At 64.4% G+C, this 56,881-nt stretch carries 52 protein-coding genes and 1 pseudogene (1 of these 53 cut by a window edge); 29 read left to right on the top strand and 24 right to left on the bottom strand.

Annotated features, from left to right (window positions below; all coding sequences use genetic code 11):
• From AX729_RS36380 to AX729_RS36340, 9 genes are all read left to right on the top strand, one after another.
• Positions 1-484: the final stretch of a ShlB/FhaC/HecB family hemolysin secretion/activation protein gene (locus AX729_RS36380; RefSeq protein WP_245325515.1), read on the top strand. Its footprint begins 1,367 nt before the window's first position; only the last 484 of its 1,851 coding nucleotides appear in the window; the start codon falls outside the window, past its left edge; the stop codon is at positions 482-484.
• A 54-nt stretch (positions 485-538) separates the two neighbouring features.
• On the top strand, positions 539-2,416 hold the full coding sequence (locus AX729_RS36375; protein WP_245325514.1) for a DUF2341 domain-containing protein: 1,878 nt from the start codon (positions 539-541) through the stop codon (positions 2,414-2,416).
• 4 nt (positions 2,417-2,420) lie between these two features.
• On the top strand, positions 2,421-2,825 hold the full coding sequence (locus tag AX729_RS36370; RefSeq protein ID WP_061029534.1) for an ExbD/TolR family protein: 405 nt from the start codon (positions 2,421-2,423) through the stop codon (positions 2,823-2,825).
• Positions 2,826-2,834: 9 nt separating this feature from the next.
• Positions 2,835-3,557 (top strand): energy transducer TonB family protein, encoded by a 723-nt coding sequence (locus AX729_RS36365; RefSeq protein ID WP_061029532.1) that lies wholly within the window; start codon positions 2,835-2,837, stop codon positions 3,555-3,557.
• 41 nt (positions 3,558-3,598) lie between these two features.
• Positions 3,599-5,413, top strand: a complete 1,815-nt coding sequence (locus tag AX729_RS36360) for a putative porin (RefSeq protein ID WP_061029529.1) — start codon at positions 3,599-3,601, stop codon at positions 5,411-5,413.
• Positions 5,414-5,415: 2 nt separating this feature from the next.
• Positions 5,416-6,009 carry a hypothetical protein gene (locus AX729_RS36355; protein WP_061029527.1) on the top strand — a complete coding sequence of 198 codons (594 nt, stop codon included), beginning with the start codon at positions 5,416-5,418 and terminating at the stop codon, positions 6,007-6,009.
• Positions 6,006-7,043, top strand: coding sequence for a peptidylprolyl isomerase (locus tag AX729_RS36350; RefSeq protein WP_061029525.1), 1,038 nt, complete (start codon positions 6,006-6,008; stop codon positions 7,041-7,043). The genes AX729_RS36355 and AX729_RS36350 overlap by 4 nt, the downstream gene beginning before the upstream one ends.
• A 137-nt stretch (positions 7,044-7,180) precedes the next feature.
• Positions 7,181-8,635, top strand: coding sequence for an undecaprenyl-phosphate glucose phosphotransferase (locus AX729_RS36345; protein ID WP_061029523.1), 1,455 nt, complete (start codon positions 7,181-7,183; stop codon positions 8,633-8,635).
• 241 nt (positions 8,636-8,876) lie between these two features.
• Positions 8,877-9,242: a helix-turn-helix domain-containing protein gene (locus AX729_RS36340; protein ID WP_061029521.1), complete on the top strand. Its 366-nt coding sequence runs from the start codon at positions 8,877-8,879 to the stop codon at positions 9,240-9,242.
• 15 nt (positions 9,243-9,257) lie between these two features.
• Here AX729_RS36340 and AX729_RS36335 read toward each other — a convergent pair whose 3' ends face one another.
• A complete protein-coding gene (locus AX729_RS36335) occupies positions 9,258-11,564 on the bottom strand; it encodes a nucleotide-binding protein (RefSeq protein WP_197433757.1) in 2,307 nt (768 codons plus the stop codon).
• Positions 11,565-12,384: 820 nt separating this feature from the next.
• Between AX729_RS36335 and AX729_RS36330 the strand changes: the two genes are divergently transcribed.
• Positions 12,385-13,584 carry an ABC transporter substrate-binding protein gene (locus tag AX729_RS36330; protein ID WP_061029560.1) on the top strand — a complete coding sequence of 400 codons (1,200 nt, stop codon included), beginning with the start codon at positions 12,385-12,387 and terminating at the stop codon, positions 13,582-13,584.
• A gap of 129 nt (positions 13,585-13,713) precedes the next feature.
• A complete protein-coding gene (locus AX729_RS36325) occupies positions 13,714-15,516 on the top strand; it encodes an AMP-binding protein (protein ID WP_061029518.1) in 1,803 nt (600 codons plus the stop codon).
• Positions 15,517-15,551: 35 nt separating this feature from the next.
• Here the strand turns inward: AX729_RS36325 and AX729_RS36320 are convergent, their stop codons facing one another.
• A complete protein-coding gene (locus AX729_RS36320; RefSeq protein ID WP_061029515.1) occupies positions 15,552-16,064 on the bottom strand; it encodes a winged helix-turn-helix transcriptional regulator in 513 nt (170 codons plus the stop codon).
• Between the two features lie 232 nt (positions 16,065-16,296).
• Between AX729_RS36320 and AX729_RS36315 the strand changes: the two genes are divergently transcribed.
• Both AX729_RS36315 and AX729_RS36310 read left to right on the top strand, forming a co-directional pair.
• Positions 16,297-16,929, top strand: a complete 633-nt coding sequence (locus tag AX729_RS36315; RefSeq protein WP_061029514.1) for a 2-hydroxychromene-2-carboxylate isomerase — start codon at positions 16,297-16,299, stop codon at positions 16,927-16,929.
• Between the two features lie 75 nt (positions 16,930-17,004).
• Positions 17,005-18,204, top strand: coding sequence for a CaiB/BaiF CoA transferase family protein (locus AX729_RS36310; protein ID WP_061029511.1), 1,200 nt, complete (start codon positions 17,005-17,007; stop codon positions 18,202-18,204).
• A gap of 28 nt (positions 18,205-18,232) precedes the next feature.
• Here AX729_RS36310 and AX729_RS36305 read toward each other — a convergent pair whose 3' ends face one another.
• Positions 18,233-18,910, bottom strand: coding sequence for a glutathione S-transferase family protein (locus AX729_RS36305; protein ID WP_061029509.1), 678 nt, complete (start codon positions 18,908-18,910; stop codon positions 18,233-18,235).
• Positions 18,910-19,653, bottom strand: a complete 744-nt coding sequence (locus tag AX729_RS36300; protein WP_061029506.1) for an SDR family NAD(P)-dependent oxidoreductase — start codon at positions 19,651-19,653, stop codon at positions 18,910-18,912. Before AX729_RS36300 ends, AX729_RS36305 begins: the two co-directional genes overlap by 1 nt.
• A gap of 342 nt (positions 19,654-19,995) precedes the next feature.
• On the opposite strand from AX729_RS36300, the gene AX729_RS36295 reads away from it, so the two are divergent.
• The 11 genes and pseudogenes from AX729_RS36295 to AX729_RS36245 all read left to right on the top strand — a co-directional run bounded on the left by AX729_RS36295 (position 19,996) and on the right by AX729_RS36245 (position 31,246).
• Complete coding sequence (locus AX729_RS36295; RefSeq protein WP_061029504.1) at positions 19,996-20,733, top strand: SDR family oxidoreductase; 738 nt, start codon at positions 19,996-19,998, stop codon at positions 20,731-20,733.
• Between the two features lie 14 nt (positions 20,734-20,747).
• Positions 20,748-21,929, top strand: coding sequence for an acyl-CoA dehydrogenase family protein (locus AX729_RS36290; RefSeq protein WP_061029558.1), 1,182 nt, complete (start codon positions 20,748-20,750; stop codon positions 21,927-21,929).
• Between the two features lie 23 nt (positions 21,930-21,952).
• Positions 21,953-23,083: an acyl-CoA dehydrogenase family protein gene (locus AX729_RS36285; protein ID WP_061029502.1), complete on the top strand. Its 1,131-nt coding sequence runs from the start codon at positions 21,953-21,955 to the stop codon at positions 23,081-23,083.
• A gap of 18 nt (positions 23,084-23,101) precedes the next feature.
• Positions 23,102-24,289 (top strand): acetyl-CoA C-acyltransferase, encoded by a 1,188-nt coding sequence (locus AX729_RS36280; protein WP_061029500.1) that lies wholly within the window; start codon positions 23,102-23,104, stop codon positions 24,287-24,289.
• A gap of 23 nt (positions 24,290-24,312) precedes the next feature.
• Positions 24,313-25,317 (top strand): NAD(P)H-dependent flavin oxidoreductase, encoded by a 1,005-nt coding sequence (locus tag AX729_RS36275; RefSeq protein WP_061029499.1) that lies wholly within the window; start codon positions 24,313-24,315, stop codon positions 25,315-25,317.
• Positions 25,313-25,873: pseudogene (locus AX729_RS39270) on the top strand (efflux RND transporter permease subunit); the annotation flags it as partial. The gene AX729_RS36275 and the pseudogene AX729_RS39270, both read left to right, overlap by 5 nt.
• Before the next feature lie 175 nt (positions 25,874-26,048).
• Positions 26,049-26,750 carry a VIT1/CCC1 transporter family protein gene (locus AX729_RS36265; RefSeq protein ID WP_061029495.1) on the top strand — a complete coding sequence of 234 codons (702 nt, stop codon included), beginning with the start codon at positions 26,049-26,051 and terminating at the stop codon, positions 26,748-26,750.
• A 60-nt stretch (positions 26,751-26,810) separates the two neighbouring features.
• A complete protein-coding gene (locus AX729_RS36260; RefSeq protein ID WP_061029493.1) occupies positions 26,811-28,652 on the top strand; it encodes a heavy metal translocating P-type ATPase in 1,842 nt (613 codons plus the stop codon).
• Between the two features lie 200 nt (positions 28,653-28,852).
• Entirely contained in the window at positions 28,853-29,167 is a 315-nt protein-coding gene (gene groES, locus AX729_RS36255) for a co-chaperone GroES (RefSeq protein ID WP_061029556.1), read from the top strand.
• Positions 29,168-29,200: 33 nt separating this feature from the next.
• Positions 29,201-30,820 carry a chaperonin GroEL gene (groL, locus tag AX729_RS36250; RefSeq protein ID WP_061029491.1) on the top strand — a complete coding sequence of 540 codons (1,620 nt, stop codon included), beginning with the start codon at positions 29,201-29,203 and terminating at the stop codon, positions 30,818-30,820.
• 90 nt (positions 30,821-30,910) lie between these two features.
• Positions 30,911-31,246 carry a hypothetical protein gene (locus tag AX729_RS36245; protein ID WP_061029490.1) on the top strand — a complete coding sequence of 112 codons (336 nt, stop codon included), beginning with the start codon at positions 30,911-30,913 and terminating at the stop codon, positions 31,244-31,246.
• A 199-nt stretch (positions 31,247-31,445) separates the two neighbouring features.
• Here AX729_RS36245 and ftsH read toward each other — a convergent pair whose 3' ends face one another.
• The 3 genes from ftsH to AX729_RS36230 all read right to left on the bottom strand — a co-directional run bounded on the left by ftsH (position 31,446) and on the right by AX729_RS36230 (position 34,085).
• Positions 31,446-33,287: an ATP-dependent zinc metalloprotease FtsH gene (ftsH, locus tag AX729_RS36240; RefSeq protein ID WP_061029554.1), complete on the bottom strand. Its 1,842-nt coding sequence runs from the start codon at positions 33,285-33,287 to the stop codon at positions 31,446-31,448.
• 109 nt (positions 33,288-33,396) lie between these two features.
• A complete protein-coding gene (locus tag AX729_RS36235; RefSeq protein ID WP_061029550.1) occupies positions 33,397-33,675 on the bottom strand; it encodes a hypothetical protein in 279 nt (92 codons plus the stop codon).
• Positions 33,676-33,806: 131 nt separating this feature from the next.
• On the bottom strand, positions 33,807-34,085 hold the full coding sequence (locus AX729_RS36230) for a hypothetical protein (RefSeq protein WP_061029488.1): 279 nt from the start codon (positions 34,083-34,085) through the stop codon (positions 33,807-33,809).
• Between the two features lie 212 nt (positions 34,086-34,297).
• On the opposite strand from AX729_RS36230, the gene AX729_RS36225 reads away from it, so the two are divergent.
• On the top strand, positions 34,298-34,486 hold the full coding sequence (locus AX729_RS36225) for a hypothetical protein (RefSeq protein WP_349643779.1): 189 nt from the start codon (positions 34,298-34,300) through the stop codon (positions 34,484-34,486).
• Between the two features lie 287 nt (positions 34,487-34,773).
• Positions 34,774-35,961, top strand: a complete 1,188-nt coding sequence (locus AX729_RS36220) for a CaiB/BaiF CoA transferase family protein (protein ID WP_061029484.1) — start codon at positions 34,774-34,776, stop codon at positions 35,959-35,961.
• A gap of 2 nt (positions 35,962-35,963) precedes the next feature.
• Here AX729_RS36220 and AX729_RS36215 read toward each other — a convergent pair whose 3' ends face one another.
• From AX729_RS36215 to AX729_RS36170, 10 genes are all read right to left on the bottom strand, one after another.
• Complete coding sequence (locus AX729_RS36215; RefSeq protein WP_061029482.1) at positions 35,964-36,686, bottom strand: DUF72 domain-containing protein; 723 nt, start codon at positions 36,684-36,686, stop codon at positions 35,964-35,966.
• A 97-nt stretch (positions 36,687-36,783) separates the two neighbouring features.
• The gene (locus tag AX729_RS36210) at positions 36,784-37,932 is read right to left on the bottom strand and encodes an amidohydrolase (RefSeq protein ID WP_061029548.1); all 1,149 of its coding nucleotides are present in this window, start codon (positions 37,930-37,932) and stop codon (positions 36,784-36,786) included.
• A gap of 269 nt (positions 37,933-38,201) precedes the next feature.
• On the bottom strand, positions 38,202-39,290 hold the full coding sequence (locus tag AX729_RS36205) for a mandelate racemase/muconate lactonizing enzyme family protein (RefSeq protein WP_061029480.1): 1,089 nt from the start codon (positions 39,288-39,290) through the stop codon (positions 38,202-38,204).
• Between the two features lie 35 nt (positions 39,291-39,325).
• A complete protein-coding gene (locus tag AX729_RS36200; protein ID WP_245325513.1) occupies positions 39,326-40,264 on the bottom strand; it encodes an IS110 family RNA-guided transposase in 939 nt (312 codons plus the stop codon).
• 302 nt (positions 40,265-40,566) lie between these two features.
• The gene (locus AX729_RS39265; RefSeq protein WP_197433756.1) at positions 40,567-41,013 is read right to left on the bottom strand and encodes a DUF695 domain-containing protein; all 447 of its coding nucleotides are present in this window, start codon (positions 41,011-41,013) and stop codon (positions 40,567-40,569) included.
• A 4-nt stretch (positions 41,014-41,017) separates the two neighbouring features.
• A complete protein-coding gene (locus AX729_RS36190; protein WP_061029474.1) occupies positions 41,018-42,211 on the bottom strand; it encodes a M20/M25/M40 family metallo-hydrolase in 1,194 nt (397 codons plus the stop codon).
• 33 nt (positions 42,212-42,244) lie between these two features.
• Positions 42,245-43,492 carry an MFS transporter gene (locus tag AX729_RS36185; RefSeq protein ID WP_061029472.1) on the bottom strand — a complete coding sequence of 416 codons (1,248 nt, stop codon included), beginning with the start codon at positions 43,490-43,492 and terminating at the stop codon, positions 42,245-42,247.
• A 102-nt stretch (positions 43,493-43,594) separates the two neighbouring features.
• The gene (locus tag AX729_RS36180) at positions 43,595-43,783 is read right to left on the bottom strand and encodes a hypothetical protein (protein ID WP_061029471.1); all 189 of its coding nucleotides are present in this window, start codon (positions 43,781-43,783) and stop codon (positions 43,595-43,597) included.
• Positions 43,780-44,910: a PepSY-associated TM helix domain-containing protein gene (locus AX729_RS36175; RefSeq protein ID WP_061029468.1), complete on the bottom strand. Its 1,131-nt coding sequence runs from the start codon at positions 44,908-44,910 to the stop codon at positions 43,780-43,782. Before AX729_RS36175 ends, AX729_RS36180 begins: the two co-directional genes overlap by 4 nt.
• A 21-nt stretch (positions 44,911-44,931) precedes the next feature.
• Complete coding sequence (locus tag AX729_RS36170) at positions 44,932-47,217, bottom strand: TonB-dependent siderophore receptor (protein WP_061029466.1); 2,286 nt, start codon at positions 47,215-47,217, stop codon at positions 44,932-44,934.
• Positions 47,218-47,362: 145 nt separating this feature from the next.
• On the opposite strand from AX729_RS36170, the gene AX729_RS36165 reads away from it, so the two are divergent.
• Positions 47,363-48,040 (top strand): TetR/AcrR family transcriptional regulator, encoded by a 678-nt coding sequence (locus AX729_RS36165; RefSeq protein ID WP_061029464.1) that lies wholly within the window; start codon positions 47,363-47,365, stop codon positions 48,038-48,040.
• 123 nt (positions 48,041-48,163) lie between these two features.
• Here AX729_RS36165 and AX729_RS36160 read toward each other — a convergent pair whose 3' ends face one another.
• Together AX729_RS36160 and AX729_RS36155 are read right to left on the bottom strand one after the other, a co-directional pair.
• On the bottom strand, positions 48,164-48,400 hold the full coding sequence (locus AX729_RS36160; protein ID WP_283807836.1) for an HGGxSTG domain-containing protein: 237 nt from the start codon (positions 48,398-48,400) through the stop codon (positions 48,164-48,166).
• 26 nt (positions 48,401-48,426) lie between these two features.
• Positions 48,427-49,077, bottom strand: coding sequence for a hypothetical protein (locus AX729_RS36155; protein WP_061029460.1), 651 nt, complete (start codon positions 49,075-49,077; stop codon positions 48,427-48,429).
• Positions 49,078-49,523: 446 nt separating this feature from the next.
• Here AX729_RS36155 and AX729_RS36150 point away from each other — a divergent pair, with 446 nt between their 5' ends.
• Positions 49,524-50,507: a Bug family tripartite tricarboxylate transporter substrate binding protein gene (locus AX729_RS36150; RefSeq protein WP_061029458.1), complete on the top strand. Its 984-nt coding sequence runs from the start codon at positions 49,524-49,526 to the stop codon at positions 50,505-50,507.
• Between the two features lie 26 nt (positions 50,508-50,533).
• Here the strand turns inward: AX729_RS36150 and AX729_RS36145 are convergent, their stop codons facing one another.
• The 5 genes from AX729_RS36145 to AX729_RS36125 form a co-directional block, all read right to left on the bottom strand.
• The gene (locus AX729_RS36145) at positions 50,534-51,001 is read right to left on the bottom strand and encodes an NUDIX hydrolase (RefSeq protein WP_061029457.1); all 468 of its coding nucleotides are present in this window, start codon (positions 50,999-51,001) and stop codon (positions 50,534-50,536) included.
• A 168-nt stretch (positions 51,002-51,169) separates the two neighbouring features.
• Positions 51,170-52,132 carry a lytic transglycosylase domain-containing protein gene (locus AX729_RS36140; protein ID WP_061029455.1) on the bottom strand — a complete coding sequence of 321 codons (963 nt, stop codon included), beginning with the start codon at positions 52,130-52,132 and terminating at the stop codon, positions 51,170-51,172.
• A gap of 453 nt (positions 52,133-52,585) precedes the next feature.
• Positions 52,586-52,861 carry a hypothetical protein gene (locus AX729_RS36135; RefSeq protein WP_061029454.1) on the bottom strand — a complete coding sequence of 92 codons (276 nt, stop codon included), beginning with the start codon at positions 52,859-52,861 and terminating at the stop codon, positions 52,586-52,588.
• A 78-nt stretch (positions 52,862-52,939) separates the two neighbouring features.
• Complete coding sequence (locus AX729_RS36130; protein WP_061029452.1) at positions 52,940-53,797, bottom strand: VOC family protein; 858 nt, start codon at positions 53,795-53,797, stop codon at positions 52,940-52,942.
• A 146-nt stretch (positions 53,798-53,943) separates the two neighbouring features.
• Entirely contained in the window at positions 53,944-55,146 is a 1,203-nt protein-coding gene (locus AX729_RS36125; protein WP_061029450.1) for a urate hydroxylase PuuD, read from the bottom strand.
• A 237-nt stretch (positions 55,147-55,383) separates the two neighbouring features.
• Here AX729_RS36125 and AX729_RS36120 point away from each other — a divergent pair, with 237 nt between their 5' ends.
• Positions 55,384-56,724, top strand: coding sequence for a PQQ-dependent sugar dehydrogenase (locus AX729_RS36120; RefSeq protein WP_061029448.1), 1,341 nt, complete (start codon positions 55,384-55,386; stop codon positions 56,722-56,724).
• Positions 56,725-56,881: the final 157 nt, after the last annotated feature.

The following is a 56,881-nucleotide window of genomic DNA, read 5'->3' as shown; positions in this document are numbered from 1 at the left end:
CTCGCACACCCAGGAGCTGGCCGAAGGCTTCCAGCTTTACGCCAAGCTGCAGGGCCAGGCCGCCGATCAGCCGCTGGTGTCCAGCGAACAGATGAGCCTTGGCGGACAGGACACGGTGCGCGGATATCTGGAATCCGAGGTGCTCGGCGACTATGGCGCGGCGGGGACACTTGAATTCCGCAGCCCGAACCTTGCGCCTTACATGGCGCAGAACCTGCCGAATCCTCTCGGCGATCCAATCAAGTACAACGCGTTCGATGACTGGCGGTTCTTCGCATTCGCCGACGCCGGACACGCGCGGATCCACGAACCTCTGGTCGATCAGCAATCGCATTTCGATCTTGCGAGCTACGGCGTCGGGATGCGGATGAAGACCCTCCGCTACTTCAACAGCATCATATTCGTCGGCGTGCCGCTGACCAACCAGCAGGTCACGGTCGCCAATCATCCACGGTTCGGCTTTAGGCTCTGGGGAGAATTCTAGATGTCGCTCCTTCACTCTGGATCACATTCCGTATTTCGCCTGAGCGCGCCGGCGATGCTTGCTTTCTTGTTCCTTGCGGTGCTGTGGCCGAGTCCGGCCTCGGCGTGGTGGAACGATCAGTGGACGCTGCGCAAGAAGATCACCATCGACACCGGCCCGTCGGGGGCCGGCATCAGCGATGCGATCGGTCCGACTCCGGTGCTGGTCCGTCTTCATGTCGGCAATTTCCGCTTCGGCACGGCAAAGGAGGATGGCGGCGATCTTCGTTTCGTCGCCGCCGACGACAAGACGCCGCTCAAGCACCATGTCGAGAAATACGACTCGCTGCTCGGCGAGGCGCTGGTCTGGGTCGGCGTCCCCGATCTGAAACCGGGCGCAAAGAACGACATCTGGCTCTACTATGGAAACCAGAAGGCGCCCGCTGCGGTCGATGCCAAGGGCACCTACGATCCCGATACGCTGCTAGTCTATCATTTCAACGATCGTTCGACGCCGGCGCAGGACGTCACGGCCTGGGCAAACACCGCGCAGAATGCGGTACCGGGCGCGGATGGCGCCATCATCGGCCAGGGTGCGCGCCTCGATGATCAGACCGCGCTCATGCTTCCGGGCTCACCCTCGCTCGTGGTCGCCGAGAACGGCGAGCTCACCTGGTCGCTCTGGGTGAAGATGACTGCACCGCAAGCGGGCGCCATTCTGTTTTCGCGCAGCGAAGGCGCGAACGGGCTCACGGTCGGGTTGGACAACGGCGTCGCCTTCGTGGAGGTCACGAATGGTGGCAACACCCAGCGCGTCGCCGGCGGCGCGGCGATTGCTGCCGGCACCTGGCACCAGATTGCCTTCACCGCGAAGGGAGCCCAGATCACGCTTTACGTCGACGGCAATCAGGCCGCGACGCTTGCCGCCGGCCTGCCCACCATGACGGGCACGGCGCAGCTCGGTCGTGCCGCATCCGCAGCCGCCCCCCCTGCGGATGCGGCCGCACCTGCCGCCGATGCAGCTCCGCCGGTGGCCGTGCCATCAGGCTCTGCCGCAGGATTTGCCGGCGATATCGACGAATTCCAGATCGCCAAGGTTGCGCGTCCGGCCGGCTTCATCAAGCTCGGCGCGATCGGGCAGGGGCCCGACCAGGCCAAGCTGATCGCGTTCAGCGTCGACGAGGAGAATGCGGGCTGGTTCAGCGGCGGCTATTTCGGCGTGCTCCTGCGCTCGGTGACGCTCGACGGCTGGATCGTCATCGGCCTGCTCGCGATCATGGCGTTCGTCAGCTGGTACGTCATGGTCGACCGCGTCTCCTATCTGAACCGCGTCTCGGCCGGCAACGCCATCTTCCTCAAGCATTTCCGCGAGACGTCGACCGACATCGGCGGGCTGCTCCAGCTCGACAGCCAGGAGGCAGATCCGAGCTTCGGCGGCGAGCTCGGCAAGAAGCAGCGCAAGACGGTGCATGCCGCGCCGCTCTACCGCCTGTTCGCGGCCGGCGCGCAGGAAATCCGGCGGCGCTTTTCCGGCGGTGGCTACCGCCGGCTGTCGCCGCAGGCGATCCAGTCGATCCGCGCCGTGCTCGACAGCGGCTTCGTGCGGGAGAGCCAACGCCTCAATCGGTTGATGGTGATGCTGACCATCGCGATCTCCGGCGGCCCGTTCCTCGGCCTGCTCGGCACCGTCGTCGGCGTCATGATCACCTTCGCGGCGATTGCGGCCAGCGGCGATGTCAACGTCAACGCCATCGCGCCCGGCATCGCGGCGGCGCTGGTCGCGACGGTCGCAGGCCTCGGCGTCGCGATCCCCTCGCTGTTTGCCTACAACTATCTGACGATCCGCATCAAGGACGCCTCGAGCGAAATGCAGGTCTTCGTCGACGAGTTCATCACCCGGATCGCGGAATCCTACGACCTTCCGGACGAGCCGGTGAAGCAGGCGGCGGAGTAGATCGATGCAAGTTCAGTCCGAAAGCAAGCCGTACGACGACATCAACATCACCCCGATGCTCGATCTCGCTTACGTGCTGCTGGTGATCTTCATCATCATGACCACGGCGACCGTGCAGGGCATGAAAGTAAACCTACCAAAGGCGAGCGCGGCGCCGAGCCTGGCGCAGCAGACCACCAAGGCGATCACGGTCGCCAGCGACGGCAAGCTGTTCCTCGACACGATTCCCGTGACTCTGCCCGAGCTCGAGCAGCGCCTGGTGCAGCAGCGTGCGCTGACGCCGGAGTTTCCCATCGTTGTGCGCGGCGACAGCCAGACGCCTTATCAGAACGTCGTCGACGTGCTCGACCTGCTCGGCCGCCTCAACTTCAGCCAGGTCGGCATGGCGACCAAGCCGTCGGCGCGATGAGACGGGACGATGGCGTGGGACGACGACAACTACGAGGACGGCGGTCCGGCATGGCGGCGCTATCTGCTGCTCGGCGGCTCGGCGCTGGTCGTGATTGCGCTGACCGTCGGCGTCGTCGTCATGGTGATGAGTGGCGACAAGGACCCGCCGCGCAAGGTGAACGAGCTTCAGGTGACGATGGTGCTTCCACCGCCGCCTCCGCCTCCGCCACCACCGCCGCCTCCGCCCGAGCAGCAGCCGGAACAGCAGCCCGAGCAGAAGGTGATGGAGCAGACGCCCGTCAAGGATGTCGTCGAGGAGAAGCCGATCGACATTCCCAAGGATGCGCCGCCCGACGCCGGACCGGATCCGACGCCGGGCCCGCCGGACCTCGGTCTCGGCAACGGGCCGGGCAGCGGGGGCCTTGCGCAGGGCAAGGGCCGAGGCGGCGGCGGAGGCGGCGGCAACAGCCGCTTCGGCTGGTATGCGAGCATCGTGCAGTCGCAAATGGAAGCCGCGCTCCAGGCCAACGAGAAGACCCGCTACGCCTCGATGCAGGCGGTGATCCGGGTATGGCTCGACAGCTCGGGCAAGGTCAGCCGCGTGCAGCTGTCGCCCTCGACCGGCGACGGCGCGCTGGACGCGACCATTCGCGATCAGGTGATCGGCGGCATGCGCATGCGCGAGCCGCCGCCCAGGGACATGCCGATGCCGATCATCACCCGCATCACGGCGCGCAGCCGGGCGGGATGAGGTCGTGTGACTGTGAGTGAGTTGAGAGAAGAGGTGACGTCATGTGGCGTGAACTGAAAACGCGAGAGCTGGCGACGACGGCCCTGATGCTGGTCGCATGCGCAGCCCCCGCTGTAGCGCAGGACGACAGCATGCCCCAGGGCAAGCGTCCGACCGTCTCGCGCGCGGCAGCGCCATCGTCGAATGCCACGGTCAACCTGATCAATCTGCTGGTGAAGCAGGGCACCCTCAGCGAGGAGCAGGCGGCGGCCCTGATCAAGCAGGCCGACGACGAGGCCTATGTCGCCCGCCAGGCGACGCGCGATGCCGCCGCCAAGGCCGACAGCGCCGAAAAGAAGGCGACCGGTGCGGCCGATGCCGTCTCGCCCCCCGGCACCAAGCGCGTCACCTACGTTCCCGAGATCGTCCGCAAGCAGTTGCGCGAGGAGATCCGGGCCGAGGTGATGGACCGCGCGCACAAGGAAGGGTGGGCATCGCCGGGTGCGTATCCGGAATGGGCGCAGCGGATCAGGTTTTACGGCGACATTCGCGCGCGTTACGAGGGCGACTACTTCCCTGCGGGGAACGGCCCGCTTCAGAACTTCAATGCCATCAACACCGGCAACCCGTTCCTCGAAGACAACACCAACGCGGTCAATCCGTATTTTCCCCCGAGCTATAACACCAGCCAGGACCGCAATCGCTTTCGCTTTCGGGCGCGGCTCGGAGCTGACGTCGATCTGTTCGAAGGCTTTACCGCAGGGCTGAGGATCGCGACAGGTGAGAGCAGCTCGCCGGTCTCGATGAACCAGACCTTCGGCGGAAACGGAGGCAATTTCTCGAAATATGCGCTGTGGCTGGACCGCGCTTTCGTCAAATATCAACCGACGCAGGACTTCGTGGCATCAGTGGGCCGATTCGACAACCCGTTCTGGTCGCCGACCGATCTCGTTTGGTACAAGGACCTCGGCTTCGACGGCCTGGCTGTCCAGGCCAAGCAGGAAATCGCCGAAGGGCTCACGCCGTTTTTTGCGGGCGGCGCCTTTCCAGTGTTCAATACGGATCTGAACGCCGGCCTGAATACGTCCAACCTTTCGGGTCCGATCAAGTTACCGAGCCGCGACAAATGGCTGTTCGGCGCGCAAGGAGGATTCGCCGCCAGGTTCGATCCTGAAACCACCCTCACGATGGCCGTTGCCTACTATGACTTCGCAAATATTCGGGGGCGTCTCTCGAGCGAGTGTCTTGTCTATGCGGCCAGCGACGTGTGTGACACGGACTTGCTGCGCCCGTCGTTCGCCCAGAAGGGCAACACCTACATGCGTTTGCGCAACATACCCGTCGTCCTGCCTGTTTCCTCCAACGATACCGGCACGCTGAATTACCAGTACTACGGTCTTGCCAGCGATTTCCGGCCGATCGTCGCAAGCGCCCAACTCGACTTTGCGCAATTCAATCCAATTCACATCATTCTTGATGCGGAATACGTGTGGAACACTGCCTTCGATCGATCGGCTGTGGCTGCTGCGGCAGTGAACAACTTCGGACCGACGACCACCGGCGATCCCGGCTCTTATAACGGCGGCAACCAGGGCTGGCTCGCGCGCCTGACGGTCGGGAATAAGCAGATCAAGCATCTCTGGGACTGGAATGCGCATGTCGGATATAAGTACCTTGAGTCCGACGCGATGGTGGATGCGTTCGTCGATTCAGATTTTGGTCTCGGCGGCACCAATCTGAAGGGCTACTTCATCGGTGGCAATGTCGGCCTCGGCGAGAATATCTGGGCGTCGGTGCGCTGGATGAGCGCCAACAACATCGCCGGCCTGCCTTACGCTGTCGATATCGTGCAACTCGATCTCAACGCGAGGTTCTGACCATGCGCGTGTTGCGTCTATCGTCGGCAGCGGCCCTGGCATTGGTGATCTCGACCGCTGCCCACGCCGATCAGGAATCCGATCGCCTTCGCGAAGCGCTGCGCAGCGCCACCGCGCAGGCGCGTACGGCCGAAGACCAGCGCGCGGCGGTCCAGGCCAAGCTGACCGCGGCGGAGCAGGAGCGGGATCGTCTGCGCAAGCAGAACGAGGCCTATCGCGCCCAGGTCAAGGAGGCCGAGCAGGCCTATCGCCAGGCGGTGAAGGACTTCAACGAGCGCATCGCCGAGCGCGACGATTCCTTGGAGAAGTGGAAGGCCGCCTATGGCGAGGCGGCCAGCGTCGCCCGCACCAAGGACGCCGAGCGCACCAAGTTCGAAGGCGAGGCGACGACCTGGAAAGCGAGCGCCAAGGCCTGCGAGGCCAAGAATGTCAGGCTGGTCAAGATCGCCGACGACGTCGTCAAGCAATATGAGCGGATGGATCCGCTGGAGAAGGTGCTCGACCACGATCCCGTATTCGGGCTGAAGCGCGTCGAGCACCAGAACGCCGCGCAGGATTTCCGCGACAAGATCATCGAGCAGAAGGCCAAGCCATGACCGTCTCCAAGCCCGCGCTGCTCGCTGCCGCGCTCCTGACCACCGTGTCGTCGATTGCGATGGCGCAGGCCCAGACACAAACCCGCAATTCGCCGCCTGCCGCCTCGCGCCCAGCCCCTGCGCCGGTTCCCGCTGCGCCGGCACAGCCTGCGGCGCAGGACAACACGGCGGTGAAGGGCGGCGAGGTTATCGCCCGGGTCGGCGACAGCGACGTCACGGCCGAGGAGGTCCGCGGCACCATCCAGATGCTGGACGCGCGCCAGCAGGCGGCGATGGCGCGCGATCCGGCGCTGCTGAGCCAGACAGTGCGCGCGATCCTGGCCAACCGCCTGGTGCTGAAGGAAGCGATGGCCAAGAAATGGGACCAGCAGCCGAGTGTGGTGACGCAGCTTGCCCGCGCCCGTGACACTCTGATCGTCGAGACCTATCTGCAGTCGGTCACCGCAGTCGGCGACCAATATCCCAGCGAGGCCGAGATCAAGGGCGTCTACGAGGCCAACGCCAGCGCGTTCCTGGTCCCGCGCCGCTTCCGGCTGGCCCAGATCGTGGTCAATCTCGCGAAGGATGCCGACAAGGCCGCGGAAGATGCCGCGCGGCGGAAGCTGGACGACATCATGCGCAAGGTGAAGCAACCCGGCGCGGAGTTCGGCGCGATCGCGCGCGCCTTGTCGGAGGATGCGGCGACCGCGGGGCGGGAAGGGGAGATCGGCTGGGTCGCCGAGCCCGATCTGCGCACCGAGATCCGCGCGCAGGTCACGGGCCTGCCCAGATCCGGGATTGGCGATCCGATCCGGCTCGAGGACGGCTGGCACGTTCTCAAACTGGTCGACACCGAGGCCTCGCATACGCGGCCGCTCCCTGACGTGAGAGACGCCCTGGTGCAGCGCATGCGCGCCGAGCGCGTCGAGGCGAACCGCCGCGCCTATGTGGCGGAGCTCCTGAAGCAGACCCCGCCCGTCGTGAACGAGATCGCGTTGTCGCGCCTGCTCGAGCCCAAACCCGATGCCAGGACCGACACCACGCCGTCGCGCTGAGGACGTGACGTTGCGATGACGGTGCGGCGGCCTATCCGGCGCCCCCGTCATCGACAGTTAATTAACAGTAGAAGTATCATAATTATGGTATAATGCGCGTGTTATCGGGATCGCGACTTCGATCCCGGGGGTGCATCGTGACCGACTTGACCAACACGGGTGGATCGACCTCGACATACGAGGTCCGATCGCGGGCTCGCCTCGGCCTTCCGTTCGTTCTGATCGAGCCGTTGTTCGCAACCCTCGACGCCGCCATCATCGTTGCAGCCGGTGCACTGGGAGGCATTGGGTATCAGCGTGTTCTCGGGGGAACCCTTGAGGATGTCGGGTTCTATGCCGGGCTGGGATTGGTCGCCAGCCTTGCCCACGTTCTCGTCGCGCATTTCCTTGGCCTGTACCGGCATAACCATCTGCTGGACGACGAGCGCGACGGCGGCCGCGTCCTGGCCGGCTGGTGCATCGCGGCGCTGATCATCCCGGTGGTCCTGTTCCTTTTCAAATCCGGCGACGAGGTCTCGCGCGGATCGGTGCTTTGCTTCGTCTCGGTCGCAGCCGCCGGTCTGGTTTGCGGACGATGGATGGCGAAGCGGATCCTCAGAGCCGCGCTGCTGACGGGCATCATTCGCGGCCGGCGGGTGGTGGTGGTCGGAACGCCCGCGGAACTCGCACAGTTCGGCCGGGCCGACCTGCTGACCCGATTTGGGCTTCAGGAGATCGAACGCGTGACCTTGCCGCGCGTCGACGACCTGCTCTCCGCATCCGAGGCGAAACGAGGCGAGGCCATGATGGCGCGGATCCGTCACGTCGCCGCCGAGGAGATCGTGTTGGCGCTGCCCTGGTCGGCTCCGCAGGCCGTCACGGCGCTGCTCGGCCATTTGCGCGCAATCCCGCTTCCCGTCCGCCTGTTGCCCGATTGCGCGGTCTCAACAGTGCTGCGTCACCAGACCTCGAAGTCGCAGCGGCTCTACATGGTCGAGGTGCAGCCCGCTCCGCTCTCGGCACTGGACCGGCTGAGCAAGCGCCTGCTCGATATCGTCGTGGCGACGACGTCGCTGCTCATCCTCATACTTCCTCTGGCGATTTCCGCCGTTGCGATCAAGCTGGAGTCGAAGGGACCGGTGATCTTTCGGCAGCGCCGCCATGGGTTCAACGGAAAGCCCTTCGTCATCTACAAGCTGCGCAGCATGCGCGTCCAGGAGGATGGCGGGTCGGTCGTCCAGGCGACCAAGCAGGATCCCAGGGTAACCCGGGTCGGGCGGCTGCTGCGGCAGACCAGCATCGACGAGCTGCCGCAACTGATCAACGTGCTGCAGGGCCACATGTCCATCGTCGGGCCGCGACCCCACGCTCTGGTGCACGACTACGAATACGGCCGGATGATCGCGAACTACGCGTTCCGCCACCATGTCAAGCCGGGCATCACCGGCTGGGCCCAGGTCAACGGCTATCGCGGGGGCACCCCACAGCTGGAATTGATGAAGCAGCGGATCGAGCTGGATCTATGGTATATTGATAACTGGAGTCTGACGCTCGATGTCTATATCATGTTCAGGACGGCCTTTGAGCTGATGCGGCCGCGCAACGCGTATTGATGCGGTCGCGCTCGCGCTTTGACCAGCAAACGCATCATTGAGCATGAACAATGCTGACGCTGGCAGGCGCCCGGACGGAGTGGTGCCGCGTGGGTTCAGCCCAATCCTGCCTCCAGCAGATCGAAGAATACGGCCATTCGGACAACGATGGCCGGGGGAAGTCCGCGGGGCCTATTGAAAAGGTTCACGATTCGCGCTTACTACACTTGGGCTAGCGCATTCGGGCCTGAAAGGACCCATCATGGTTGGGAAAAGGCATGCCTCTGACGAGATTTCGGCCAAGCTAGCGCAGGCCAACGAGCTGGCGGCAAAGGGCAAGACCCAGCGCGAGATCTCCAAGGCGCTCGGCGTCAGCATCATGACCTACCATCGCTGGAAGAAGATGCTCAAATCTTCGCCGGCGGCGGACAATCGCGTGCGCGCCCTCGATAGCATACCCCGGTCGGCTGCCAATGATGCGAGTTCGGACGAGACCATCAGGCGGCTGGAGCTCGAGAACGCCCAGCTGCGTCGCCTCGTGACCGACATGCTTCTCGAAAAGCTCAAATACGAAGAAGAGCTGCGGGCGCGGCAGGGCCCCCGCATGAGGCGCCCGGACAACGGCTGAGCCGATGCCTGCGCGCTAGGCCCCCCTCATATAGTAGCCGTTCCGATAGATTCCGGGCTGCTCGAACCGCTCGAGCAGTCGGGGATTGGCCTTGTTCAGCACCACGCCCAGCAACCGGTCGTGCAGCTCCGTTTCCGGAAGCAGGTGACGGCGCACCGTCTTGACGCTCGTTGCGCCCCATTCCACCACGAACACGAAAGAATCGATGGCCGGGACGGTGGCGCGAACGTCGACGACGGGTGCGAGCGGCGGCAGGTCGACGATGATGTAGTCGTAGCTCTGGCGCAGCCGTTCTAGGAGATCGCGGAATCCCTGCGAGGCCAGGACCTCGTCGGAATGGACGGGCGCCTCGGTCAGGAGCAGCGGCAGGAGGGCCAATCCGGTGGTCGGCTCGCGGCCCGTGACGGCGGTGAGATCGAGCTTGCCGCTGATCACGTCGAGCCAGCCCGCCTGCGGCCGCGGCGACAGCGAGCGCGCCAGGGTGGGGTTGCGCAGATCCGCATCGATCAGCACCACGCGCCGGCCTGCGTCGGCCATCAGGGTCGCAAGATTGGCCGCAACGGTCGACTTGCCCTCGGCCGGCAGGGTCGACGTGACGCCGATCACCTTGGTCTGGCGAACATTGGCCTGCAGCCAGGCGCTGACCTTGATGGCGCGAAACGCCTCGGTGAACACCGAAATCGGATCCTCGACGGCGCGCCGCTTCAGGGGATCGCTGAATGCAAAGCGCCGCTCCTGCGCGGGTACGGGTTCGCCGGGCCCCGGCGCAGGGGCCGGCAGGGCGGGCAGCGTGGACGTCTCCGGCGCGCCGCCGTTGCCGCGCATGAGCCCGGGCGCGGTTACCGCCGACACCTGTGGAATGATGCAAATACAGCGCGCTCTGAGCTGCTGTTCGGTTTGGCGAGCCGTGCGGAACACCCCGTCCATGGCCTCGCGCAGCGATGCAATGCCGATGCTTGCCATGATGCCGAGCGACAGCGAAATGGCGAGAACCAGCGAGGTGACCGGCTTGCTCTTCTTCGTCGGTGCGACCGCCGGGCTGATGATCCTGGCATCGGTGATCGGGAACGATTGTTGCTGGATCGCTTCCATGTAACGCTGGAGAAAATTGTCGAACAGCGTGTGATAGACCTTGGCCGAGCTTTCGAGCTCGGCGAGCCCCAGCCGGTCGCGGTTGGTGATCTGTCCTTCGGATACCAGCGCCGCAAGCGCACGCTCCAGACTCTCCTCCCGCGCTCTGGCGATCTCGTAATCGCTGCGGTAGCTGCCGGCGATCCGCCCGAGTTCGGCGGAGATGTTGCGGCGAATTTCCTCCATCTGGTCGCGCAGATTGGCGGCAGCGGCATGGTCGGCGCCGTACCGGCCGGAAATATTCGCTTCGCGGGTGGAAAGGTCGACGAACTGATTGCGCAGGCGAGTGATGACGTCGTTCTTGAGCGTGTCGGCGACCGCTCCCTCGCTGACGTCCATCTTGCGCACCTGCTCGATCCTGTCGAGACGCGCTTTGGCTTCGCTGGTGGCTCCACGCGCCGTGGCGAGCTGGCTGTTCAGTTCGTAAAGCTGCTGCTCGCCGATCAGCCGGCTGAACGTCCCGGCGCCCGCGGCGGTCGAGCCGGCGCCGCCGAGATCGACGATCTTGTTCTTTTCCTTGAATTCGAGCACGGCGCGGTCGGCTGCAGTGGCCTTCGACCTCAGTTCATTGATGCGGTCCTGCAGCCAGACGCCGGCGCGGGTCACCGTCTGGTACTTGGCGCCGAGCTGGTCATCGACATAGGCCTCCGCGATGGCGTTGGCGATTTTCGCGGCCTTCGCAGGGCTTTTCGAAGTATAGGAGATGTTCAGCGCGTAGGTCTTCTCGGCGCGGCTGATGCTGCGGTGGGCGAGAAATGCGTCCAGCGCGTGCTGCTCGCGATCTTCGGGGCTTGGCCCCGCGGACGACGCGAACGGGTTCCAGCTGGACGAGGCGGCAAACTCCGGATCATCGGCGAGACGCAGGCCCCGTACGACATCAAGGCCGAGCTTGCGCGATGCCAGGATCTCGACCTGTGATCCCACCTGGAGCGTGTCCAGCGGCACGTCCCCTTGCGGTTGAAGCTGGTTCTGCAGGACCCGGAGCGTGGTGCTGTCGATCAGCAGGGTGGTGGTGGCCGTGTATTGCGCAGGGGTCAGCAAAAGGTAAAGCAGGCCGATTGCGAGCGCGGCGGCAGGCACGATGACAAAGACCCGGTACTGCCGCCGGGCCAGACCAGTCAGCTGCTCGATCAGGGCCGACATCGATCCCGAGGCTTCGCCCGCCTCATGGTCGACGGGGGGGCGGCTCACCAGCATATCCATCGTGATTCAATTCCTCGGCCCCCGACCGGGAAGGCAGGTGTCGGTTGCGACTCGCGGGCCTCGCGAACCGCGAGACCGGGTTGGCCAGACCGGTCGCTCTGCAAACGGCGCGACCACGGCTTCGAGGCGCAATTGGTCTGGGCCGCTGCAGCGGATCCATAACATTGTCACGTTATCTCTAGCCGAGAAATAATACACATTTGCAACAGGGCGCTGTCCCTCGACCGTCGACAATCTGCGTATCCTTGTGACCTGCCACCGAACTTTCATCCGGTGCCGGTGAGAGTCTCGGGGTTGGGCCGACGGCCGTCCGGCCACCCGGCTCGGACGTACAGCGGATTTATCGAAATTCGTGGGTGTGACCGTCTCCACACATGGAGAGCCGGCTTCCGCGGGCGCGTGGTCGTTCGCGCTCAGATGCGCGCACTCGCCAGACCGAAGGCGGAATATTAAGTTCAATAATAGAATTAATATAGGCGAGGGCGCCGCGATCTGCTTTTCGCACGGGCATTCCCGGCGTCTGGCTCAAAGATCTCGAAATAGAATAAGGATTCGCACTTCGCACCGAACGCCCGGGCGCGACGCCGTGGTCAGCGGACGGCCATCTAGGCGCTTGACTAGTTCTAAAAAAGAACTGTAGGTATGGCGGGCAGAACGGCCGCTCAACGGCCGCAGGGCAGCGCGCCAACCCGTCACGATTGGACGGCGAGGCTCGCAGATCGCTCCGCACGATGCGGACGGGCACGCCGGATGAAGCAACAAAACACAATGACGTGCCCGGATGGGTGCGCATCAGGGAGGACAGGCCATGTTGGCGAAGTGGAAGAGTCTTGCGGCTCTGGTTGTGCTTTTGAGCGGCCCGGCATTTGCAGCCGACGAGCCGGGAGTTACCGCGACCGAGATCAAGATTGGCGGGGTGTTTCCATTCAGCGGACCGGCGTCATCGATCGGCCTCGTGGGCAAGGGCCTCATCGCCTACATTCAGTCGATCAACGACCGCGGCGGCATCAACGGCCGCAAGATCAACTACATCGCCTATGATGACGCCTATAGCCCTCCGAAAGCGGTGGAGCATGTTCGTAAGCTCGTCGAGAGCGATGAAGTGGCGTTCATGTTCGGCCAGCTCGGCACGCCCGGCCTTTCGGCCACGGCAAAATACCTGCGGGCAAAGGGGGTGCCCAGCATCGCGATCATCAGCGGCTCGTCCAAGTTCACCGACGTCGCCAGCTACCCTCTGACCACGACGGGTCTCGTCAGCTACGACACCGAAGGAAAAATCTACGCCAAGTATCTGACCAAGACGCTGCCGAACGCCAAATACGCGATCCTCTATCAGAACGACGATCTCGGCAAAGACTACGTCAATGCCTTCAAGGCCTTTCTCGGCAAGGATTACGACCGCAAGGTCGTCAGCGCGTCCTATGAGGTCACGGAGCCGACGGTCGATTCGCAGATCACGACCCTGAAGAGCTCGGGTGCCGAAGCCCTCGTGATCGCGGGAACGCCGAAATTCGCAGCGCAGGCGATCCGGCAGGCGTCCGTGATCGGCTGGAAGGCGACCGTGATCATCAACTTTCCGTCCGGTTCGGTCGGAGGCACGCTCGCGCCGGCCGGTCTCGACAAATCAGTCGGCGTGATCGTCGGCACCATCAACAAGGACGTCGTGGATCCGTCATGGAAAGACGATCCAGGCATGCAGGCCTATCGGGCCTTTCTCGACAAGTATCTGGCCGGCGTCGATATCACCAACGGCAGCTATCTGACCGGCTACCAGCAGGGCATCGTGCTCGAGCAGATACTGAAGCAATGCGGCGATGATCTGTCGCGCAAGAACATTCTGGCGCAGGCCAAGAACCTCAGGGATTTCGTCGTCCCGACCGCGCTGCCCGGGATCAAGGTCAACACCAGCGAATCCGAGAACATGATCTGGACTCAGATGCGTCTGCAACGATGGGGCGGATCGACCTGGCAGGCCTTCGGCGAGGTATTGGACGCCAAGTCCGAATGATTTCGCAGGGGCGGGAGTGACGCAGACCGCTTGAACTGCGTCCGAGCCCGTGTGGCGCCGGGAGGTCGCCGCTGGGCATCGGGAGCACCGCATGCGGTCGACCATTTGCAATTCGGGAGTTCATCTTCGATGTCGACGACGGCACTGACGTTTGCGCCACGCGAGGTTTCCATCGAGCGTCGAACCGACGGCACGCTCATCTTGAGCTCGCCGCTTGAATGGACGCCGTGCGACTGGCGCATCACCGATTTCCTTCCGCACTGGGCCAGTACCGCTCCGGATCGGGTTTTCCTGGCACAGCGCAACGCGAAGGGAGGATGGGACGAGATCACCTATGATGAGGCATGGTCGCAGGTTCGGGCGGTCGGCCAAAGCCTGATCGATATGGGCGCAAAGCCAGCCGACAAGCTTGCCGTCCTTTCCGGAAACTCCATCGAGAACGCGGTGATCTCGTTTGCGGCGATGTCGATCGGGGTCGTTTTGGCGCCGATATCGCCGAACTACACTCTGATGCCGGGCGGGCTTGCACGTCTCAAGGACATCGCGGAAGTGCTGCGCCCGAGTTTCGTGTTCGTTCAAAGCGGCCGCGATTTTTCCGCCGCCCGCACCATTCCCGAATTGGCAGCCGCGACCTGGATCAGCGTCGATGGTGCGCCGGATACCCTGCCTTTTCAGGCTCTGACGGTTCGCACAGAGAGCGAAGGATTCGCGCGCGCATCGCGTGAGGTGCCATGCGATGCCGTTGCGAAGATTCTCTTCACATCCGGTTCGACCGGATTTCCCAAAGGGGTGCTCAACACCCACCGGATGATGGCAAGCTCCCTCCAGATGGGGAGCCTGCTCGTGTCGCCTCCGGCTGCGCCGGTGCAGGTTGAATGGCTGCCCTGGCACCACACGATGGGCAGCAATGTCATCCTCCACGGCATCCTGAAGAACGGCGGAACGCTCTATATCGATGACGGGCGACCGTTGCCGCAGCTCTTTCACAAGACGGTCGCCAACCTCAAGGAGGTTTCGCCGACCGCCATGTTCAACGTGCCTGCCGGGTACAATCTTCTGTGTGATGCGATCGAGAATGACCCTGATCTTGGCGCCGGCGTGTTCGGGCGGATGGATCGATTGAGTTATGCCGGCGCGGCAATTTCGAAGGGCACGCTGGAAAAACTCTATCGATTGACGTTCGCAGCCACCGGGCGGCGAATTCCCGTCATGTCGGGCTACGGCACGACCGAAACCGCGCCGACGATTTGCTCGACGCATTGGGCGACGGACCAGCCCGGAGAGATCGGCCTTCCCGCGCCGGGCCTTCAGCTCAAGCTCATCCCGGTCTCCGATACCTACGAGGTCAGGGTCAAAGGACCGAACGTCACGCCCGGCTATCTCGCTCAGCCGGATTTGACGAAAAGTGCGTTCGATGAGGAAGGGTTCTACCGCATCGGCGACACTGTCTCGTTTCTGAATCCAGAGAAGCCGGAGCTCGGGCTGCGCTTTACGGGGAGAATTTCCGAGAATTTCAAGCTTGCAAACGGCACCTGGGTCTCAATTGGCAATATGCGAGCGTCAATCCTGGCGGCGACGCGTGGCGTCTTGCTCGACATTGTCGTTGCGGGCGAAAATCGCGAGGCCTGCGCGCTGCTGTGCTGGCTGAATCCGACCGAGGCGGCGCGAATTGCGAAGAGCTCGACCACAGATTTGACCTGCGATCCTCTCGTCGTTCAATTTCTGAGGGATCGCTTTCAGGAATACAACACGACCGTCGGAAGCAGCGAGAGAATCTGTTCCTTCTCCCTGCTGAAGGATCCGCCCTCAATGGCTGCAGGAGAAATCACCGACAAGGCCTACGTGAACCAGCGCGCTGTGCTGAAGGTTCGCTCCGAACAGGTTGAACGCCTGTACACGAACGAACAGAGCCACGATGTGGTCCGGGTGTGAGAGCGAATTCGGCGTCAGCGTCGCGCGCTGCCGTCTCAAGCGGCGCGTGAACGTGCCTTTGTCTTGCTGGTGGCCGGCGCGCTCTTCGCCGGAAGGCTACGGGCGCCCGGCCCCGGGTGGGTATGAACCTCCTTGGCCGACAGTGGCTCGCCGCATTCCGAACACACCATGACCGGATCGAAGTCCTTTCCGCATTTGCGGTGCTGGTGCAGCAAGGGCCGGCCGCGCTCGTCGACCATATGAGTATCGCCCCAATGCACGATCGCCATCATGATCGGATAGAGATCGAGGCCCTTCTGAGTCAGGATATATTCGTGGCGCTTGGGCGATTCCTGGTAGGGAATGCGGCGCAGGATGCCCTGCCGGACCAGCTTTTTCAGCCGTTCAGCGAGCAGGTGTCGCGTGATTCCGAGTGCCGACTGAAACCCCTCGAAGCGGCGCGTGCGCAGGAAGCATTCGCGCAGGATCAGAAGAGTCCAGCGATCGCCGATCACGCCGATGGTTCGGGCCATCGAACATGGCTCTTCCTCGAGTTCTTTCCACTTCATTCATGACTCCGATCGTCCGGGCCGGGCCGTCTCGAATCGTCGCGCACAGCTCCGCGCAGGTTCTTTCATTCTAGATAGGTACTGGATTCCAAACAATACCCATCCCGACAGGTCAAAAATCAGCAGGCTATAGGTGTATTTGACAGTTCTATTTTAGAACTGTATGGTGCCCGAAGTTGAGCCGGCGATCAATCGCCAGTGACCGCAATTCGTTCTCCGGGAGAAGGCCGAGATGACCCTGAAGGTTGAATTCCTTTTCGATTTCGGTAGTCCGAACGCCTACCTTGCGGAAGTGGCCATTCCGGGCATCGAGCAGCGGACCGGCGTGAAGTTCGCCTATGTCCCGGTTCTGCTCGGCGGAATCTTCAAGGCGACCGGCAACATGTCGCCGTTCGACTCGCTGCGCGGCATCAAGAACAAGCCGGAATATCAGGCGCTGGAGACCCAGCGGTTCATCCGGCGTCACGCCATCACGAAATTTCGGCAGAATCCCTTCTTCCCGGTCAACACGCTGATGCTGATGCGCGGTGCTGTCGCTGCGCAGTTCGAGGGACTCTTCGAGCCCTATTTTCGCGCCGCCTATCATCACATGTGGGAAGAGCCGAAAAAAATGGACGATCCCGAGATCTTCCGTAGCGCGTTTGTCTCCTCGGGCATGGACGTCGACCGGCTGATGGCGCGTGCTCAGCAGGATGACGTCAAGAAGAGGCTGATCGATCTGACCAACGACGCCGTCAGCCGAGGAGCATTCGGCTCTCCGACGTTTTTCGTCGGAAAGGAAATGTTCTTCGGCAAGGACCAGATCCGCGACGTCGAAGAGTCGATCGTCGAGCAGACCAGACAGCCTGTTTCCAGGTCGGCCTGACGGCGCCCGACTGTCCGGGTTGAATGGCGAAAGCCACTCTCGGACCCAAAACAAACGAAAATCAGGGAGAAGCCTATGCCCGGCCCACTTCACGGCGTTCGCGTGCTCGATTTGACCGGCGTGGTGTCGGGTCCGTTCGCGACCATGTTTCTGGCGGATCAGGGTGCCGACGTGCTGAAGATCGAGCCCGGCTGCGGCGACATCACCCGCCGCAGCCGTGCCACCATCGACAAGGAGGGTGAGTTCTCGGCGCTGTTCATCTCCTCAAACCGCGGCAAGCGCTCGCTATCGATCGACGTCAAGAGTGCGTCAGGGCGTGAGGTGCTCACCCGGCTGGTCGCGCAGGCCGACGTCCTCGTTCAGAATTTCCGGCCAGGTACCATGGAGCGCCTCGGTCTCGGTGTCGATGAGTTGCGCCAGCGCCATCCGCGCCTGATCTACGTTTCCATCAGCGGCGTCGGCGACACCGGCCCGTATGTCAAGAAGCGCGTCTATGATCCGATCGTGCAGGGACTGTCGGGCTTCGCCGACATCCAATCGCAGCCGGTCACGAACCGGCCGCAGATGATCCGCACCATCGTATGCGACAAGACCACGGCCGTGTTCACCGCTCAGGCGGTGGCGGCCGCGCTCTATGCGCGTGAGAAGACGGGGCAGGGCGACCACATCCAGGTCGCGATGCTGGATGCGATGATCTCCTATTTGTGGCCGGAAGGCATGATGCAATACACGGTGGTCGGCGCCGAAGCGGCCGCCGCCGATCCGAACGATCGTCCGGACCTGGTCTTCAAGACCAGCGACGGCTACATCACTGCGGGCACCATCTCCGATTCCGAATGGCAGGGCTTTTGCCGTGCCTGCGGCGATCCCGAGCTCGCCAAGGATCCTCGCTTCGCAACGCCGGCGGCGCGTTCGGTCAATGCCACCGCGCGGATCAACAAGATGGCGGAATATATCGGCCAGCATACGACGGCCGAGTGGCTGGCGCGCCTGGACGCCGCGGATGTGCCTTGTGCGCCGATCCTGCGCCGGAGCGAGATCATCCACAACGAACAGGTCCTGGCGCGCGGCATCATCGCCGAATTCGATCAGCCGAAGGTCGGCCGGGTGCGGCAGCCGAAGCCGGCTGCCCGCTTCGAGGTCAACCAGGCCGCGATCGGCGGGCCGGCTCCCCGGGTCGGCGAGCACTCGCGCGACGTGCTGCGCGAACTCGGGTACGACGACCGCGCCATTGACAGGATGATCGCCGACCGCGCCGTGCGCGCGGCCGTCTAGTCCGCGTCCCTTCTCGGCGGTCGATCCTTCAGGCCTTTTCCGGCATCGCGGCCGGGGCAGGTACCGGAACGTTCGCCGCGACCGCTCGCCGATAGGCCTCCCGCAGCTGGATACGTTCGAGGTAGGGCTGCGCATTCTCGCAAATGCCGACCCCGTAAGCGATCGCCCAATCGAGGCACGTCGTCAGGAGGATATCGGCGCTGCTGAAGCGCTCGCCCATCAGAAACGGCCGGCCGTCAGCAAGGGCGGCTTCAACATGGCGCAACTGCCCGCGGAAATATTCCGCGGCTTGTGCGACGACCTCAGGCGCGACGCCATAGATATGGCCCAGCGCGTCCGCCCGGTGGCGGCGCATGACGTAAAGGCTGGTCGAATCGAGCTCGGCCACGATAAAGAAGCACCATTCGAGCCACGCCGCGTAGTCACGGGCGGCCTCCGGAATCAGCGAACGTTCCGGCGTGGAATACATCCGCGATAGATAGGCGACGATCGCAGCGCTTTCCCCGATGCAGAAGTCGCCGTCCTGCAACAGCGGAATCTTCTGGCGGGGATTGAGCCTGGTATATTCAGCGGTCTTGGTCTCGCCTGTCCGTGGCCCGATCGGCTTGACCTTGTAGGACAAGCCGAGTTCGTGCATCGCCCAGTGCGCGCGAATGGTGCGGCTCGTGCCGACGCCCCACAGCGTGAGATCGGGTGTCGCGCTCATTACCATTTCTCCACCGACGGACGAAGATCGAGTTCATGGGTCCAGCCGTCGCGGCTCTGCTGGTGTGTGAACCAATAAGCCTCCGCGATGGAGGAGGTCTTCGTCAGGCTGTCCGGCGGGATCTCGCTCGCCTCGATCCCCTTTGCCGCCTTCATGCGCTGGTGGATAGCCTCGCTATCGACGCCGGCATCGATGATGAGATGGACGACATGGATATTCTTCGGCCCAAGCTCGCGCGCCATGGCCTGGGCCACCGCACGAAGTGCGAACTTCGCAGAGGAAAACGCAGCAAAACCCCGGCCGCCGCGAATGCTGGCAGTCGCGCCGGTAAAGAAAATGGTTCCGCGTCCGCGCGGCAGCATGACACGCGCGGCTTCGCGGCCGACGAGGAAGCCTGCGTAGCACGCCAGCTCCCATGCCTTGAAGAACAGCTTCTCGGTGGTGTCCAGCAGGGGCTTGTTGACGTTCGATCCGGCATTGAAAAGGCAAACCTCGATCGGCCCGATAGTCCTTTCGATGTCGGAGAACAGCTTCTGGACCTCCGCTTCCTGACGCGCATCGACGCTGAAGGCTTGGATACGAAGGCCGTCAGCCGTCAGCTCGTCGACAAGGCCCCGGGATTTTTCGGCGTCACGCCGGCAGATGCAAACCGTATAACCTCCTTTGGCGAAACGCCGTGCGACGGCCGCGCCGATCGCATCGCCCGCGCCCACCAGGATCGCCACGCCGCGGCTCTCCACCATGCTCGTCTCCTCCTATTAGTTCTTATTCGGTACTTATCGTTAGTTGCTCTCGTCGCTGATGTAAAGAACCGCAGAACCTGCGGGTTTTCTTTTGCTCCAACCGAGTGAGCACGACAAATTAGCAATTGACGAGTTCTAAAAAAGAACGTTAGATCGAAACCCTGAATGCGCCGCGGCAAGACAGGCGCTCATCATCCGGGAGGTTGGCAGTGGCCGCGCTTTCAAGCTCAACCGATATGGCGGGCGGCCGGATGTTGATGGCCGGCAATACCGCATTGGCCTGGGCATTCCGGCCTTGGGCGGAATAGTTTCAACAGATCCAACCTAACCGGGAGACGAGCCTTGCAAAAGAGAAACGCAACCGTCGCGGTGATCGGTGCCGGCGACTATATCGGCGGCGAGATCGCAAAGAAGTTTGCCTCGGAGGGCTTCACGGTGTTCGCCGGGCGGCGGAACGGCGCCAAGCTCGAGCCGCTCGTCAAGGACATCGAGGCGGCCGGCGGCGAAATCCATGCGCGTTCGCTCGATGCGCGCAAGGAGGAGGAGATCATCTCCTTCCTGGGAGACGCCGACAAGCATGCGCCGCTCGAGGTCTGCATCTTCAACATCGGCGCCAACGTCAACTTTCCAATTCTGGACACGACCGAACGCGTGTTCCGCAAGGTCTGGGAGATGGCCTGCTATTCCGGCTTTCTCGCCGGCCGCGAAGCCGCGCGGCTCATGTTGCCTCGCGGCAAGGGCAACATCTTTTTCACCGGTGCAACGGCGAGCCTGCGCGGCGGAATTGGCTATGCGGCCTTCGCCAGTGCCAAGTTCGGTCTGCGGGCCGTTGCCCAGGCTGCCGCGCGCGAGCTGGGGCCGAAGAACATTCACGTGGCGCATCTCATCATCGACTCCGGCGTCGACACCGAATGGGTGCGTCAGCGGCGGATCGAGGCGCTCGGTCCGAATGCGCTCGATGATCCCGATCTGCTGATGCCGCCGTCGTCGGTCGCGGAATCCTATTGGCTGCTGTATCAGCAGCCGCGCAGCGCCTGGACCTTCGAGCTCGAGATCCGCCCCTTCGGCGAGAAGTGGTAGCGGAGCCTGCCAAGATGGAGCTCAACCTTTCCAGTGAGGACGCCGCGTTTCGCGACGAGGTGCGCACCTTCATTGCGGAGAACTATCCGCAGGAAATGCGCGTTCCCAACCCCGAGACTGACCTGACCAAGGAGCAGTCGCTGCTCTGGCATCGGATTCTCTACAAGAAGGGCTGGATCGCGCCGCTCTGGCCGAAGGAGTACGGCGGCCCCGGCTGGTCGATCACGCAGCGCTTCATTTTCGAGCAGGAGACCTCGCGGGCCGGGACGCTGCCGCCGCTCGCGTTCAGCGTGACCATGGTCGGGCCGGTGATCTACACGTTTGGCAGCGATGCGCAGAAGAAGAAATTCCTGCCGCGGATTCTGTCGGGCGAGGATTGGTGGTGCCAGGGATATTCGGAGCCGGGCTCCGGCTCGGACCTCGCGACCGTCCGAACCAAGGCGGTGCGCGACGGCGACCACTACATCGTAAACGGTCACAAGACCTGGACCACGCTGGCGCAGCATGCCGACTGGATCTTCTGCCTGGTGCGAACCGATCCGAACGCGAAGCCGCAGTCCGGGATCTCCTTTCTGCTGATCGACATGAAGTCGCCCGGTGTCACTGTGCGGCCGATCATCACCATCGACGGCAGCCACGAGGTCAACGACGTCTTCCTGGAAAACGTCCGCGTACCGGTCGAGAACCTGGTCGGCGAGGAGAACAAGGGCTGGACCTACGCCAAGTTCCTGCTCGGCAACGAGCGCACCAGCATGGCCGGCATCGGCCGGTCCACCCGCTACATCGGCAAGCTGAAGCAGATCGTGAAGGCCGAGATACCGGCCGACGATCCCGCCCATCTCGAATTTTTGCGTGACATTGCCCGCATCGAGCTCGACGTGCTGGCGCTGGAAGCGACGGAGCTGCGCGTCGTCGCCCAGATGGCGCGCGGCATGGATCCCGGTCCGGCGGCTTCGCTGTTCAAGATCCGCGGCACCGAGATATTTCAGGACATCACCGAGCTCACCCATCGCGCGATCGGCAACTACGGCCTGGCCATCCGCGAGCATCCGGTCAGCGCCAACCGCTTCATGCCAGGCCCCGATTACGGACACACCGCGTCGGAGAAGTATCTGAACGCGCGCAAGCTCAGCATCTACGGCGGATCCAACGAGATCCAGCGAAACATCATCGCCAAGGCCGTGCTCGGGCTCTAGCCACGACGGATCGGGAGGATCGGATGGATATTCAGTTCACGGAAGAGCAGGAATTGCTGCGGTCCAGCGTCCAGCGCCTGCTTCGCGACCAGTACGATTTCGAGGCGCGACGCAAGATCGTGGCAAGCGAGGAAGGCTTCAGCCGGAAGCAGTGGGCGGCTTTCGCCGAGCTCGGCCTGCTGGCTGCCCCGTTCTCCGAGGGCGCCGGCGGTCTCGGCGGCGGCCCGTTGTCGACCATGATCGTCATGCACGAGTTCGGTCGTCACCTCGTGGTCGAACCGTTTGTCGAGACGGTGGTGCTGGCCGGCGGCCTGATCGAGCACGCAGGCACACCCGAGCAGCAGCAAAGTTTCATCCCTGAAATCATCGATGGCTCGCAGGTCTGGGCGCTGGCCTGGACGGAGAAAGCATCGCGTTTCGATTTCGCCCATGTCGCGACAAAGGCGCGGCGCGAGGGAAGCGACTACGTTCTCTCCGGCGCGAAGACTATGGTGATCGCCGCGCCCTGGGCCGATCATCTGATCGTCTCGGCGCGGACTTCCGGCGACGACCGTGACCGCGCTGGCGTGAGCCTGTTCGTGGTCGATCGCCGTGCTGCCGGCGTCGATCTCCAGAGCTTCAGGACCATCGACGGTCGCCGGGCAGCCGAGGTCAGCCTGCGCGATGTGCGCGGGCAATTGCTCGGGCGGGAAGGCGAGGGCGTTGCCGCACTGGAAGCCGGCCGCGACCGCGCCATCGGCGCGCTTTGCGCGGAAGCGGTCGGCGCGATCGGTGAGCTGAACTCTGCCACGCTGGAGTACTCCAAGACCCGCAAGCAGTTCGGCACCACGATCGGCTCCTTCCAGGTGCTGCAGCATCGCATGGTCGACATGTTCATCGCCCATCAGGAGGCGCTCTCCTTGATGCAGCATCTCAGCCTCAGCCTCGGCGCCGGCGATCCCGGACTCTCGCGGCTTGCCTCCGGTGCCAAGTCGAAAATCGGGTATGCCGGCAAGTTCGTAGCCGATCAGGCGGTGCAGCTTCACGGTGGCATGGGAATGACGGACGAGCTCAACGTCGGGCACTATTTCAAACGCATCTCCTCCATCAACATCCAGTTCGGCGATCCCGCGTTCCACGTGCTGCGCTATGCGCAGCTGGACACGGCCGCGTAAGCAGAGAGGCCAGCCAGCATGACGACAGAAGCAGTCATCGTTTCCACCGCAAGGACAGCCGTCGGCAAAGCCTATCGTGGCGCGCTCAACAACACGGACGGCCCGACCATGGCCGGGCATGTGATGGCCGAGGCGGTGAAGCGGGCCGGCATCGCGCCCGGAGAGGTGGAGGATGTGGTCCTGGGCTGCGCGATGCAGCAAGGCACCATGGTGATGAACGTGGCGCGCAAAGGGGCGATCCGCGCCGGCCTGCCGGTGACGGTCGCCGGCACCACCATCGACCGGCAATGTGCGTCCGGCCTGCAAGCCATCGCGGTGGCCGCTCGCTCGATCATGCTTGATGGGGTCGAGGTCGCGATCGGCGGCGGCATCGAGTCGATCAGCCTCGTGCAGAACGAGCATATGAACAAGTTCCACGCCGTCGACGACGAGCTGATGGCGATGAAGCCTGAAATGTACATGTCGATGCTCGATACGGCCGAGGTCGTTGCCGAGCGCTACAAGATCGGCCGCGACAAGCAGGACGAGTACAGCCTCGAGTGCCAGCGCCGCGTCGGCGCCGCGTTGCAGGCCGGCCGCTTCAACGACGAGATCGTGCCGTTCACCACCAGAATGGCGCTCGTCAACAAGGACACCAAGGAGGTCAGTTACGAGCAGGTGACGCTCACAAAGGACGAGGGCCCGCGTCCGGAAACCACCGCCGAGGGCCTCGCCAAGATCAAGCCGGTGTTCGAGGGCAAGACGATCAGCGCGGGCAATGCGAGCCAGCTTTCGGACGGCGCTTCGGCCTGCGTGATCATGAGCGACAAGATCGCCGCTAGGAAGGGACTGAAGCCGCTCGGCATCTTCCGCGGCTTCGTCGCCGCCGGCGTCGAGCCCGATGAGATGGGTGTCGGGCCGGTCGCCGCGATCCCGCGCCTGCTCAAGCGCCATAACCTGAAGATCGACGACATCGACCTCTGGGAGCTGAACGAGGCTTACGCGGTGCAGGTGATCTATTGCCGCGACAAGCTCGGCATCGATCCCGACAAGCTCAACGTCAACGGGGGGGCGATCGCGATCGGTCATCCCTATGGCATGACGGGGGCACGGCTTGCCGGCCATATCCTGATCGAAGGCCGGCGGCGCAAGGCGAAATACGGCGTGGTGACCATGTGCATCGGTGGCGGCATGGGCGCAGCGGGCTTGTTTGAAATCATCCACTGAGCGGAAACGCGGGGAGATCATTCGTGAAGACAGCGATCACTGAACTGTTCGGCATCGAACATCCGATCATCCAGGGCGGAATGCATTACGTGGGGTTCGCCGAGCTCGCAGCGGCGGTGTCGAATGCCGGCGGGCTCGGAATCATCACGGGCCTGACGCAGCGCACGCCGGAGCTGCTGGCCAAGGAGATCGCGCGTTGCCGCGATATGACGGACAAGCCGTTCGGCGTGAACCTCACGTTCCTGCCGACTTTCAGCGCGCCGCCTTATCCGGAATACATCGCCGCCATCAGGGAGGGGGGTGTCAGGATCGTCGAAACCGCCGGGCGAAGCCCCGAGCAATACATGCCGGTCCTGAAAGCGGGCGGCATCAGGGTGATCCACAAATGTACCTCCGTGCGGCACTCGCTGAAGGCGGAGCAGATCGGTTGCGATGCGGTCAGTGTCGATGGTTTTGAGTGCGGAGGTCATCCGGGCGAGGATGACATGCCCAACATGATCCTGCTGCCGCGAGCGGCCGACGAGCTGAAGATCCCGTTCGTTGCTTCCGGCGGCATGGCGGACGCCCGCAGCCTGGTTGCCGCGCTGGCGATGGGGGCGGCGGGCGTGAACATGGGCACGCGCTTCATCGCCACCAGGGAAGCGCCCGTGCACGAGAACGTCAAGAACGCGCTGGTCGCGGCGTCGGAGCTCGACACGAGGCTGGTCATGCGGGCGCTCCGGAACACCGAGCGGGTCCTGAACAACAAGGGCGTCGAACACCTGCTCGAGATCGAACGAGAGAAGGGCAAGAGCCTCACGATCGACGACATCCATGACCAGGTGGCGGGCGTCTATCCCAGGGTGATGATCGACGGCGACATGGACGCGGGCGCCTGGAGCTGCGGCATGGTGGTCGGGCTCATTCACGACATTCCGACCGTGAAGGAACTGATCGACCGCATCATGGCGGATGCCGAGCGGTTGATCAGGGACAGGCTCACGGGATTTCTTGATGCCGGGAGCGGGGCCGCTCTGAAAGTCGCCTGAGGCGTTCGTCTTCGGTCCTCCCTCGGTCTTCCCCGTCGAGTTCCGGATCATGGGACCTGACCCCGCTCAACGTTGCGTCATGTCCGAGAGAGCTCTCGGCATCATGCGGAGCGTTTCCGACTTGCGGGAGGCGAACCGGGCCTGGGGAATCGCGCGCCCGTGCTTCGCTTTGTCCCGGATCAGGATCGGCTGAACTTCATTGGCCTCTCGCCTGCCGAGGTCGGCCAGCAACTCCAGTTCCGCGTCACGGGCATCGCCGTGACGCAGGTTCGCGAGGATATCCGCAACGTTCCATTCCGGCACGCTGTGCCGGCGGCGAGCGGCGCGATCCAGCGCGTCTGGCGAATTTCTCGCTGACCAGCCGCGACGGCCGTTCGATTCCGCTCGACCAGGCGGTCATTCGGAAATCCGTCTGGAAGAGCCGATCATGAAGCGCCGCGAGCGCAGGCCGGTCGTCACCGTCCGCTCGGACGTCCATGAGACAACGCAGCCTCCGGAGGTTTCCAAGCGGGTCGTGAAGGCCCTTCGGTCGCCGATCGCGTGCCTTCCGTCCGGCTAGCGCATCGAAACGGGTGGATCGATCGCATTGTCTGTGACGTGCACTCACTGGGGAAGTTTGACGTGAATCAAGCCGCCCTGGCGCTGGGCCGTGCAGATGAAACCCATGGACTGTCACCGGGCACGGTTGTCGCGAGGAAGTCGTTGCTTCGGGGCATCGTCAGGAGAACGATATGAGGCGCCTTCACGCGCACCCCGAGAACCACCTCGTCGATCGCATCGGATGGCTCAGAGCTGCCGTTTTGGGAGCCAATGACGGTATCATCTCGACCGCGAGCCTGGTCGTCGGCGTTGCGGCGGCGGCGGCGACGCGAAGCGACGTTCTGATCGCCGGCATTGCCGGATTGGTCGCCGGCGCGATGTCGATGGCCGCAGGTGAATATGTCTCCGTCAGCTCGCAGTCGGATACCGAGCAGGCCGATCTCGCTCGCGAGCGCAAGGAGCTGAACGAAAACCCCGGGTTCGAGCTCGACGAACTTGCCGAGATCTACGTTGGACGAGGTGTCGAGAGGTCACTGGCGCGCCAGGTGGCGGAGCAATTGATGGCGAAGGACGCGCTGGCGGCTCATGCGCGCGACGAATTGGGAATGTCGGAGATCTCAGCAGCGCGTCCGGTCCAGGCCGCGCTTGCCTCGGCCGCAATGTTCTCGGTGGGGGCCGCCATGCCTTTGCTGATGGTTCTCGTTTCGCCTGCCAATGCCCTGGTCCCGATTGTGTCCGCTGCATCGCTGGCCTTTCTTGCCGTGCTGGGAGCGATCGGGGCGAAGGCCGGGGGCGCGAACATGCTGCGTGCGACCGTCCGCGTGACGTTCTGGGGCGCCTTTGCCCTGGCGCTGACCGCCGGCGTCGGAAAACTGTTCGGGGCTGTGGTCTAGGACTGATCCAATCCCGGCTTCACGCGTGCAAAACTGGTTCGACTGCTTGTGAGCTTGGAAATGCCCGCCCGTTTCATTCTGCGAAGCATTCTGGTCCTGCTGACGGCGATCGGGCTCGCCCTCGGCTTCGCCATGCCGCTGCTCGGACACGCGGCCTGGCAGGACCGCACCTGGGCGGCGTTCGCGATTCCCGTTCTGATCGCGCTTGTTTACGACATTGCAGTGAGCCTGCGGCGCGGAGAAGTCGGCCTCGATATCGTCGCGGGACTGTCGATGGTCGCCGCGATCGTCGTCGGAGAGGAGTTGGCCGCCGTCGTGGTCGCCCTGATGTACGCCGGCGGACAATTCCTCGAAGCGTTTGCGGAACGGCACGCACGTCGGGAGATGACGGCGCTGCTGGCGCGCGTACCCCGGACCGCCATTCGACATCGTGCGGACGGCCTGGAAGAGGTCGCGCTGGATCTCATCGTACCTGGCGACCGCCTCTTGGTGCGGCAGGGCGACGTGATCCCGACCGACGGAGTGGTGGCAAGCGCACTTGCGGTGTTGGACCAATCGGCGCTCACGGGAGAGCCGATTCCGGTCCAGCGTCACGCGGGCGACGAGGTCATGAGCGGATCCACCAACGCCGGCGAGGCATTCGATCTCATCGTTTCGCAACGCGCTGCCGAAAGCACCTATGCCGGCATCGTTCGCCTGATCGACGGGGCGCAGCGTTCCAAGGCGCCGATGTCGCGACTGGCGGATCGATTCGCGATGGTCTTTCTCGCGATCACCGTGCTGATCGCCGCCGTTGCGTGGTTCTTCACGGGCGATCCGGTCCGCGCCGTCGCCGTTCTCGTCATTGCGACGCCGTGCCCCCTTATTCTCGGGGTGCCGGTGGCCATCGTTTCCGGCCTTTCGCGGGCCGCGCGCAATGGAATTCTGATCAAGGGAGGCAAGGCGATCGAAGCGCTCGCGCGTGTCGATTCGCTGGTCCTCGACAAGACCGGTACCCTGACGGACGGCAGGGCAAAGGTCGTCGCAATCGACGTATCGTCCGGCGCCGATCCCGCCGATGTGTTGCGCTTCGCGGCTTCGCTCGATCAGGCCTCCAAGCATATCATCGCTCAGACCATCGTCGGCGAAGCGCAGAGCCGCCGGCTCAAACTGGCGATCCCATCCGACGTCGTCGAAACGCCAGGAGAAGGCGTCACGGGCGTTGTCGAGGGACGATCCGTGGCGGTCGGAGGCATCCGGTTCGTGATGTCGAAGTTGCCAAAGGGAGCTGAACACCTCCATCAGCCGACGAGAGCGCTCGGGGCGGTCGTTGTCGCCGTTGCCGTCGACGGCCGTCTGGCAGGCGAGATAAGGCTGGCTGACGAATTGCGTTCGGGAACGCAGGCTCTGCTTGATCGGCTGAGGACGCTGGGTGTTCAACGAATCGTTCTCGCTACGGGGGACCGCCGGGAGGTGGCAGACGCCGTTACGGCAGGACTGGGAATCGACGCCGTGCGCTCAGGGCTGACGCCGGACCAAAAAGTCCTGGTCGTCCTCTCCGAGCGGAAGAACGGGTCCGTCATGATGGTCGGCGACGGGGTCAACGATGCGCCGGCACTGGCGGCCGCCGATGTCGGAGTGGCGATGGGCGCGAGAGGCACGGCTGCATCCGCCGAGGCCGCCGACGTCGTCATCCTCGTCGATCATCTGGATCGTATCGTGCCTGCCATGGAGATCGCCCGGCGTTCCCGTTTCATCGCCCTCGAAGGGGTCTTTGCCGGAATGGGGCTGTCCGTGATCGGAATGGTCGCGGCGGCGTTGGGTTATCTCACTCCGGTACAGGGAGCGCTCATCCAGGAACTGATCGACGTCGCCGTGATATTGAACGCCCTGAGAGCTCTGCGGGGCGGGAAACCGTCTTAGCGGCTGTCCGGCACCGAGCCCCAGCGTCTTGCGCGGGTGTTAACGGTGCATCTCGGCAAGCCGGCGGCACGCCGCGGGATGAAAATTTTCACAGAGCCCCCTTGAACGGAGATCGGCCCGTTCCTAGGTCGTTTGCCGCCCGGGGGCCGGTTCCGGACCCGGATTTTGGACATCGCTGAACCTACTCAAGGAGGATGTGCATGCATTTCCGCCCGTTGCACGACCGTGTGCTCGTGCGCCGCATCGATGCCGAGGAGAAGACCGCCGGCGGCATCATCATTCCCGATACCGCCAAGGAGAAGCCGCAGCAGGGCGAGATCATCGCCGCCGGGCCGGGCGCGCGTAACGAGCAAGGCCAGCTCGTGCCGCTCGACGTCAAGGCCGGCGACCGGGTGCTGTTCGGGAAGTGGTCGGGCACCGAGGTCAAGATCGACGGCGAGGAGCTCTTGATCATGAAGGAAAGCGATCTTCTCGGCGTGGTCGAGCAGGCCGGCGCGCTGAAGAAGGCGGCGTAACGGACAGTCATCGAAGAGAAAGGAGTTTGCACCATGGCTGCCAAGGACGTGAAGTTTGCGACCGAGGCCCGCGAGCGCATGCTGCGGGGCGTCGACACGCTGGCGAATGCGGTGAAGGTCACGCTCGGTCCCAAGGGACGCAACGTCGTCATCGAGAAATCGTTCGGCGCGCCGCGCATCACCAAGGACGGCGTCACCGTCGCCAAGGAGATCGAACTGGAAGACAAGTTCGAGAACATGGGCGCACAGATGGTGCGCGAGGTGGCGTCGAAGACCAATGATCTCGCCGGAGACGGCACCACCACGGCGACCGTGCTGGCGCAGGCCATCGTCAAGGAAGGTGCCAAGGCGGTCGCCGCCGGCATGAACCCGATGGACCTCAAGCGCGGCATCGACCTTGCCGTGGACGCGATCGTGGCCGACCTCAAGTCGCACGCCAGGAAGATCACCTCGAACGACGAGATCGCCCAGGTCGGCACCATCTCCGCCAATGGCGATACGGAGATCGGCCGCTTCCTGGCCGACGCCATGCAGAAGGTCGGCAACGAGGGCGTGATCACGGTCGAGGAAGCCAAGAGCCTGCACACCGAGCTCGAGGTGGTCGAGGGCATGCAATTCGACCGCGGCTATGTCTCGCCCTACTTCGTCACCAACGCGGAGAAGATGAGGGTCGAGCTCGAGGATCCCTATGTGCTGATCCACGAGAAGAAGCTGTCGGGCCTGCAGACGATGCTGCCGCTGCTCGAACAGGTCGTGCAATCCGGCAAGCCGCTGCTGATCATCGCCGAGGAGGTCGAGGGCGAGGCGCTGGCGACGCTGGTCGTGAACCGTCTGCGCGGTGGTCTGAAGGTCGCCGCCGTGAAGGCGCCGGGCTTCGGCGACCGCCGCAAGGCGATGCTGGAGGACATCGCCATCCTCACCGGCGGCACGGTGATCTCCGAAGACCTCGGCATCAAGCTCGAGAACGTCTCGGTGAAGATGCTGGGCCGCGCCAAGAAGGTCGTGATCGACAAGGAGAACACCACGATCGTGGACGGGGCCGGCGCCAGGAAGGAAATCGAGGCGCGAAGCCAGCAGATCAGGACTCAGATCGAGGAAACCACCTCGGACTACGACCGCGAGAAGCTCCAGGAGCGCCTCGCCAAGCTCGCCGGCGGCGTCGCGGTGATCCGGGTCGGCGGCGCGACCGAGGTCGAGGTCAAGGAGCGCAAGGACCGCGTCGACGATGCTCTGCATGCGACACGTGCCGCGGTCGAGGAGGGCATCCTGCCCGGCGGCGGCGTCGCCCTGCTGCGCTCACTCAAAGCGCTCGACGGCGTCAAGACCGCCAATGCCGACCAGAAGGCCGGCGTCGACATCGTGCGTCGCGCGATCCAGGTGCCGGCGCGGCAGATCGTGCAGAACGCAGGCGAGGACGGCTCGGTCGTCGTCGGGAAGCTCCTTGAAAATGCGACCTACAGCTGGGGCTTCAACGCTGCGACGGGCGAGTACCAGGACATGGTCCAGGCCGGCGTGATCGATCCCGCCAAGGTGGTGCGGACGGCCTTGCAGGACGCGGCCTCCGTTGCCTCGCTGCTCATCACGACCGAGGCGCTGGTGGCCGACAAGCCGAAGAAGACGGAAGCGGCAAGCGCTCCGGCCATGGACTTCTGAGACCAGCGAGCCCGGCCCTGCGGCCGGGCTCGTTTTCCATGAGCTCCGTCATCGTCAATCGGATCTGTTTTCGAACGATAGGAGGATGAGATGATCAAGCATCGTACTTTCTCCGCTCGCGCGGAGAACACCCGCAACAAGTTGCGGCACCTCGCCGCCTTGGCCGTCGGCACCGGCCTCACTCTCGTGCCCTTTGCGGCCTATGGCGCCGAGAGCCCTGGCACCGGCCGCGGCGCGGCCGATGGCTTCGAACGGCTCGCCTTGCCGCCGATCCCGTACCTCGACACGATGCCGTGGTCGAGCTGGGAACGGGGCAGCCCGGGTATCAAGGTGGATACGCTGCTGTCGCCGGTTCTCGGACCCTCAGGCATCCGGCTCGACGTCACGCCGCCGGATCGGGACCAGCCACAGCCTGCAATGAGCTGAAAAGGCCATGAGCTAAAAAGGCAATGAGCTGAGAAGGCGGAGCGGCTGGTGGGCCGCTCCGGCTTTGCTCGTGAACGCGGTGTTCGATTGAGCTCGCAGCGTTGGAGCATGGCTCCGCAGCCGCTGCTACGTTGAGATGAAAGGAGGATGATCAGAACGGAAACGGCCTGCGCAAGGTCGTTGCGCTGACTTGCGAAGCTCAGATCGCCCGCAGCCCCTCCTTGGGCATTTCCCGGATCAGCGCATCGATATCGCTCTGCTCCAATGTCTCCTTCTCCAGGAGCTTCTTTGCCGCGCGGTCCAGGATCGGCCGCCGCGTGGTCAGGATGGCCTGGGTACGCTGGAACACTTGGTCGATGATGGATTTTACCTCGCGATCGACTGCGGCTGCGGTGTCTTCCGCATAGTCGCGCTCGCGGCCCGGAAATGAGCGGTCGGGGCCGGCAAGGAAGCTGCCGGGATCGCGCTCATAGGCGACGCTGCCCAGTCTCTCCGACATGCCGTAACGCGTCACCATGCTGCGGGCGATGTCGGTCACCCGGCGCAGGTCGTCGGCCGCACCGGTCGACAAGTGCCCGAACACGATCAGCTCCGCGGCGCGGCCGCCGAGCAGCACCGCCATTTTGTCCTCCAGCTCCTCCTTGGTCATCAGGAAGCGATCTTCGATCGGCCGCTGAATGGTGTAGCCGAGCGCGCCGACGCCCCGCGGAATGATCGAGACCTTGTGCACGGGATCGGTCCCGGGCAGGGACAGCGCGACGAGGGCGTGCCCCATCTCGTGATAGGCGACGATCTCGCGTTCCTTGGGATTGAGCAGGCGGTTGCGCTTTTCGAGGCCGGCGACCATGCGCTCGACCGCATTGTTGAAGTCGCTCATGCTCACCGCGTCGGCGCCACGGCGTGTCGCCAGCAGTGCCGCTTCGTTGACGAGATTGGCGAGATCCGCGCCCGTGAAGCCCGGCGTGAGCGCGGCAACGGCGTTTGCGTCGACGTCGTCTCCCAGGCGCACTTTCTTCATGTGAACCCTGAGGATATCGATGCGGCCCTTCTTGTCGGGGCGGTCCACCAGGACCTGACGGTCGAAGCGGCCGGCACGGAGCAGGGCTGGATCGAGGATTTCAGGCCGGTTGGTGGCGGAGAGGATGACGACACCCGATCGCGAGTCGAAGCCGTCGAGTTCGACGAGCAGCTGGTTGAGCGTCTGCTCCTTCTCGTCGTGCCCGCCGGCGAAGGGGCCGAAGCCGCGGGCGCGGCCAAGCGCATCGAGCTCGTCGATGAAGATGATGGCCGGCGCCTTTTCGTGGGCCTGCTGGAACAGGTCCCGCACCCGCGCGGCGCCGACGCCGACGAACATCTCAACGAACTCCGATCCCGAAATCGAGAAGAACGGCACTCTCGCTTCGCCGGCCACCGCCTTGGCCAGCAAGGTCTTGCCTGTGCCGGGCGGGCCGACCAGCAACACGCCTTTCGGCATGCGGCCGCCGAGCCGGCCGTAATCGGTCGGGTTCTTGAGGAAATCGACCACCTCGCGCAGCTCGTCCTTGGCTTCGTCGACGCCGGCGACGTCGGCAAAGGTGACCCCGGTATTGGATTCGACGTACACCTTGGCCTTGCTCTTGCCGATGGCCATCAGTCCGCCGCCGATGCCACCGCCTTCCGCCATGCGGCGGCCGATGTACCACCAGAGACCGAAGAACAGGAGCACGGGCATGACCCACGACAACAGGTCGCGGAGGAACGTGCTCTCGATCTGCCCGGTGAAGCGGACGTTGTACTTCTCCAGCTCCTGCGCAACGTCCTGGTCGACACGCGTGGTGACGAATTGCTTCTGGCCGCCGGGCAGCGGCTCCTTCAGCGTGCCCTGCAGGGTGCGGTCGGAGATGCCGACGGTGTCGACTTTCCCCTGACGCAGCAATTGCTGGTATTCACTGTAGGGGATCACTGCGATCTGGTTGGCCGTGGAGATCAGATGCTGGATCAGGAAGACCGCGAAGATTGCGGCGACGGCATATCCGAGATTGAAGCGGACATTCTTGTTCATGGTCATGCGGGAGCCAGATCCGATGGTGTTGCGCGGCCGGGTCGCGTCGGCGCGCCGGGGTCATGGGCGGGCGATAAGGCCCGGTCGCAGGCCGGGCCTTATGCTCAGCTTACCAGGGGTACCAGTAGGGGTATGGCGCCGGGTAATAGCGAACGGTCCGATAATATCGCGGGCCATAATAATACGCCGGCGGACCATAGACCGGCGCATAGTAGACTGGAGGTGCAGTGGCGGCGGCCAGCGCTCCCGTGAACAGGCCGAGCGCGACGGCCGGACCGATGCCCGGACCGCCCCAGTGATGATGGCCCCGCCAATGGGCCGAAGCCGGTGCAACCGTTCCGATGAGGAGCGTTGCTGCCGCGGCGATTGCAAGAGCAAGCTTTCTCATTTGACTTTCCTCGAAGACGCACCCGCGACGCGCGGGATTCTCATTCCTCTGCATGGGTTTCATTGTGCCGAACGCCAAGTCCGGCAGCATTGGACTTAGGATGGGGCGGAAGGACTTCAAGTCTCCGGCTCCTAACCGTCTGAAGACGTCGGATCGCATTTGGGACAGCGGCCGTCCGCGGCTGCTCCAAGCTGACGTCCCAGCTCCGCTCTCAGAGCTTCCTTCTCCCAGTTCGTGCCGTCCTTTTTGACCATTCGCTTGGCGCGTTCGAAGGCGTGGCTCTCCGCAGCGTCGTCTCCGATCCGGACGATCACGTCGTTGTGGAAAGGGCAGACAGTCGTCGCGCGGGTGGTCTCCAATGCGTAGCGCACGACTGCAGTGAGATCGTCGCTGCGAATGTCGGCAGCCATATCGGTTCTCCTGATTGGCGCACTCGGATGCCTCCATATCGCTACAATCTGGGGCGCCGACATGACTTGATCCAGCTCAAAGGAGGCGATCAGGTGTCCATGCCTCTGAGGCGGTAGAAAGTCCTTGGCATTCCCGCGCGAATACGTTCAGGACATTTGCGTAAGTATTCGCCCGCATTTCACGGCCGCAAGGCCGGGCGCATATGGGCGGCATGGAGCGCAACATCATCTTCAAATGCCCCCGCACCGGCATGAACGTGCAGCACTGGCTTTCCGGCACGACGTCCGACGCCGCGGAAACGCACGTCCCGGTCCGATGTCCCGCTTGCGCCTCGTTGCACTTCGTCAGCCTCGCCAGCGGCAAGATGTTGAGCGAAGGCGGGTCTCGGCGATCGGCCTGATCCGTCACGTCCGCGGCGGGGAGGCGATTCCAGCAGGGCGACGGCTGGCTGAATCCTTCGCCGTCTCGTCATGCCCGAGCGCATGATTGCGATCGGTCATCGCGTTGCGCTCATCTTCGACCGTCGCCGGCGGGATCGCGGCCCGGCTGGGGACGACGAATCATACAATTTCCGTCGGACGAAACCGTTCACCGACCCACGTCCTTGAGAGCATGGCATGATGCGCCGCGTCGCCTTGCCGTGGCGGCCAGTCCCTGTAAGCTGAAGAAAACAGGAGGAAAGGGCCGATGGGAGGAGTTCTGGAGGGCGTGCGCGTGCTCGATTTCGGGCGCTACATCGCCGGGCCCTATTGCGCGACCCTGCTGGCGGAGTTCGGGGCCGAGGTCATCCGCGTCGAGAAGCGCGACGGCAGCGAGGATCGTTTCGTGGCGCCGGTGGGCGAAGGCGGCGAGGGCGCGCTGTTTCTCCAGGTCAATCGCAACAAGAAGTGCATCACGCTCGATCCGATGAAGGCGGAAGGGCAGGAGGTGATGCGCCGCCTGGTCGCGACTGCTGACGTCGTGGTCGCCAATCTGCCGCCGCAGACATTGCGGGCGATGAGGCTCGACTATGACTCGCTCAAGGCGATCAAGCCGGACATCATCCTGACCACGGCCACGGCGTTCGGCGGACCGGGGCCCTGGTCCGATCGCGTCGGCTTCGACGGCGTCGGGCAGGTGATGTCGGGCTCGGTGTACATGACCGGCGCGGGCGATCCGCCGTACCGGGCCGCGGTGAACTGGGTCGATTTCGGCACCGCGCTGCACTGCGCGTTCGGAACGCTCGCCGCGCTGATCGAGCGCGGCAAATCCGGACGCGGGCAGATCGTCGAGGGCGCGCTGCTCGCAACCGCGCTCTCCTTCACCAATGCGACGCTGATCGAGCAGGCCGTCATCGACGTCAACCGCGTGCCGACAGGCAATCTCGGCCAGACATCAGCGCCCGCCGATATCTACCGCACCAGGGACGGCTGGGTGCTGTGCCAGGTCACGGGCCACCCGCTGTTCAAGCGCTGGGCCAGGCTGATGGGCGAGGAGGAGCTTTGGCTGAACGACCCGCGCTTTGCCGACGACATCAGCCGCGGCAACAATGGCCGCATCGTCAGCGAGCGGATGGCGCGCTGGTGCGCCGAGCGCACCACGCAGGAGGCCGTCGATGCGCTGGGCCAGGCGATGATCCCGACCGGCCCCGTCCTCTCGCCGCAACAGGCGCTGGACCATCCGCATATTCGTGCCGCCGGCTTCATGCAGGACGTCGATTATCCGGGCCTGCCGAAGCAGGCGCCGGTCGCGCGCGCCGCCGTGCGGCTGTCGGAAACGCCGGGCGAAATCGCCAACCGCCCGCCGACGCTCGGCGAGCACACCGATCTCGTTCTGGCCGAGCTCGGCTATGACGAGGCGGCGATCGCGGCGCTTCGGCGAGATGGAATCGTCTAGCGTCACAGCAGCTGCTTCAGCGCCAGCGCGTCGGCCGGCGCCGCACTCTTCTGGTCGTTGTCGAAATAGACGTAGACGTCGGAGCCCTGCCGCTTCCAGGACTTGATGCGCTTCGCCCATTGTCCCAGCGTGGCCTTGGTGTAGTGGCCGTGATAGCGCCCGCCCGGACCGTGTCCGCGCACATAGACGAAATCCGCCGTGCGCTTCCACGGCGCCGGCGCATCGTGATGGTCGGACAGGCACAGCGAAATGTTCTCCTCGGCCAGCATCCGCAGGATGCGCGGCTGATACCAGCTCGGATGACGAAACTCGAAACTATAACGCCGCTTGCGCGACAGCAGCTTGAAGAAGGATGCAAGCCGGTCCGCATTCGCCTCGAATTGCGGCGGCAGCTGGAACAGGATCGGGCCGGCCTTGCCGCCGAGCCGCGAGATGCGATCCTCCAGCAGTTCGAGGCTGTTGACGGAGCGGTCCGACAGGCGCTTCCAGTGCGTGATGAATTTGGACGCCTTCCAGGCGAACACGAAATCGCGGCCGGTCTGCTCGCGCCAGCCTTTCACCGCCTCCGGCGTCGGCGTGCGGTAGAACACCCCGTTCAGCTCCGTGGTGTCGAACTGCCCGGCGTAGTAACGCAGCTGCTCCTTCAGCGTCACGCCTTCGGGAAAGAACGAGCCTCGCCAGGAGGCGTAGTGCCAGCCGGAGGTTCCGATCAGAACGCGCGCCATGTTTCACGAGCCATCCAAGCGGCGCGGCGGCAGTTGCCGCGCTTTGCAGGAGGAAACGTTCATGCGGGCGATATGTTGCTGTCGGCGCGCCTTTGCGTCAGTTCGACGCCAGCGCCGCCTTGGCGACCTCGGCCATCCAGCCGGAGGCCACCGGCAGGATCTCATCATTGAAATCGTAGCGCGGCCCGTGCAGCTCCGCGCCGTCGCGCAACGCGCCATTGCCGATCCAGACGAAGGCGCCCGGCCGCTGTTGCAGGTAGTGGGCAAAATCCTCGCCGGCCATGCTCGGCGCGAGATCGCGCCGCACGGGCGCCTGCACCTTCTCCGCGGCGATGCGCGCGAGCTCGGCTTCGGCCGGCGTGTTGATCACGACGCCCACACCCCAGACGATCTCGGGCGTGACCTTGACGCCGAAGCTCGTCGCAATCCCGGCGCAGGTGCGCTCGATGCCGTCGAGGATGGTGTCCTTGACCGCCTCGCGGTGGTAGCGCAGCGTGCCGCGGATGGTCACGCGACCGGCGATCTGGTTCGGCGCAGTGCCGCCTTCGATCGTGCACAGCGAGAGCACGGCGGTGTCGAGCGGATCGACGCTGCGCGATGCGATCGATTGGAGCGCCACGATCAGGTGCCCCGCCGCGACCACCGGGTCGCGCGTCAGATGGGGCATGCCGGCGTGTCCGGCATGGCCCTCGATGGTGATGGTGATGCGCCCGCCTGAGGCCATGACGACGCCGTCGTGCACCGCGATGGTGCCGGCTGCCAGGCCCGGCCAGTTGTGGAAGCCGAACACCCGCTCCATCGGAAAGCGGTCGAACAGCCCGGCCGCGACCATCGCACGCGAGCCGCCAAAGCCTTCCTCGGCCGGCTGGAAGATGAAATCGACCGTGCCGCTCCAGTCGGTGTCGGCGACGAGCAGCGCGGCGGCGCCCAGCAGTGCGGCGGTGTGGCCGTCATGTCCGCACGCATGCATCACGCCGGCTGTTTTCGAGGCATAGGGCAGGCCGGTGTCCTCGGTGATCGGCAGCGCATCCATGTCAGCGCGCAGGCCGACGCGCCTTCGTGCATGCCCGCGCGTCAAGGTCGCGACGATTCCGTGCCCGCCGATGTCCCCGACGAAGGGAATGCCGAGCTCGGTGAGCCTGTCCTGCACGAAGGCGGCGGTGGCTCTTTCCTGAAGCGACAGCTCCGGATGGGCATGAAGGTGCCGGCGCCACGCAGTCAGTTTCTGGTGCAGCTCGGGGGGCAAGGCAGTGTCTCGCAAAATGTCGGGTGCCGACACCATAGCGGATTGTCAGCCGCATGCATCAAGCGCCTTGGAATGGCTCGCGTGCAGCAATGAGATCGGCGATCGCTGGGCACCAACCGTGCCGTGTGCTCCACTTCACCTCTCTCGCTTGCGAGAGAGGCCGGGAGAGGCTGGATCGTCATTGGAAGTCTCACTGCGGAGACACCCTCTCCCCAACCCTCTCCCGCAAGCGGGAGAGGGCGCGCAGCTTCCCTTGTTGTCGCATCTCCCTAAGCCACCAGCTTCGCCAGCCCCGCCCAGTCGAAACCGATCCCATGCCCAGGCCGGTCCGGTGCCAGCGCCAAGCCATCCTTCAGCACCAGCGGATGCTCGATATACTTATCGAGCCCGAAACCGTGCGCTTCCAGATACGACCGGTTCGGGCAGGCCGCCAGCAGATGCACGGTGATGTCGTGCGCGCCGTGGCTGGTGACCGGCAGGTTGAACGCTTCCGCCAGCCGGGCGATCTTCATGAAGGCGCTGACGCCGCCGCAATTGGTGACGTCCGGCTCGGGATAGGACACCGCGCCGGCGGTGATGTAGTTCTTGAACTCCCACAGCGAACGCAAATTCTCGCCCGCTGCGATCGGCACGCCGCCGGCCTGCATGATGCGCGCATGTCCTGCGACGTCGTCTGGGATGATCGGCTCCTCGAGCCAGGTGAGGTCATAGGGAACGAAGGCGCGCGCGGCACGGATGGCCTCCTCGACCGTCCATTTCATGTTGGCGTCCACCATCAGCGGAAAGCCGTCGCCGAGATGCTGTCGCATCGCGGAGACCTTCGCGACGTCGGATTTCAGGTCGGGGCGGCCGACCTTCATCTTGATGGCGCGAAATCCCTTGGCGAGATTGCCGTCGGTCTGCTTCAGCAACGCATCGACCGAGAGATCGAGGTCGATGCCGCCGGCGTAGCAAGGCACGCGCGCATCGAATCCGCCGAGCAACTGGTACAGCGGCAGCTTGGCGCGCCGCGCCTTCAAATCCCACAGTGCGATGTCGAGCGCGGAGAGCGCCAGCACCGCCGGACCGCCGCGCCCGCCATAGTGCAGCGCCCACCAGACATGATGCCAGATCGCTTCGGTGTCGTCGGCCTCGCGCTCTTCGACCAGCGGCGGGATCTCGCGTTTGAGGATATCGGCAGTCGCCCCGCCGTTACGGCCGACAGTGTAAGTGTAGCCGACGCCTTCGGCGCCATCGGCATCACGGATGCGGCAGGTGATCAGCTCGAATGCGGTGATCTCGCCATGGGTGGAATCGGACAGCGTGACGGGAAGGGGGATCCGGTAGAGGGCGGATTCGATATTGGCGATGCGCGGCATGTGGCCTCCCTGTTTTTTCTTTTTCGTAGCAACCATTAAGTAGGGACGGCATTTTCGCGCCAGGGTTTACCTCTGGCAACGACGGTGTTGGCATAGATCAGGAGCTTCCTGGCGCAAGCTACCATAGCGAGGTTGTGGGCTTTCCCCGCGGCAGTGAGGCGGCTGTAGAGGTTGATCAAGGCCTTATTCCAGCGGAAGGCTGCCGGGAGCGCGGCGGCGTAGAGGGAGCGCCGAAGGCGGCCCCGGCCACCGGCGATATGGCGCTGTCCTTTGTATTTTCCACTGTCGTCATCAAAGGGAGCAAGACCTGCGAGCGCCGAGGCCTGCTCTCGGCTGATGCGGCCGAGCTCGGGCATCCGGACAATCAGGGCGAGCGCGGTGCGTTCGCCAATGCCCGGAACGCTCATGACGAGATCAAGTCGGACAGCCAGGTCGCGGTGATCGCGCAATTGCTTGGCAATGAGGCGTAGCTGCGCCAGTCTTCGAACCTTGAGCCGCGCAATGTCGGCGAGAACCATTCGTTTCAGGCGCGGTTCGGCAATGTGCTCGAGCCGGGTCTTGAAGCGAGCGATATCCTCCTCGATTTGCTCGACGAAGGTCAGGCTGTCGGCAAGCCCCGTCAGTCGCTGGTCTGCTCCCATCTGATGCGGTTCGATTGCGGTCGCACATGCCGCGATCAAAGCCGCATCGAGCGCATCATTTTTAGCCTTCTGGCGGTGCATGCGCGCAAAGGCCCGCACCTGGATCGGTTGGAGAACCAGAACGACAAAACCCGCCGCCTGCAGGTGCCTGACCACACCACGTTCGTAACCTCCGGTCGCCTCGATCCCGACGCGTTCGACGCCGGCCTTTGTCAACTCCAAGCGAAGTTGCTTCCAACCCCGCATTGAGTTTGCGACCTGCAAACGCTGGGTCTGTCCGCAAATCGCAACGTCCAGCTTGTCCTTGGCCGTATCGATGCCGGCCACAATCATGCTAGTCTTATCCATCTTCGTCGACCCTGCCTTGTGAAGCGAACCAAGTTGTTCCGGCAACCATCCGGGTCCGATGAAGGTGCTGGCGCGATCACGCTACGGGTCAGCCACAAACTGCTCAGGATGGGTACGATCCGATCGCCAGCGGCCTGCCGTGGTTGCAGCCTCGGTAGGCCATTCCTCTCGGAACGCTCCAACAATATCTGATTGCGCTATTACAAGGATGGGTAGAGCGAAGCGAAACCCATCATCTCCGTCTTTGCGGGGGAACGATGGGTTTCTGCGCGCGCTCCAAGTCTGCATCATCTATCAACGGGCAGATTGTCCAAGTACCAAGCTGCCTTAGTCCACGCGGAATCATCGTCGATACGATGCTCAAATGGGCGTGGGTAGTCTTTCCTGCTCAGGACGCCAAGCAATATCGCGTTCGCTCTCTCCGGATCGTGGATACGCCAGATAATCTCACGGCGAGCATCGTGTGTAACGCGAGCGAGGAACAAGGCGTTGCCGTCCGCCTTGACGTGCAGGTCGAGCTTGTCTTCAAACTCGTAGAGCAAATCCTGCTCTTGTTGGGACGGAAGACGATCGAGTACCAATTGGACACAATCGACCAGCACGGAGAGATGCCAGGGAAAGGCTGATTTCATTTCGAAAGTCTTGAGAGCCGAGTTTACCGTTGCAAATCCCGGCAGGTCTCGTTGACGAAACTCGATCAGAGTATGCAGCTCTTTCGGGATAGGCTGGCTCACATGCTCACCGCATCGTCGCGAGTTGTACGGCCAGCGCACAGGCGCGGTCGTATTCGTCGAGATTGATCCACTCGTCGACCGTATGCGCCTCGTTCTGGCCGGCGCCGAAGGTCACGGTCGGAATGCCGTGGCGGACCATCCAGTTGGCATCTAGGCCACCATTGGCGGTGCGGACGTTCGGCGTGCCGCCGACCGCGGATACTGCCTCGACCGCGCGCTTGATGACGGGCTGGCTGTCCTTCATGCGGAACGGATAGTAGTCGGTCTCGGCCTTGAACTTGACCTTGCCGGACTTGCCCTGCGCATTGGTGACCTTCTTTGCCGCCTTCTCGAACGCCGCCTTGTAGGCTTTGGTGATCTCCTTGAAGAATTTTCCGTCATGGCTGCGGCTTTCGCCGCGCACATGCACGTAATCGGTGACGACGTTGGTGGCATCGCCCGCCGGGCGGCCTTCGCCGCCGGTGACGGGGCCGACATTGCTGGTGCCTTGCTGCTTGCCCTTCACCACCTTGCCGAACCAGCCGCCGGCCTTCACGTCCGCCAGCGCGAGCGCCATAATCATGGTCGAGGAGATGCCGCGCTCCGGCGCCACGCCGGCATGCGAGGCGCGGCCGAAGATCTCGACGCTCCAGCGGTCCGCGCCGACCGCGCCGATTACGACGTTGGAGGCCGAGCCGCCGTCATAGTTGAACGCCATCACCGGCGAGCCGAGCTCGTCCAGCTTGACGTAGCGCGCGCCGTAGAGCCCGCTCTCCTCGCGCACGCAGAACAACAGCGTGATCGGCGGATGATCGAGCTTCTGTCTGGCGAGCTCGGCGGCCAGCGTCACCAGCACGCCGCAGCCGCAGCGGTTGTCGCCGCCGAGCGCGGTCTTCGCCTCGTTGACGATCTTGCGGCCGGATTTCTTCGGCTTGGCGCCGGCGCAGAGCGGCACGGTGTCCATGTGGGTCATGAACATGATCCGCGGCTGGTTGTGCAGCGCGCCGCGGCCGGGCAGGTCGACGATGAGATTGCCGGTCTCTGTCGGCACGGGAATGCGCGTATTGGCATCGTCGAGCCGGATCGCCTTCGCCGGCACGCCGGCTTCCTTCAGCGCGGCGGCAAGCTCACGCCCGATCGCCGCCTCCTGTCCGGTCACGCCCTCGACGGCGAGGAAGCGCATGAGGCGGTCGGTGGCGGCTTTGGTGTCGACGGGCATGAATGATTCCTTTGGCGAGCGGAGCGCGTCATCCTATGGGCTTGGCGAGGTGTAAGCCAAGAAGATCAGCACGCCGAGCGCCAGCATGGCAGCCATGAACAGCAGCACCGCCGGCAATCCCGCGAGCCCCGCCACCGCGCCGGTGACCGACTGCATCAGCGCGGCGCCGAGGAAGAAGGCGAGGTTGACGGCCGCGAGCGCCTTGCCCGCGACTTGCGCATCGACCAGCTGTCGCGACATGCCGAACAGCAGCGGCTGGGCGGAGGTGGCCAAGCCGATGAGCACGAACAGCACGAGGTCGTATTGCGGCGGCATCACGGGCAGGCCGAACAGCGTGGAGACGGCGTAATGCGGCGCGCCCAACGCCATCAGCGCCAGCAGCACCGCCCCGGCCATATGCGAGCCGGCGACCAGCGCGCGGCGGCGGCCGAGCCTGCGGTCGATCATGCCGATGCACAGGGGGCCCACGATCATTGCCAGCGTGAACGCACCGAGCTGGTTGCCGGCCTCGACCCGCGAGAGTCCCTTGACGTCCATCAGCCATGGCCCGCCCCACAGGCCGCGCAGCACCAGCGATGTCGCCAGCGACACCAGCGCCAGCGCGATCAGTCCGCGCAAGGGCCGCGAGAGGCCGAGCCGGAGCACCTCGATCATCTGTGCCAGCGGCGAGGACTCGTCCTTGTGCTCGGCCGGCTGACGCGGCACCAGCATGAACACCGCGAGCGCCACCGCGACCCCGCCGAGCGCCGAGATCCAGAATCCGGCGCGCCAGCCCCAATTGTCCACCACGAAGGCCAGCGGGCTCGACGACAGCAGCATGCCGATATTGCCGATCGAGAGGATCGCGCCCGACCACAGCCCGAACCGCGCCGCCGACAATTGCTTGGCCGCCAGCGTCATCGGGCACATCAGCATGCCCGAGGTGGCAACGCCCAGCAGCATCTGCCCGACCGCGAAGCTCTCCGGTCCGGTCGCAAAGCCGGACGCGACTGCGCCAAACACGGTTCCCGCGAGCAGGCTCAGCGACACCGGCCGCACGCCAAACCGGTCCATCGCCGCGCCGACCGGGATCTGCGCCGCCGCGAAGGCGAAAGGATAGATCGAGGTGAGGCTGGCGAGGGCCTGCGGCTCGATATGGAAATCCGCCGCCATCAGGTCGAGGCTGACCGCCGGAATCGTGCGCAGCAAGGTCGAGAGCATGTGCCCGCAGGCGAGCGCCACGAGCGCGAAGATCAGCGCGCGGGTGCCATCTCCCGCCTGTTTCGTGGCAGCCGTCGTCATCAGCGTTTCGTCCCGGCAAGCTTTTGGCCGGGTTACACGATTGAGAGGAGGCTGCCAATGGCGAGAGGTGTCCCGCTCGCGCAGGGTCGACCGGACCTGATCTCAGGGCTTCTGACGCGGCGTCAAGCCTCGAACGAGGTAGTAGACACTGCAGGCGCAGGGAACAGTCAGCGTCGCCCACGAGAGCGGCCACCAGATGCCGCCTTCGCCGATCAAGGCAGCCAGCAGACCGAACAGCGTCACGAGCGCCAGCAGCGCCGGAATCGTCCAGGGCGTCGGCTTCGGCGTCATCGGGCGAACCCTGTCGAGGTTGCCCGCATGTCGGCTGCGGCCGTGTGCCGTGTCCGCCATCTCGCGAGCCAGAGATAGAGGCCGCTGACCAGCACGATGATGGTGACGATATCGAGCACCGCCCAGATGACCTTCAGCGGCAGCCCGCCGTAATCGCCGAAATGCAGCGGCTGCGAGACGAACAGCGCCGTTGCGTACCACGGCATGTCGCGCACGGCGACGACCTCGCCGGTCGCGGCATCGATGACGGCCGGCTTGAGGATGCGGCTCGTCAGCGGCGTATCGCCGGCCAGGAATGTGGCGTAGTGACCGGGCGTGGCGAACGGGCTGCCCGGAAAGGCGAGCGTCGTGACGGTCATTCCCGGAACCGCCGCGCGCACCCTGGCGAGCACGAGGTCGACCGGAGCCCTGTCATTGCCTTGCGGCTTGCCCCGGCTTTGCGCCGCCATCTCCATCAGCTGGTTCGACTGCCACATCAGCTCGATCGGCGCCGCCAGCGTGTTGATCACGCCGGTCAGCGAAACGATGCCGAACCAGGCCAGCGTGATGATGCCGAGCAGATTGTGCAGGTCGAGCCAGCGCAGCCGGCTGCTGTGCTGCTTGCGCACCTCGCCGAACCTGAGGTGGCGGGCGAACGGACCGTACAGCACCATGCCGGAGACGATCGCGACGACCAGCAGCAGTCCCATGCCGCCGAGGAAAAGCGTGCCCTTGATGCCGGCGAACAAATCGGCATGAAGCCGCAGCATGACGTAGATGAAGCCCTCATTGGGCTGATCGACCGCGAGCGCCTTGCCGGTCCTGATATCGAAGACCTTGTAGAAGAAGCTGTCGGGCGCAGACGTCATCTCGGCGGCCGTCGGGATCTTCACGATCGGCTTCTCGCGATCGTAGAACAGGTAGGGTACGACCTCGCCCGGACGCTCGGCCAGCGCCTGAGCGATCATGGTGTCGACGGAAGCACGGATGCCGGGCTGGTCGACCTGCTCGAGCGCAGGGTTCGGCCCCAGCTCTTCACGGAAGATGAGCGGCAGTCCGGTGAGACACAGGAGCAGCGCAAAGACCGTGCAGATCAGGCTGCTCCATTTGTGAATCCAGGACCACCAACGCAGCCGTCTCGCTGTCATGGCCGGCACGACATCATCAGATCACCACCTGTAGCGCAGGCCCGCCAGCGCGAGGCGGCCGTTTCCGAACTGGCAGTAGAAATTGGAGCTGCAGCTGGTGTAGTAGCTCTTGTCGAACAGGTTGGTGACGTTGAGCGTGAGCTCCGCGCCCTTCCAGGCGCGCACGAGATTGACGAGGTCGTAGCGCGCCGCGGCGTCGAACACGACGTAGCCCGGCGACACCAGGCTGTTGATGTCGTCGCCATAGGAGGGCCCGACCGAGCGCACGCCGCCGCCAACGGTCAGGCCTGCGAGGCCGCCGGTCAGGAAGCTGTAGTTGGCCCAGAGCGATTCGAAATGGGTCGGCACCGCCTGCGGGCGCTTGCCGATCGCCGTGAGATCGGTTGATTTCGTGACCTTGGTATCGAGGAAGGTCGAGGCCGCGACGATCTCGATGTTCTCCGTCAGCTTGCCGCGCGCTTCCAGCTCGATGCCGCGCGAGCGGATCTCGCCTTGCTGGACGCTGAAACCCGGCACGGCGGACGGCGTCAGCGTGTTCTGCTGGCGCAGATCGAATATGGCGGCCGTGAACAGCATGTCGGCGAAGGCCGGCTTGTACTTCAGGCCGCCTTCGTACTGCTCGCCGGTCGTGGGCACGAAGGGCAGGCCGTTGCTGCCGACCCCGATGGTCGGCTCGAACGACGTCGAATAGCTGACATAGGGGGCAAGACCGTTGTCGAACAGATAGAGCAGGCCGGCGCGATAGGTCTGCTTGTCGCTCTCCTGCGACGTCCTGGTCGACGAGATCCGGTTGTCGTTGTTCTGCTCGGTCCAGTCGTGCCTTGTGCCCAGCGTCAGGCGGAAGCCGCCGAGCTTCATCTGGTCCTGGACGTAGAGTCCGGTCTGCGACAGCGACTGGTCGTTGTTGATGAACGGGAACAGCGTTCCCACCGGCTGGTAGTAGGCGGGGTTCACGACATCGAGCGAGGTCGCACCGCCGAATTGGTAGATCCACGAACTGTGCGAATTCTGCTGGTCCCAGCCGGCGAGCACGGTGTGCTCGACGGCCGACGTCCTGAAGTCGAAGCGCAGGCGGTTGTCGGCGGTAATGCCGTCGGCGCTCTCGATCGACCGGATCGCCGCGCGCGGAATCGTGCCGGAAGCGGTCAGCGGGCCCGCCATCTGCAGCGACTGGAAATCGGTGTCGACCTTGGAGTATCGCAGCGCCGAATGGAAGCTCACGATGTCGTTCAGGCGGCGATCGAACACATATCCGACGCCGGATTGCTCGCGCTCGAAGCGGTCGAAGCCGGGATCGCCGATGTTCAGGTTGCGATTGAGATACGGCCGGTACGCGGCCGGCGCCAGCGATTGCGGATAGAGCGAGTTGAAGTAGCCGCCCTTCGGGTCACGCTGGTAGAAGCCCGAGACGGTGAGCTGGGTGTCCGAATCCGGCCGCCAGGTGATCGCCGGCGCGACGCCGAAGCGCTGCTCGTCCACGCCGTCGTAGCGCGTGCCGGACATCCGGCCGATCGCACTGATGCTGTAGAGCCATTGATGCGCGGCATCCAATGCGCCCTGACTGGTGATGCCGCCCTGGACGCGGCCGTGGCTGCCGCCTTCGATGCGCGCTTCGTTATAGGGAATGTCGCTCGGCTGGCGGCTGACCAGATTGACGAGGCCGCCCGGGCTGATCTGTCCGTACAGGACGGCCGAAGGTCCCTTGATGACCTCGATTCGATCGAGCAGGAACGCGTCGATCGACGTGACCGCGAAAGCTTGGCCGCGCGGCAGCTTCAATCCGTCGAGGAAGCTGACGAAGTTGGTGGAGGTGCCGAAGCCGCCGATGCCGCGCAGGAAGACGCTGTCATAGCGGGTGGTCGCGTCGCGTTCGGAAAGGACACCTGCGGTGTACTGCAGGGCATTGCCGACGGTCTGCGGGTTCTGTGCATCAATCTGCCGGCGCGTCACCGTGGTGACGGATTGCGGCGTTTCAAGCACGGGCGTGGACGTCTTCGTCGCCGTCGACTGGCTGGTCGCAGCCATCTGGTCGCGGGTGTCCTGCCGTGCCGTCGCCGATGCAGCCGCGGCTGGCGTGGCCGTCGCTGGCGCGTCGGAGTTCGTCCTCGACCGGTTGCTGCGCCGCGTCGCGCCCTGCTGACGCGGCGATGCCACGTTGCGGGCCGACCGCTGCGCCTGCGGTGCGTCCACCGTCACCGGCGGCAGCGCGGAGTTCTGCGCAAACGTCGGCCCGTCCAGCGCAAGAAAAGCAGTCGAGCCAAGCAAAAGCGCCGCACCTCGCAGAACCCGCTGCGATCCCCCGGTCATTCCCATCGTCAAAACCCCACCCAAATCCGACGGACAGGGTTAAAACAAAACGGGACGATAGTGTCCAGTTATGCGGTTGGCCTTTTCGAGTATTTAGAACTATTAAAAGTCTAGAAGAGCGATTCCGGATCGCACAGGGGAAGGCATGAAGCAGGCAGTCAAGACCGCCAAGCGCACGAAGAGGCGCATCGGCGCAAGCCGTGGCGGGCGACCGACCAAGGCAGAGGCGCAGGCGATCGAGGACCGGATCCTGGCGGTGGCCGCGGATTTGTTCGCACGGGATGGCTACGCCGCGACGTCCATGGAGCGAGTCGTCTCGGAATGCGGCGCCGGCAAGGACACGATTTATCGGCGCTATCCGTCGAAGCGCGCAATTTTCGATGCAGTCCTCGAGCGAAGCCGCCGGCGCATCATGGCGCGTCTCGGCGACCTTCAGGTGAGACAATCGAGCCAGGACAGCCTGGCGCAGCTCAAGGAACTGACGAGCCTCCTGCTCGACATCAATCTCGATCCGGAGCTGGTTGCCTTCAAGAGGATCGCCGCCAGCGAAAGCCTGGTTGCCGCCGGCAGTCATGCCGAGCCGGAGCCGGATGCCATCATGTCTCTGCTGCGAACGTCGGTGATGAAGGCGCAGGCGGATCGGCACATCGTTACGGGCGATGTCAATTTCCTGACCGACTTTCTCATCAACAGCATCATCGTCGGCCCGACCACGCTGGCGATGTTCGGATACAAGCCGCTCGCCTCGCCCAAGGAGCGGAAGCTCTACTTCGAGAAGGCGTGGAAGCTGTATCTTGGCGGCGCCGCTGGCCGGCGAGGCTAGGCCGCAAGCTCTTTTTTCTTTCCCGCGGCCGGTCGTGCACGACCTCGTTGCCGTCCTCGTCGCATCTGACTGTCCTGCGCGGCAGAGCCATCTCCATGTCTTGGCGTGGGCGCACACGGCTTCTTACTTCATCTCGCGGAGAAGCTTCCATGCGTCGTCCAGCAGGTCCTGAACCTGCCGTCGCTCGGCGATGCCATCCTGCGCGAACATGCCATGCTTCCGCGCATTGAAGTTTCCCTTCGGTGCACCGCAGCCTCGTCCGCCGCCGTGCATGCGGCAGCGCGTCTTGCCGCGCATTGCCGGGGCTTGGCAGGTGTGACCGCCGCGGGTGCGGGCGCCGCAACGCGGGCTTGCCCGCATCGGGCCCGTGCTTCGGGGGTGGTGACTCATGATTGGCCAGACCGCGTTGCGGCACGTTCGCCCTCAGCAGGCCTCATGGCCATCCGTACCTCCAGCGGTGCCTCCGCTGCGTCCGACTCGGGCATGATCACATTGGCATGCTGTGTCACGTTGCCGACGATCGCGCTGCCGCCGTCCTGCACCGACACGTTCTGAACGGTAATCGGCCGCTCGCCGCTGCTGCGGTGGCGGCCGAGGGCCTCCATCTGGGCCGCGAAGGTACGGGCCAGCCGGGTCAATGCGCGGGTGATGCCCTCCTGCTGTTTGAGATTTTCGGTCAGGGCGAGACGAAAGGCGGAGCGCATCGTGGCCGCGTGAACGGACACCATCTGCGCCACCAGCATGGCTTCGATCGAATCCCTCGGCGCGATGCTCTTCATCATCGAGATCATGAAGGCGAGATTGGCCTCGTCTGGCTTCTGGCAGATCATGCTGGCCTTCATCAGTTGCTTGAGGAGGCCGTGCAGTGCGTCGAGGTCGGCGGCTCCGAGCGCGTCGGCCAGCAGGCGCTCGCCGGCCCGCGCGTCGGGATGCTGGATCACGATGCGCCGTCGGGTGAGCTTGATCCGCGGGCTCGGCCGGTTGCGATCGTGTGCTGCGGCGGGCGCCAGGCTGTTGCTGAGTGGAGCGTTCGTCATGTCGGTGTGTCCCTGATTGGCGCAGGCGCGAGGGCTCGCTGTGCGCGAGGCCGGTCGCGCGCTCGTTGCGCGAGATTGCGATTCTGGAATGTCGATGAGGGGCTTACGCGGATCCGCCTCGTGGCGCCCAAGAGCGGGGCGACGTGGATACCGGCGGATGTCGCGATGATGCCATTCTGCCAGTGTTTTGCCCGACGAGTCAAAGGGCGATTCGTGGGATCCGAAATCGTGTGCCTGCCGTAAGTGCTTGTTTCGACTGGGGCCGTCTACTGTGCATGGGGTTGTTTTCGCATTTTTTGTTTGGAAGCGGCGCGCACGTGCCGTGCGGCGGAATGCCGGCGTCCGAACGCGATTGCGAAATCCGGCGTGGCCGCTATTCATGATCTTCGAATGCGTCGCATGAACAAACATGCACAAGCGGCGCTGAGAGGTCTGGGAGAGAACGAATGCAAAGAATGGCCCGCCTGCTGGCAGTCATCGCCGGATTGTGCGCCTCTGCGCTGTCGACGCAGGCGCTGGCGCAGAAATATCCGGCGCGGCCGGTGAAGGTCATGGTCGGCTTCAGCGCCGGCGGGCCGGTCGACGTCGTCGCGCGCATCATCGGCGATCGCTTGAGCAACAAGCTCGGGCAGCCCTTCGTGGTGGAGAACCGCGCCGGCGCCAACGGCATGATCGCCGCCGAGATCGTCGCGCGTGCGGACGCGGACGGCTACACGATGCTCGCCTGCAATTCGTCCACGATCACGCTCAACAAGACGCTGTTCAAGGAGATCCGCTACGATCCGGAGAAGGACTTCGCGCCGCTCACCACCGTCGTCTCGGCGCCGCTCGTGCTCGTGGTCAATCCCGAGAATCCCAAGACGGCCAACATCAAGACGGTGGCCGATCTCGTCGCCGCGGCGAAGGCCGCTCCCGGCGCGCTCGCTTACGGCTCAGGCGGCAACGGCAACCTCGCCCATCTCGCCATGGAGCTGCTCAGCCAGAAGGCCGGCATCAAGATGATTCACGTGCCGTACCGTGGCGGTTCGGCCGCCGAGGTCGGCATCCTCGCGCAGGAGGTGCTGGCGGTGTTCGATCCGCTCTCCGCGGTGCCGCTGGTGAAGGCCGGCAAGCTGCGCGCGCTCGCGGTGTCCTCGGCCGAGCGGCTGCCCGCGCTGCCCGATGTGCCGACCGTCGCGGAAGCCGGCTATCCCGGCTTCGACATTTCGTTCTGGGTCGGCTTCTTCATGCCGAAGGCGACGCCCGCGCCGATCCTGGAGACCCTGCACCGCGAGATTGTCGCTGCCGCCAAGGATCGGGCGGCCGAAGAGAAGCTCGGCTCGCAGGGCGTCGTCAGCGTGCTCAGCCCGGCCGACTACGCCGCCAAGATCGCCAAGGAGACGAAGGAGCTCGCCGAGGTCGTCGCCGCCGCGAACATCAAGGCGGAATAGAACGCGAGACACAGGCGGCGCGGCGGCTAGCCGCTGCCGCCCTCGACCAGCCGCGCCAGCCGCTCCAGCAGCGGGCGCTGGCCTGCGTTGATCTTCCGGGCCGCCTCGTCCAGGGCGAAGAATTCAGCGCGATCGATCTCGGGAAAGCTTTGCCACTTGCCGCTGCGCGGCGGCCACTCGAGCTCGAACGTGTTGCTCTGGATGTTGCGCGTGTCGATGTCGAGCTCGATGGCAAAGGCGGTGACGGTCTTGCCGCCGCGCTGCTTGACGTCGCCCAGTGCCGTCAGCGGTCCCGTCACCTCGAAGCCAAGCTCCTCGGCGAATTCGCGCCGCGCTTCGGCTTCGGGGTCTTGCCCGTCTTCATATTCGCCCTTCGGGATCGACCAGGCGCCAAGGTCCTTGTTGCGCCAGAACGGCCCGCCGGGATGAACGAGCAGGACCTCGATATCGGGCCTCATCCGATAGAGCAGTATTCCGGCACTCTTACGTGGCATCGCAGGTTTCCGTGCCGGCGTGTCGGGACAACTGAACTTGGTGCCTCAACACGGGTGGGTAGCCAACGCTTGAACCGACACGAGGAAGTAAACCATAACGGCGCGTGATCGAGGAGATCGACTAGAGCAGCGTGATCGGAGCCGCTCGACGCCGCGGCTCCGAACGCGCTATCCCGACGGCCGCTCGCGCGATGCGAAGCGAACGGCACGGGCCTTCGCGCTCTTTCCAGCCGCACGCGCTGCAATCATGCTGCGCGCCTTGCCGTGAGCCGAAGCGCTCCTCTGCGAGGAGTTTGCAAATCGCTTGCGTGCGCGGTTCGTCGTCAGGCGTGCGGCAAGTTGTTCGGCCTTGCGAATGATGGTCGTGACCGAGGGCGTCAGGTTCACCGGCACCCAGGCGACGTCCTTCGTCTTCGACAGGCTGCCGATGCCTTCACACGGCGCTTCGCGCGGCAGGTCGATCCTGATCGCCAGAGCCTCCGACCGTTCGATCCAGTCTTCTGCCTTGGTGCCGGTGATGATGCGGACATAGTCGCGCGTCTCGCGCGGCAGCTCGCTCTCCCTGGCCAGCCATTTCTGGATGCGGCCCGGACCTGCGTTATAGGCCGCCGCGGCAAGTCCCAGATTGCCGAAATCGTCGCGGAGCTTTCGCAGGAATTTCGCCGATGCCGGCAGCGCCTTCATGGGATCGAAGGGATCGTCGAGCCCGACCTCGGCCGCCGTTCCCGGCATGAATTGCGCAACGCCTTGTGCGCCGGCGTGGCTGACCTCATCGGGCTTGAAGCGGCTCTCTTGCCAGATCAGGCGCGCGAAGAACGGCACCGGAATGCCGCTGGCCTCGGCGGCCGCGCGAAGCGCATGGCAGAATTGGTCGGTCGGTGAAACCGGCGCAGGTGCAACAGGTTCGATTTCGCGCGGCGGCTCGATTGTTTCCTCATGTGCCGCGCGGGCGTTGGCGACCTCGATGGCCTGCACGCTGGCAAGGAAGAGTTCGACCACTGGAACAAGTGGCGAGGCATGATTGTTCTGAAGAACGGCGGTGTCGAAAGATGATGTTTGCCGGGACGCCGACGGATCGAGGTCGCACATCAGAAGCAGGAACGCGGCGCAAGCCGCGACGACAAATCGCATTTGCTGGGGCAACCTCGAACTGTGGGATGAACGGCCAGCGATGCGCCGGCGATAGGAAGTTCTTAACCTTCCGATTGCGGCAAAGCTGCGATCTCGCCGGTTCCTTCGGTGTTATTACGGTGTTCCCGAACAGAAACCGTCCGCGGCTTTGCGGATCATTACTTGCGGCGATCGGTGAATGGGACGAGCGCTTATGAAGCGATGGATGCTTGGCCCCGTGATGTCGCTGTGCAAACGAGCCGGCGCGGCGAGAGCTTGCGCGCATCGTTCGCATCGAGATCGACAAGACGCACGCGAGGCTGAAAGCATGCGAGGACTCTGGTCGCGTTCAATTGGAGCGCGCGCGCGATCGGCGAGAACGTCAAGCGCGGTACGCCCGTCGTCTTCCTCGATCCGCCGACTGACACCTCGTCCAGGCAGCAGGGCAAGCCGGCTGCGAAGCCGTGCCTCGAACTAGTCCTTGGGGAAATCCTCGCGCATCGCGATCTCGGCGGCATCGCCGGGCGACAGCACGGTCTGATCGAAGGCCGGTTGCGGCCTCGTCATGATGTCGTAGAGCGAGATGCCCTTGATCGGCTTGCCCATGAGCTCGCGAACGCATTCGGCGAGCGTGCCGTTGTAGACGAGATAGGGCGGACCTCGGTCCTTCTGCCTCTCGCCCTTCAGCGACGGCCACTTCTTCAATTCGGCCGGCGCGTCATAGGCGATCGGCGATCCCTCTTTGAACATGGGTATGGTCCCGGCGACTTGGATTGCCGGGAATCCTAGCATCGCCGGAGTAAACACCCGTTAAAGAATTGGTTCAAATCAGCCGGCAACGAAGGCGAGCAGGGTGCCGTTGGCCTTGGCCGGCGGCACGCAGATCGCGGCGCCGCTGCGGACGGCGGCTGAACCCAGCGCCTTCTCCGTCGCCGCCAGATCGCCGCTGACGAGCACCAGCCCCGCACCTCCGCGCTCGGAGAGGCCGGTCAGCGGCACGCCGGGATAGCGTTTGCCGAGCTGGTCGAGCGTCATATAGACGAAGTCGGCGCGATCGCCGCCGGAGGGCATCGTGACCGCGCCGTCCGCCTCGATCTTCGGCTCGCGGTCGATCAGGCGGCCGAGATGCGCGGCTTCCTTCGCGGGCTCGGGCGTTGCGATCAGCGCCAGCTTGATCCGCCTCGCCGCATTGGCGTGGCTCATCAGTTCGGGAATCCACACGGTCTCGCGCGTCTTGTGCTGGCACGCGAAGATGCGCACGCCGCCGGGCGCTTCCGCGGTCGGCCACATGAAGGTTCGGAATTTCGCCGCCGAGACCGTGCCGTTCGGCAACGTCACCGGCCGCTCGAAATCGGTCGGGCCGATCGGCGCCAGGCCCCGCGCGCGAATCTCCTCGGCGCCTGCGGCGGAATCGACCGCGGTGAAGGCGATGCGCTCGATGCCCTCTCCCTGCTTGTCGAGGAACGCGCGCGCCGGAGCGTTCTGCTCGGTCGCGGCGAGCACGCCGAGCAGCTCCATATAGTCGGGGTCGAACATGATGGTGTAGTTGCCGGTGCCCATATGCGCGCTGTGGGTGCCGCGCGGCGAGACGGTGAAGCCGAGCTGCCGGTAGTTCTCGGCGGCCTTGTCGAGGTCCTTCACCATGACGACGGCGTGGTCGATACCGATGACGTTCTTGAGGGCCACTGTTCTTTCCCCGATGGCAAACTGATCTTGGGCCGCGACGGCGGCCGTCGATCCTGTCTACGCCGGTTAGGAAGGCAAGTCATTTTCAATTCAATGGGAGTTGCGGAATTTCATTCCGCGAAACGATCCCTCGAGGCAAGCCGGCGTTAGCGCGCCTGCTCGATATAGGCGGCGATGAGCGCGCGCTCCTCGCTGGTCATCTCGGTGATGTTGCCCGGCGGCATCGCATTGGACCAGGCCGCGACACGGCCGATCAGGCGGATGTTGCGATGGATGTGCTCGGGCGCGTCGAGCAGTACGCCCTTCGGCGCGGTGGCGATGCCGGCCCAGACCGGCTCGGCCGCGTGGCACATGCTGCAGCGGGACGTCACGATCTCCGCGACACTGGCGAGCGTCGGCTGTGCCTGCAATGCGCCGGTCTTGACCTCGCGCGGACCGGCGGCGGAGAGGAAGAGGATCGCGATCGCGCCGATGGCGGCCGCGCCCCACACCCACCATGGCGATTTGCGCCCCGCGTGGCGCTCGTTGAAGAAGTGGCGGATCACGGGGCCGAGCGCCAGGACGATGGCGACGATGATCCAGTTGAAACGCGTGGCGTAGAGCAGGGGATAGTGATTACTGATCATCAGCACGACCACGGGCAGCGTCAGATAGTTGTTGTGGACCGAGCGCTCCTTGCTGGCCTTGCCGAGCTTCGGATCGGGCACCTCGCCCGCGATCAGGCTGGCGACGATCTTCTTCTGGTTCGGGATGATCAGCGCGAAGACGTTGGCGACCATGATGGTGCCGATGATCGCACCGATCTGGTTGAAGGCGCCGCGGCCGCTCAGCACATGGGTGAAGGCATAGGTCAGCGCGACCAGGAACAGATAGCCGCCGATGGCGAAGGGCAGCTCACGCTGCGCCAGCCCGGTCCGGCAGGCGGCTTCATAGAGGAGCCATGCGAGCGCAAGGCTGCAGAAGCTGAACAGCCCGGCCTGGAATGGCGTGAGGTCGAGGATGGATTTGTCGACCAGGAACAGATCGGCCTCGAGATAGTACACCACCACCATCAGCGCGAATCCGGACAGCCAGGTGGTGTAGGCCTCCCATTTGAACCAGGTCAGCTCGTCCGGCATCTGGCTTGGCGCGACCAGATATTTCATGATCCGGTAGAAGCCGCCGCCATGGACCTGCCAGGCTTCGCCCTGCACGCCATCGGGCAGATCACCCGTTGGGCTGCTCCTGGGCCTGAGGCTGAGATCGAGGGCGATGAAATAGAAGGAACTGCCGATCCAGGCGATCGCCGCCACCACGTGCAGCCAGCGGAGCAGCAGGCTCGCCCATTCCGATATGACGGATCCCCACATGATCTTCCCATCAGTTGCGACGTCGATGTCGCAGACCTGATGCCTGCAACCGGCGGCCGCCGCCCCTGCAATGTGTCGCACCGATCAGCAGTGTTTTCCAGTATGATGGGCCGCGGCGGACGCCCATCGTGCGGGCACGAGCTGACGTGGGATTCGGCAGGTGCATGACCGGCAGTTGAACGTTTGCGGGTCGACGCGCATTGACGTCTGGAAGATGCAGTCCGGGAGGACGACGACGTGAAGAGCAGAAGATGGTGTGGGGCGGTCTCCGCGGGGTTGCTGGCCACAGCTGTGACCAGCGTGCAGGCCGAGCCGGTGCTGCAAGGCAAGGACGCCTACGGCGATTGGCGGGCCGACAAGCCCGGCACGGTCAGGCTGATCCGGCCGCAGGATCTGGTCAGGCCCGGCGCGACGCGGTCGGTGGCGAGCTCGTCGCGCGTGGTGCCGCGTCCGGCGGAGGCGGCGCTTCAGGTTCCGGCCGGCTTCAAGATCGAGCTCTTCGCCGAAGGCCTGCGCGCGCCCCGCATCATACGCGTGGCGCCGAATGGGGATGTGTTCGTCGCGGAGACGCGGGCCGGCAACATCCGCGTGTTGCGCGCGGGAGACGGCGGCAAGGCCGCGACCAACGAGGTGTTTGCCGGCGGACTGCGGCAGCCGTTCGGCATCGCGTTCTTTCCGAACGGTGACAATCCGCAATGGGTCTACATCGCCAACACCGACAGCGTCGTCCGCTTTCCCTACCAGGCCGGCGATCTCAAGGCGCGCGGCAAGGCGGAGACAATCGTGGCAAGCCTGCCGCATGACGGCGGCCATTCCACCCGCGACATCGTCTTCACGCCCGACAACAAGCGCATGCTGGTCTCGGTCGGCTCGCTCAGCAACGTCGCCGAAGGCATGGGCACGCCGCCGGGCGGGATGGATGCGTGGTCGAAGACGCAGCCGCTTGGCGCGGCCTGGGCCAGCGAGACCGAGCGCGCCACCGTGCTCGCCTTCACTCCCGATGGCAAGGAGCGGAAGATCTACGCCACCGGGCTCCGCAATTGCGTCGGCCTCGCGATCCAGCCGCAGACCGGTGTGCCCTGGTGCTCGATCAACGAGCGCGATGGCCTCGGCGACGATCTTGTGCCCGACTACGTGACCAGCGTGAAGGAAGGCGCGTTCTACGGCTGGCCGTGGTTCTACATCGGCAGCAACGAAGACCCGCGCCACGCCGGCGCACGGCCGGATATCAAGGACAGGGTGACGGTGCCGGATGTGCTGATCCAGCCGCACTCGGCCTCGCTCGGGATGACCTTCTACCAGGGCACGCAGTTTCCGAGTGAATATCAAGGCGACGCCTTCGCCGCCGAGCACGGCTCCTGGAACAGATCGAAGCGCACCGGCTACAAGGTGATCCGCATCAGGATGAAGGATGGCAAGGCGACAGGCGAGTACGAGGATTTCGTCACAGGCTTCGTGGCGAGCGACACCGAAGTGTGGGGCAGGCCGGTCGGCGTCGCCGTTGCGAAGGATGGATCGCTGCTGGTTTCGGAGGACGGCAACGGCACGATCTGGCGGGTGACAAGCGCGCCGCGGTGACGGTGAACCCTCGCCCCTTGTGGGAGAGGGTGGCTTCGCGGCAGCGAAGCCGGGTGAGGGGTCTCTCTCCGCGAGTCCAACTCTCGTTGAGTGTGCCGAGGCAGACCCCTCATCCGGCGCTTCGCGCCACCTTCTCCCACAAGGGGAGAAGGGAAGG

It is taken from the genome of Bradyrhizobium sp. CCH5-F6, from assembly GCF_001556045.1.
Taxonomy (GTDB): domain Bacteria; phylum Pseudomonadota; class Alphaproteobacteria; order Rhizobiales; family Xanthobacteraceae; genus Bradyrhizobium.
This window is presented reverse-complemented; position numbering and strand designations above follow the sequence as displayed.

Excerpts from the sequence above, each read along its gene's own strand:
- AX729_RS36375 (WP_245325514.1), top strand. The coding sequence starts at position 539 with ATGCTTGCTTTCTTGTTCCTTGCGGTGCTGTGGCCGAGTCCGGCCTCG.
- AX729_RS36370 (WP_061029534.1), top strand. The coding sequence starts at position 2,421 with ATGCAAGTTCAGTCCGAAAGCAAGCCGTACGACGACATCAACATCACC.
- AX729_RS36365 (WP_061029532.1), top strand. The coding sequence starts at position 2,835 with ATGGCGTGGGACGACGACAACTACGAGGACGGCGGTCCGGCATGGCGG.
- AX729_RS36360 (WP_061029529.1), top strand. The coding sequence starts at position 3,599 with ATGTGGCGTGAACTGAAAACGCGAGAGCTGGCGACGACGGCCCTGATG.
- AX729_RS36355 (WP_061029527.1), top strand. The coding sequence starts at position 5,416 with ATGCGCGTGTTGCGTCTATCGTCGGCAGCGGCCCTGGCATTGGTGATC.
- AX729_RS36350 (WP_061029525.1), top strand. The coding sequence starts at position 6,006 with ATGACCGTCTCCAAGCCCGCGCTGCTCGCTGCCGCGCTCCTGACCACC.
- AX729_RS36340 (WP_061029521.1), top strand. The coding sequence starts at position 8,877 with ATGGTTGGGAAAAGGCATGCCTCTGACGAGATTTCGGCCAAGCTAGCG.
- AX729_RS36330 (WP_061029560.1), top strand. The coding sequence starts at position 12,385 with ATGTTGGCGAAGTGGAAGAGTCTTGCGGCTCTGGTTGTGCTTTTGAGC.
- AX729_RS36325 (WP_061029518.1), top strand. The coding sequence starts at position 13,714 with ATGTCGACGACGGCACTGACGTTTGCGCCACGCGAGGTTTCCATCGAG.
- AX729_RS36320 (WP_061029515.1), bottom strand. The coding sequence starts at position 16,064 with ATGAAGTGGAAAGAACTCGAGGAAGAGCCATGTTCGATGGCCCGAACC.
- AX729_RS36315 (WP_061029514.1), top strand. The coding sequence starts at position 16,297 with ATGACCCTGAAGGTTGAATTCCTTTTCGATTTCGGTAGTCCGAACGCC.
- AX729_RS36310 (WP_061029511.1), top strand. The coding sequence starts at position 17,005 with ATGCCCGGCCCACTTCACGGCGTTCGCGTGCTCGATTTGACCGGCGTG.
- AX729_RS36305 (WP_061029509.1), bottom strand. The coding sequence starts at position 18,910 with ATGAGCGCGACACCCGATCTCACGCTGTGGGGCGTCGGCACGAGCCGC.
- AX729_RS36300 (WP_061029506.1), bottom strand. The coding sequence starts at position 19,653 with ATGGTGGAGAGCCGCGGCGTGGCGATCCTGGTGGGCGCGGGCGATGCG.
- AX729_RS36290 (WP_061029558.1), top strand. The coding sequence starts at position 20,748 with ATGGAGCTCAACCTTTCCAGTGAGGACGCCGCGTTTCGCGACGAGGTG.
- AX729_RS36285 (WP_061029502.1), top strand. The coding sequence starts at position 21,953 with ATGGATATTCAGTTCACGGAAGAGCAGGAATTGCTGCGGTCCAGCGTC.
- AX729_RS36280 (WP_061029500.1), top strand. The coding sequence starts at position 23,102 with ATGACGACAGAAGCAGTCATCGTTTCCACCGCAAGGACAGCCGTCGGC.
- AX729_RS36265 (WP_061029495.1), top strand. The coding sequence starts at position 26,049 with ATGAGGCGCCTTCACGCGCACCCCGAGAACCACCTCGTCGATCGCATC.
- AX729_RS36260 (WP_061029493.1), top strand. The coding sequence starts at position 26,811 with ATGCCCGCCCGTTTCATTCTGCGAAGCATTCTGGTCCTGCTGACGGCG.
- groES (WP_061029556.1), top strand. The coding sequence starts at position 28,853 with ATGCATTTCCGCCCGTTGCACGACCGTGTGCTCGTGCGCCGCATCGAT.
- groL (WP_061029491.1), top strand. The coding sequence starts at position 29,201 with ATGGCTGCCAAGGACGTGAAGTTTGCGACCGAGGCCCGCGAGCGCATG.
- AX729_RS36245 (WP_061029490.1), top strand. The coding sequence starts at position 30,911 with ATGATCAAGCATCGTACTTTCTCCGCTCGCGCGGAGAACACCCGCAAC.
- ftsH (WP_061029554.1), bottom strand. The coding sequence starts at position 33,287 with ATGAACAAGAATGTCCGCTTCAATCTCGGATATGCCGTCGCCGCAATC.
- AX729_RS36235 (WP_061029550.1), bottom strand. The coding sequence starts at position 33,675 with ATGAGAAAGCTTGCTCTTGCAATCGCCGCGGCAGCAACGCTCCTCATC.
- AX729_RS36230 (WP_061029488.1), bottom strand. The coding sequence starts at position 34,085 with ATGGCTGCCGACATTCGCAGCGACGATCTCACTGCAGTCGTGCGCTAC.
- AX729_RS36225 (WP_349643779.1), top strand. The coding sequence starts at position 34,298 with ATGGAGCGCAACATCATCTTCAAATGCCCCCGCACCGGCATGAACGTG.
- AX729_RS36220 (WP_061029484.1), top strand. The coding sequence starts at position 34,774 with ATGGGAGGAGTTCTGGAGGGCGTGCGCGTGCTCGATTTCGGGCGCTAC.
- AX729_RS36215 (WP_061029482.1), bottom strand. The coding sequence starts at position 36,686 with ATGGCGCGCGTTCTGATCGGAACCTCCGGCTGGCACTACGCCTCCTGG.
- AX729_RS36205 (WP_061029480.1), bottom strand. The coding sequence starts at position 39,290 with ATGCCGCGCATCGCCAATATCGAATCCGCCCTCTACCGGATCCCCCTT.
- AX729_RS36200 (WP_245325513.1), bottom strand. The coding sequence starts at position 40,264 with ATGATTGTGGCCGGCATCGATACGGCCAAGGACAAGCTGGACGTTGCG.
- AX729_RS36190 (WP_061029474.1), bottom strand. The coding sequence starts at position 42,211 with ATGCCCGTCGACACCAAAGCCGCCACCGACCGCCTCATGCGCTTCCTC.
- AX729_RS36185 (WP_061029472.1), bottom strand. The coding sequence starts at position 43,492 with ATGACGACGGCTGCCACGAAACAGGCGGGAGATGGCACCCGCGCGCTG.
- AX729_RS36180 (WP_061029471.1), bottom strand. The coding sequence starts at position 43,783 with ATGACGCCGAAGCCGACGCCCTGGACGATTCCGGCGCTGCTGGCGCTC.
- AX729_RS36175 (WP_061029468.1), bottom strand. The coding sequence starts at position 44,910 with ATGACAGCGAGACGGCTGCGTTGGTGGTCCTGGATTCACAAATGGAGC.
- AX729_RS36170 (WP_061029466.1), bottom strand. The coding sequence starts at position 47,217 with ATGACCGGGGGATCGCAGCGGGTTCTGCGAGGTGCGGCGCTTTTGCTT.
- AX729_RS36165 (WP_061029464.1), top strand. The coding sequence starts at position 47,363 with ATGAAGCAGGCAGTCAAGACCGCCAAGCGCACGAAGAGGCGCATCGGC.
- AX729_RS36160 (WP_283807836.1), bottom strand. The coding sequence starts at position 48,400 with ATGCGGGCAAGCCCGCGTTGCGGCGCCCGCACCCGCGGCGGTCACACC.
- AX729_RS36155 (WP_061029460.1), bottom strand. The coding sequence starts at position 49,077 with ATGACGAACGCTCCACTCAGCAACAGCCTGGCGCCCGCCGCAGCACAC.
- AX729_RS36150 (WP_061029458.1), top strand. The coding sequence starts at position 49,524 with ATGCAAAGAATGGCCCGCCTGCTGGCAGTCATCGCCGGATTGTGCGCC.
- AX729_RS36145 (WP_061029457.1), bottom strand. The coding sequence starts at position 51,001 with ATGCCACGTAAGAGTGCCGGAATACTGCTCTATCGGATGAGGCCCGAT.
- AX729_RS36140 (WP_061029455.1), bottom strand. The coding sequence starts at position 52,132 with ATGCGATTTGTCGTCGCGGCTTGCGCCGCGTTCCTGCTTCTGATGTGC.
- AX729_RS36135 (WP_061029454.1), bottom strand. The coding sequence starts at position 52,861 with ATGTTCAAAGAGGGATCGCCGATCGCCTATGACGCGCCGGCCGAATTG.
- AX729_RS36125 (WP_061029450.1), bottom strand. The coding sequence starts at position 55,146 with ATGTGGGGATCCGTCATATCGGAATGGGCGAGCCTGCTGCTCCGCTGG.